The organism is Curtobacterium sp. MCPF17_051, from assembly GCF_003234595.1.
In the GTDB taxonomy this organism is placed as follows: domain Bacteria; phylum Actinomycetota; class Actinomycetes; order Actinomycetales; family Microbacteriaceae; genus Curtobacterium; species Curtobacterium flaccumfaciens.
Genome location: NZ_QKSE01000006.1, coordinates 56,508 through 112,812 on the forward strand (window position 1 = coordinate 56,508; position 56,305 = coordinate 112,812).

General features: G+C 70.6%; 55 protein-coding genes and 2 tRNA genes (2 of these 57 only partly in view). 22 read left to right on the forward strand and 35 right to left on the reverse strand.

The window, feature by feature from the left end; translation table 11 throughout:
• The 5 genes from DEJ35_RS06025 to DEJ35_RS06045 form a co-directional block, all read right to left on the reverse strand.
• A protein-coding gene (locus DEJ35_RS06025; RefSeq protein WP_111192275.1) for a carbohydrate ABC transporter permease crosses the window boundary here: on the reverse strand, positions 1–453 show its 5' end (the start). Its footprint begins 522 nt before the window's first position; the window shows 453 of its 975 coding nt (coding positions 1–453); the start codon lies at positions 451–453; its stop codon lies off the left edge, out of view.
• A gap of 109 nt (positions 454–562) precedes the next feature.
• The gene (locus DEJ35_RS06030; protein WP_258378439.1) at positions 563–1,798 is read right to left on the reverse strand and encodes a sugar ABC transporter substrate-binding protein; all 1,236 of its coding nucleotides are present in this window, start codon (positions 1,796–1,798) and stop codon (positions 563–565) included.
• A gap of 45 nt (positions 1,799–1,843) precedes the next feature.
• Entirely contained in the window at positions 1,844–3,181 is a 1,338-nt protein-coding gene (locus tag DEJ35_RS06035; RefSeq protein WP_111192277.1) for an enolase C-terminal domain-like protein, read from the reverse strand.
• Positions 3,182–3,421: 240 nt separating this feature from the next.
• Positions 3,422–4,015, reverse strand: coding sequence for a TetR/AcrR family transcriptional regulator (locus DEJ35_RS06040; protein WP_111124049.1), 594 nt, complete (start codon positions 4,013–4,015; stop codon positions 3,422–3,424).
• Positions 4,016–4,079: 64 nt separating this feature from the next.
• Entirely contained in the window at positions 4,080–6,140 is a 2,061-nt protein-coding gene (locus tag DEJ35_RS06045) for an MDR family MFS transporter (RefSeq protein ID WP_111124025.1), read from the reverse strand.
• 270 nt (positions 6,141–6,410) lie between these two features.
• Here DEJ35_RS06045 and DEJ35_RS06050 point away from each other — a divergent pair, with 270 nt between their 5' ends.
• Positions 6,411–7,127 (forward strand): hypothetical protein, encoded by a 717-nt coding sequence (locus tag DEJ35_RS06050; RefSeq protein WP_146238605.1) that lies wholly within the window; start codon positions 6,411–6,413, stop codon positions 7,125–7,127.
• A 70-nt stretch (positions 7,128–7,197) separates the two neighbouring features.
• Positions 7,198–7,587, forward strand: coding sequence for a hypothetical protein (locus tag DEJ35_RS06055; protein WP_110862391.1), 390 nt, complete (start codon positions 7,198–7,200; stop codon positions 7,585–7,587).
• 34 nt (positions 7,588–7,621) lie between these two features.
• Here the strand turns inward: DEJ35_RS06055 and DEJ35_RS06060 are convergent, their stop codons facing one another.
• Positions 7,622–9,079 carry an SPFH domain-containing protein gene (locus tag DEJ35_RS06060; protein WP_111124023.1) on the reverse strand — a complete coding sequence of 486 codons (1,458 nt, stop codon included), beginning with the start codon at positions 9,077–9,079 and terminating at the stop codon, positions 7,622–7,624.
• Between the two features lie 176 nt (positions 9,080–9,255).
• A complete protein-coding gene (gene nadE / locus DEJ35_RS06065) occupies positions 9,256–10,083 on the reverse strand; it encodes an ammonia-dependent NAD(+) synthetase (RefSeq protein WP_110862399.1) in 828 nt (275 codons plus the stop codon).
• Positions 10,084–10,536: 453 nt separating this feature from the next.
• Between nadE and DEJ35_RS06070 the strand changes: the two genes are divergently transcribed.
• Positions 10,537–10,974, forward strand: coding sequence for a MarR family winged helix-turn-helix transcriptional regulator (locus DEJ35_RS06070; RefSeq protein ID WP_111124022.1), 438 nt, complete (start codon positions 10,537–10,539; stop codon positions 10,972–10,974).
• A 197-nt stretch (positions 10,975–11,171) separates the two neighbouring features.
• Entirely contained in the window at positions 11,172–12,599 is a 1,428-nt protein-coding gene (locus DEJ35_RS06075) for an MATE family efflux transporter (protein WP_111124021.1), read from the forward strand.
• A 183-nt stretch (positions 12,600–12,782) separates the two neighbouring features.
• On the opposite strand, the gene DEJ35_RS06080 is transcribed toward DEJ35_RS06075, so the two are convergent.
• From DEJ35_RS06080 to argG, 3 genes are all read right to left on the reverse strand, one after another.
• The gene (locus tag DEJ35_RS06080) at positions 12,783–13,385 is read right to left on the reverse strand and encodes a copper resistance CopC family protein (RefSeq protein WP_110862903.1); all 603 of its coding nucleotides are present in this window, start codon (positions 13,383–13,385) and stop codon (positions 12,783–12,785) included.
• Positions 13,386–13,426: 41 nt separating this feature from the next.
• Entirely contained in the window at positions 13,427–13,627 is a 201-nt protein-coding gene (locus tag DEJ35_RS06085; RefSeq protein ID WP_110862902.1) for a hypothetical protein, read from the reverse strand.
• A 249-nt stretch (positions 13,628–13,876) separates the two neighbouring features.
• The gene (gene argG, locus DEJ35_RS06090; RefSeq protein WP_042540079.1) at positions 13,877–15,319 is read right to left on the reverse strand and encodes an argininosuccinate synthase; all 1,443 of its coding nucleotides are present in this window, start codon (positions 15,317–15,319) and stop codon (positions 13,877–13,879) included.
• Positions 15,320–15,429: 110 nt separating this feature from the next.
• On the opposite strand from argG, the gene DEJ35_RS06095 reads away from it, so the two are divergent.
• Together DEJ35_RS06095 and DEJ35_RS06100 are read left to right on the forward strand one after the other, a co-directional pair.
• Positions 15,430–15,984, forward strand: coding sequence for an RNA polymerase sigma factor (locus tag DEJ35_RS06095; RefSeq protein WP_111124020.1), 555 nt, complete (start codon positions 15,430–15,432; stop codon positions 15,982–15,984).
• Positions 15,981–16,901 (forward strand): hypothetical protein, encoded by a 921-nt coding sequence (locus DEJ35_RS06100; RefSeq protein WP_111124019.1) that lies wholly within the window; start codon positions 15,981–15,983, stop codon positions 16,899–16,901. The genes DEJ35_RS06095 and DEJ35_RS06100 overlap by 4 nt, the downstream gene beginning before the upstream one ends.
• A gap of 163 nt (positions 16,902–17,064) precedes the next feature.
• Here the strand turns inward: DEJ35_RS06100 and DEJ35_RS06105 are convergent.
• The 5 genes from DEJ35_RS06105 to DEJ35_RS06125 all read right to left on the reverse strand — a co-directional run bounded on the left by DEJ35_RS06105 (position 17,065) and on the right by DEJ35_RS06125 (position 21,164).
• A tRNA-Arg gene (locus tag DEJ35_RS06105) sits at positions 17,065–17,139 on the reverse strand.
• A gap of 13 nt (positions 17,140–17,152) precedes the next feature.
• On the reverse strand, positions 17,153–18,256 hold the full coding sequence (locus DEJ35_RS06110) for an epoxide hydrolase family protein (protein ID WP_111124018.1): 1,104 nt from the start codon (positions 18,254–18,256) through the stop codon (positions 17,153–17,155).
• A 151-nt stretch (positions 18,257–18,407) separates the two neighbouring features.
• Entirely contained in the window at positions 18,408–18,902 is a 495-nt protein-coding gene (locus tag DEJ35_RS06115; protein ID WP_027466591.1) for an HNH endonuclease, read from the reverse strand.
• A gap of 352 nt (positions 18,903–19,254) precedes the next feature.
• Positions 19,255–20,241, reverse strand: coding sequence for a C40 family peptidase (locus DEJ35_RS17650; protein WP_181435531.1), 987 nt, complete (start codon positions 20,239–20,241; stop codon positions 19,255–19,257).
• A 227-nt stretch (positions 20,242–20,468) separates the two neighbouring features.
• Positions 20,469–21,164 carry a metal-dependent transcriptional regulator gene (locus DEJ35_RS06125; protein WP_111192279.1) on the reverse strand — a complete coding sequence of 232 codons (696 nt, stop codon included), beginning with the start codon at positions 21,162–21,164 and terminating at the stop codon, positions 20,469–20,471.
• A 184-nt stretch (positions 21,165–21,348) separates the two neighbouring features.
• On the opposite strand from DEJ35_RS06125, the gene serC reads away from it, so the two are divergent.
• Complete coding sequence (serC, locus tag DEJ35_RS06130; protein WP_111039014.1) at positions 21,349–22,464, forward strand: phosphoserine transaminase; 1,116 nt, start codon at positions 21,349–21,351, stop codon at positions 22,462–22,464.
• Positions 22,465–22,546: 82 nt separating this feature from the next.
• On the opposite strand, the gene DEJ35_RS06135 is transcribed toward serC, so the two are convergent.
• On the reverse strand, positions 22,547–23,383 hold the full coding sequence (locus DEJ35_RS06135) for a DUF3027 domain-containing protein (RefSeq protein WP_111192280.1): 837 nt from the start codon (positions 23,381–23,383) through the stop codon (positions 22,547–22,549).
• A gap of 4 nt (positions 23,384–23,387) precedes the next feature.
• Complete coding sequence (locus DEJ35_RS06140; protein WP_017888041.1) at positions 23,388–23,765, reverse strand: cold-shock protein; 378 nt, start codon at positions 23,763–23,765, stop codon at positions 23,388–23,390.
• Between the two features lie 55 nt (positions 23,766–23,820).
• Here DEJ35_RS06140 and DEJ35_RS06145 point away from each other — a divergent pair, with 55 nt between their 5' ends.
• The 5 genes from DEJ35_RS06145 to DEJ35_RS06165 all read left to right on the forward strand — a co-directional run bounded on the left by DEJ35_RS06145 (position 23,821) and on the right by DEJ35_RS06165 (position 30,180).
• The gene (locus DEJ35_RS06145) at positions 23,821–24,120 is read left to right on the forward strand and encodes a hypothetical protein (RefSeq protein ID WP_071244038.1); all 300 of its coding nucleotides are present in this window, start codon (positions 23,821–23,823) and stop codon (positions 24,118–24,120) included.
• A gap of 28 nt (positions 24,121–24,148) precedes the next feature.
• Positions 24,149–25,915, forward strand: a complete 1,767-nt coding sequence (locus DEJ35_RS06150) for a helicase-associated domain-containing protein (RefSeq protein ID WP_111192281.1) — start codon at positions 24,149–24,151, stop codon at positions 25,913–25,915.
• 46 nt (positions 25,916–25,961) lie between these two features.
• Positions 25,962–27,659, forward strand: coding sequence for a DNA repair helicase XPB (locus DEJ35_RS06155; protein ID WP_027466594.1), 1,698 nt, complete (start codon positions 25,962–25,964; stop codon positions 27,657–27,659).
• Positions 27,660–27,710: 51 nt separating this feature from the next.
• On the forward strand, positions 27,711–28,406 hold the full coding sequence (locus DEJ35_RS06160) for a response regulator transcription factor (protein WP_017888045.1): 696 nt from the start codon (positions 27,711–27,713) through the stop codon (positions 28,404–28,406).
• A 79-nt stretch (positions 28,407–28,485) separates the two neighbouring features.
• Entirely contained in the window at positions 28,486–30,180 is a 1,695-nt protein-coding gene (locus DEJ35_RS06165; protein WP_071244033.1) for a cell wall metabolism sensor histidine kinase WalK, read from the forward strand.
• A gap of 223 nt (positions 30,181–30,403) precedes the next feature.
• Here the strand turns inward: DEJ35_RS06165 and DEJ35_RS06170 are convergent, their stop codons facing one another.
• The 7 genes from DEJ35_RS06170 to DEJ35_RS06200 form a co-directional block, all read right to left on the reverse strand.
• Positions 30,404–31,249 (reverse strand): hypothetical protein, encoded by an 846-nt coding sequence (locus tag DEJ35_RS06170; protein WP_146244759.1) that lies wholly within the window; start codon positions 31,247–31,249, stop codon positions 30,404–30,406.
• Between the two features lie 382 nt (positions 31,250–31,631).
• Positions 31,632–33,254 (reverse strand): chaperonin GroEL, encoded by a 1,623-nt coding sequence (gene groL, locus DEJ35_RS06175; RefSeq protein WP_071404070.1) that lies wholly within the window; start codon positions 33,252–33,254, stop codon positions 31,632–31,634.
• 257 nt (positions 33,255–33,511) lie between these two features.
• Positions 33,512–33,715, reverse strand: coding sequence for a cold-shock protein (locus DEJ35_RS06180; RefSeq protein ID WP_017888049.1), 204 nt, complete (start codon positions 33,713–33,715; stop codon positions 33,512–33,514).
• Between the two features lie 191 nt (positions 33,716–33,906).
• On the reverse strand, positions 33,907–34,512 hold the full coding sequence (locus DEJ35_RS06185) for a LytR C-terminal domain-containing protein (protein WP_111192282.1): 606 nt from the start codon (positions 34,510–34,512) through the stop codon (positions 33,907–33,909).
• A complete protein-coding gene (locus tag DEJ35_RS06190; RefSeq protein ID WP_110861879.1) occupies positions 34,509–34,865 on the reverse strand; it encodes a DUF3263 domain-containing protein in 357 nt (118 codons plus the stop codon). The genes DEJ35_RS06185 and DEJ35_RS06190 overlap by 4 nt, the downstream gene beginning before the upstream one ends.
• A gap of 97 nt (positions 34,866–34,962) precedes the next feature.
• Entirely contained in the window at positions 34,963–35,964 is a 1,002-nt protein-coding gene (locus DEJ35_RS06195; protein ID WP_110861642.1) for a DUF2332 family protein, read from the reverse strand.
• Complete coding sequence (locus DEJ35_RS06200) at positions 35,964–36,437, reverse strand: GNAT family N-acetyltransferase (protein WP_181420118.1); 474 nt, start codon at positions 36,435–36,437, stop codon at positions 35,964–35,966. The genes DEJ35_RS06195 and DEJ35_RS06200 overlap by 1 nt, the downstream gene beginning before the upstream one ends.
• Positions 36,438–36,502: 65 nt before the next feature.
• On the opposite strand from DEJ35_RS06200, the gene msrB reads away from it, so the two are divergent.
• Together msrB and DEJ35_RS06210 are read left to right on the forward strand one after the other, a co-directional pair.
• Positions 36,503–36,910 carry a peptide-methionine (R)-S-oxide reductase MsrB gene (gene msrB / locus DEJ35_RS06205; protein WP_027466599.1) on the forward strand — a complete coding sequence of 136 codons (408 nt, stop codon included), beginning with the start codon at positions 36,503–36,505 and terminating at the stop codon, positions 36,908–36,910.
• Positions 36,911–36,947: 37 nt separating this feature from the next.
• A tRNA-Thr gene (locus tag DEJ35_RS06210) sits at positions 36,948–37,020 on the forward strand.
• A 204-nt stretch (positions 37,021–37,224) separates the two neighbouring features.
• Here DEJ35_RS06210 and DEJ35_RS06215 read toward each other — a convergent pair.
• Both DEJ35_RS06215 and DEJ35_RS06220 read right to left on the reverse strand, forming a co-directional pair.
• On the reverse strand, positions 37,225–38,256 hold the full coding sequence (locus tag DEJ35_RS06215) for an aldo/keto reductase (protein ID WP_111192283.1): 1,032 nt from the start codon (positions 38,254–38,256) through the stop codon (positions 37,225–37,227).
• Between the two features lie 53 nt (positions 38,257–38,309).
• A complete protein-coding gene (locus tag DEJ35_RS06220) occupies positions 38,310–39,095 on the reverse strand; it encodes an alpha/beta fold hydrolase (RefSeq protein ID WP_071244025.1) in 786 nt (261 codons plus the stop codon).
• A 34-nt stretch (positions 39,096–39,129) separates the two neighbouring features.
• Here DEJ35_RS06220 and DEJ35_RS06225 point away from each other — a divergent pair, with 34 nt between their 5' ends.
• Positions 39,130–39,897 (forward strand): NAD(P)H-hydrate epimerase, encoded by a 768-nt coding sequence (locus tag DEJ35_RS06225; protein ID WP_111192284.1) that lies wholly within the window; start codon positions 39,130–39,132, stop codon positions 39,895–39,897.
• Positions 39,898–39,925: 28 nt separating this feature from the next.
• Here the strand turns inward: DEJ35_RS06225 and DEJ35_RS06230 are convergent, their stop codons facing one another.
• Complete coding sequence (locus tag DEJ35_RS06230) at positions 39,926–41,068, reverse strand: glycerol dehydrogenase (protein ID WP_111192285.1); 1,143 nt, start codon at positions 41,066–41,068, stop codon at positions 39,926–39,928.
• A 100-nt stretch (positions 41,069–41,168) separates the two neighbouring features.
• Between DEJ35_RS06230 and DEJ35_RS06235 the strand changes: the two genes are divergently transcribed.
• The gene (locus DEJ35_RS06235) at positions 41,169–42,062 is read left to right on the forward strand and encodes a neutral zinc metallopeptidase (RefSeq protein ID WP_111192286.1); all 894 of its coding nucleotides are present in this window, start codon (positions 41,169–41,171) and stop codon (positions 42,060–42,062) included.
• A gap of 198 nt (positions 42,063–42,260) precedes the next feature.
• Here DEJ35_RS06235 and DEJ35_RS06240 read toward each other — a convergent pair whose 3' ends face one another.
• On the reverse strand, positions 42,261–43,193 hold the full coding sequence (locus tag DEJ35_RS06240; protein ID WP_110861766.1) for a thioredoxin domain-containing protein: 933 nt from the start codon (positions 43,191–43,193) through the stop codon (positions 42,261–42,263).
• A 243-nt stretch (positions 43,194–43,436) separates the two neighbouring features.
• Here DEJ35_RS06240 and DEJ35_RS06245 point away from each other — a divergent pair, with 243 nt between their 5' ends.
• A complete protein-coding gene (locus DEJ35_RS06245; RefSeq protein WP_027466605.1) occupies positions 43,437–44,537 on the forward strand; it encodes an ABC transporter ATP-binding protein in 1,101 nt (366 codons plus the stop codon).
• An 84-nt stretch (positions 44,538–44,621) separates the two neighbouring features.
• Positions 44,622–45,929, forward strand: coding sequence for a DUF4032 domain-containing protein (locus DEJ35_RS06250; protein WP_110861768.1), 1,308 nt, complete (start codon positions 44,622–44,624; stop codon positions 45,927–45,929).
• Positions 45,930–46,367: 438 nt separating this feature from the next.
• Here DEJ35_RS06250 and rlmB read toward each other — a convergent pair whose 3' ends face one another.
• Genes rlmB through DEJ35_RS06270 form a run of 4 tightly spaced genes read right to left on the reverse strand, consistent with a single transcriptional unit; the run spans position 46,368 to position 50,595 of the window.
• Positions 46,368–47,378 carry a 23S rRNA (guanosine(2251)-2'-O)-methyltransferase RlmB gene (rlmB, locus tag DEJ35_RS06255; protein WP_111192287.1) on the reverse strand — a complete coding sequence of 337 codons (1,011 nt, stop codon included), beginning with the start codon at positions 47,376–47,378 and terminating at the stop codon, positions 46,368–46,370.
• 28 nt (positions 47,379–47,406) lie between these two features.
• Positions 47,407–48,816 carry a cysteine--tRNA ligase gene (cysS, locus tag DEJ35_RS06260; protein ID WP_111029061.1) on the reverse strand — a complete coding sequence of 470 codons (1,410 nt, stop codon included), beginning with the start codon at positions 48,814–48,816 and terminating at the stop codon, positions 47,407–47,409.
• 32 nt (positions 48,817–48,848) lie between these two features.
• The gene (ispD, locus tag DEJ35_RS06265) at positions 48,849–50,096 is read right to left on the reverse strand and encodes a 2-C-methyl-D-erythritol 4-phosphate cytidylyltransferase (protein ID WP_375231900.1); all 1,248 of its coding nucleotides are present in this window, start codon (positions 50,094–50,096) and stop codon (positions 48,849–48,851) included.
• A gap of 16 nt (positions 50,097–50,112) precedes the next feature.
• Positions 50,113–50,595: a CarD family transcriptional regulator gene (locus DEJ35_RS06270; protein ID WP_017888066.1), complete on the reverse strand. Its 483-nt coding sequence runs from the start codon at positions 50,593–50,595 to the stop codon at positions 50,113–50,115.
• A gap of 159 nt (positions 50,596–50,754) precedes the next feature.
• Here DEJ35_RS06270 and DEJ35_RS06275 point away from each other — a divergent pair, with 159 nt between their 5' ends.
• Entirely contained in the window at positions 50,755–51,393 is a 639-nt protein-coding gene (locus DEJ35_RS06275; RefSeq protein ID WP_111091231.1) for a hypothetical protein, read from the forward strand.
• Between the two features lie 110 nt (positions 51,394–51,503).
• Here the strand turns inward: DEJ35_RS06275 and DEJ35_RS06280 are convergent, their stop codons facing one another.
• Entirely contained in the window at positions 51,504–52,184 is a 681-nt protein-coding gene (locus tag DEJ35_RS06280; RefSeq protein ID WP_027466611.1) for a response regulator transcription factor, read from the reverse strand.
• Complete coding sequence (locus tag DEJ35_RS06285) at positions 52,181–53,347, reverse strand: cell wall metabolism sensor histidine kinase WalK (RefSeq protein ID WP_027466612.1); 1,167 nt, start codon at positions 53,345–53,347, stop codon at positions 52,181–52,183. The genes DEJ35_RS06280 and DEJ35_RS06285 overlap by 4 nt, the downstream gene beginning before the upstream one ends.
• A 146-nt stretch (positions 53,348–53,493) precedes the next feature.
• Between DEJ35_RS06285 and phoU the strand changes: the two genes are divergently transcribed.
• Together phoU and DEJ35_RS06295 are read left to right on the forward strand one after the other, a co-directional pair.
• Complete coding sequence (gene phoU, locus DEJ35_RS06290; protein ID WP_027466613.1) at positions 53,494–54,162, forward strand: phosphate signaling complex protein PhoU; 669 nt, start codon at positions 53,494–53,496, stop codon at positions 54,160–54,162.
• A gap of 88 nt (positions 54,163–54,250) precedes the next feature.
• Positions 54,251–54,799 (forward strand): AAA family ATPase, encoded by a 549-nt coding sequence (locus DEJ35_RS06295; RefSeq protein WP_110861779.1) that lies wholly within the window; start codon positions 54,251–54,253, stop codon positions 54,797–54,799.
• A 92-nt stretch (positions 54,800–54,891) separates the two neighbouring features.
• On the opposite strand, the gene DEJ35_RS06300 is transcribed toward DEJ35_RS06295, so the two are convergent.
• A complete protein-coding gene (locus DEJ35_RS06300; protein WP_071244006.1) occupies positions 54,892–55,638 on the reverse strand; it encodes a phosphoglyceromutase in 747 nt (248 codons plus the stop codon).
• Between the two features lie 43 nt (positions 55,639–55,681).
• On the opposite strand from DEJ35_RS06300, the gene DEJ35_RS06305 reads away from it, so the two are divergent.
• Positions 55,682–56,305 carry the 5' portion of a class I SAM-dependent methyltransferase gene (locus DEJ35_RS06305; RefSeq protein ID WP_111192289.1) on the forward strand. It continues 150 nt past the right edge of the window, so the window shows 624 of its 774 coding nt (coding positions 1–624); the start codon lies at positions 55,682–55,684; its stop codon lies off the right edge, out of view.

Sequence of the window (56,305 nt, forward strand, 5' to 3'; positions counted from 1 at the left end):
GTTCGCGACGATCGGCGTGATGGTCGGGATGAAGAACAGCACGCGGAAGACGTGCCGGTGGCGGATCTTCGGCGTGAGCCAGGCCGCGAGCCCCAGGGACACGACCAGGTTGAGCGGCACGTAGAGCACGACGAACAGCACCGTGTTCAGCGTCACCGTGCGGAAGATCGGGTCAGAGAACAACTGCGCGTAGTTCGACAGGCCTGCCCACGAGCGTTCGCCGAGCATCGGCCAGTTCATGAAGCTCACGACGAGCGACGCGAGGATCGGGAACGCCGTGAACACGACGAGGCCGATCGAGTGCGGAGCGGCGAAGGCGGCGCCCCACCAGGAGCGGCGGCCGAGCTCGGCGTCGGTGCCGCTGTCCTTCCGGCGCGGGGCCGCGCCGGTCGCGACCGCGACCGCGGGGGCGGGCAGCGCCGCCTCGGCGGGTGGGTCCTGGATGGTGGTCATGCGACGACCTCCTCGTCGTTCGCGCGGTCCTGGTCAGGGGATGGGACGGACCGGGAGGCGCGGGGCGGGGGTCGACCCGCGCCTTCCGTCCGTCAGGGGGTGACGCTCGTCACTGCGAGCCGAGCTGGCTCGCGATGGACGACATCGTCTCCTTGCCGGAGGTCTGTCCGTTCACCGCCTGCAGGGCGTACTGCGCGAAGAGCTGGTTGAGCTGGTCGCTCTGCTTGTTGCCGGGCAACGGGGTGGCGTTCTCGAGTCCGGTCTTCAGGGCGTCCTCGACCCCGTCGATGCCGGCGTTGTCGTACCAGGCCTGCTGCGCCGCGGTGCGTGCCGGGAACGCGCGCCCCTGCTCGGCGAGCGAGGTGAGCGTGGCTTCGTTCGTCATCGTGGTGATGGCCTTGAACGCCTGCTCGGGGTACTTGCACTGCTTCGAGATGCCGAACCCCGACCCGGCGGCGAAGGAGCTGGGTCCGTCCGTGCCCGAGGGGATGGTCGTGATGCCGAGGTCGAACTTCACCTTGGCCTTCTGGCTGATGATCGACCAGGGGCCGTCGCTGTACATCGCGACGTCACCGGACACGAACGCGTTGTCGTCGGTGGAGCCGTCGGTGCTCGCCTGTGTGGCGTAGCCGTCCTCGACCAGACCGCCGATCCAGTCGAGCCCCTCGGCGAACTCCGCGTTCGAGGCGTCGAGCGTGCCGTCGTCCTCGATGACCCGACCGCCGTTGTAGCCGAGGATCATCGACTCGAGGGGGATGTCCTCGACGCTCGTGCCCCAGATCGGCGTGCCCGCGGCCTTGAGCTGCTTCGCGGCGTCCTCGAACTCGTCGACCGTCCAGCCCGGCTTCGGCTCGTCGACGCCCGCCTTCTCGAAGATGTCCTTGTTGTAGAACATGACCATGGGGCCGGTGTCGTACGGCAGTCCGTAGAGCTTGCCGTCGACCCGCATGCCGTCGAGCCCCGTCTGGTCGTACTCGCTCAGGTCGAGGTCGGCCTTCTTCGCCATGTCGTCGATCGGCACGAGAACGTCCGTGTAGTTCGCGGCGCGGAGCGACTGGATGCTCACGATGCAGGGTGCGGTGCCGGTGGACAGCTGGGTGCGGAGCTTGGTCCAGTAGTCGTTGAAGGGTGAGCCCTGGATCGAGACGTCCACGTCGTCGTCGGTCTTGACCGTGTCGGCGACCTTCTGCCACGCGGCCTTGTCCTCCTTCCCGGCGATCCACATGGCCCAGGTGAGGGAGTCCTCGGACTGGCCGTCGCTGGCGCTGCTGCCAGCGGAACAGCCGGTGAGCACGAGCACGGCAGCTGCTGCTGCCGCCAGCCCGGCGGTGCGTCGTCGTTGCATCGGTGTCTCCACTTCGTCGTGGTGATGGGGTGTGCGGTGGGGTGTTCAGGCGACCCGGACGGCGTCCGGGACCCGATCGGGATCGGACTCGGCCCAGACCGGGCCGTCCGGGAACGCGTGGGTGGTCAGGGTGTCGGCGCGCATCTCGGTGCCGGCACCGGGCGCGGTCGGCGGCCAGTAGCGGCCGTCGTGGACGTCGACCGGGGTCACGAAGTGCTCGTGCAGGTGGTCGACGAACTCGATGCACCGGGTGTCGAGGTCGCCGGTCAGGGCGACCGCGTCGAACATCGACAGGTGCTGCACCGCCTCGCACAGGCCGACCCCGCCGGCGTGCGGGCAGACACGGACGCCGTGCTTGGCGGCGAGGAGCAGGATCGCCAGGTTCTCGTTCACCCCGGCGACCCGGGTGGCGTCGATCTGCAGCACCGACATCGAACCGGCCTGGATCAACTGCTTCGCGATCACCCGGTTCGCCATGTGCTCCCCCGTCGCGACCGGGATCGGGGCGATGCGCCGGGCGATCTCGGCGTGGGCGAGGATGTCGTCCGGGCTGGTCGGTTCCTCGACCCACGCGACGTCGAAGGGGCGGAGTCGTTCGATCCACGCCACGGCCTCGTCGACGTCCCAGCGCTGGTTCGCGTCGATCGAGATCCGGATGTCCGGGCCCACGGTGGCGCGGGCGATGCCCATCCGGCGGACGTCCTCGCCCACGTCGCCGCCGACCTTGAGCTTGATCTGGGTGAACCCGTCGTCGACCGCTTCCCGGCACAGCCGCGCGAGCTTCTCGTCGTCGTAGCCGAGCCAACCCGGGGTCGTCGTGTAGGCGCGGTAGCCCTCGCGCTCGAGGCGGGCCCGGCGTTCGGCACGCATCGGACGGGCGGCGCGGAACAGTTCGAGCGCCTCGGCCGGGGTGATCGCATCGGTCAGGTACCGGAAGTCCACCAGGTCGACGAGCTCCTCGGGGCTCAGGTCGGCGAGCAGTGCCCAGAGCGGCTGCCCCGCACGCTTCGCCCGGAGGTCCCACAGGGCGTTGACGACGGCGCCGATCGCCATGTGCATGACGCCCTTCTCCGGGCCGAGCCACCGCAGCTGCGAGTCGTGCACCATCGCGCGCCAGGTGCCGCCCATGTCGGCGAGGACGGCCTCGGCATCGGCACCGACGACGTGTCCACGAAGCGCCGCTATCGCCGATTCCTGCACCTCGTTGCCGCGGCCGATGGTGAAGACGAAGCCGGTGCCGACCAGGCCGTCGAGCGCGTCGGTGGTGATCTCGACGTAGGCGGCGGAGTAGTCGGGTGCGGGGTTCATGGCGTCGGACCCGTCGTGCTCGCGCGAGGTCGGGAACCGGATGTCGTGCACGTGCAGACCGGTGATGCGGCTCATCTGTGTCTCCTGCCGTCCGGTCTCCGTCGACCGAATGGTGCAATCAAAACATCCGATGTCTTGCGCGTCAAGAGGCTTGTTCTTGCTGTTCTGGCGAAAGTCATCGCGCAACCGTCCGATGACTGACGGCGCGACGGTGTGAACGCGACCACGGCCTGGAGGCGCGGTGCGAGTCGGACCCGCACCGCGCCTCCAGGCCGTGGTCGCCCCGCGCCGGGGACGACGCGATGGTCACGCTGGTCAGGCGGCGGCGAGCCGCCCCATCTCCCCGACGACCGCGCGCAGCCGCGCAGCCAGTTCGTCGCGGGAGCCGTCCGCCGATCGGTGGGCGGACTCGATCACGGCCGCCATCACGAGGGTGGTCGCGGTCCGCCCGGTGTCCTCGCCGACCCGCTCGGCGGCGACCGCCAGCACGGTCTGGCGCGCGTGGGCCATCCACTGCAGCATCGCCGGGACCATCTCGGGGCGTGCTCGGACGAGCTCCTTCATGCGCTGGCGGTCCGCCGGCAGGGAGACCGTCTGCGCGACGAGGTCACAGAGGTCGGCCACGAGCGGGCCCTCGGAACCGAGGAACACCGCACGCGCCTCGTCCGGCACCGTCGTCACCGGCAACCCGAGGGCGGCGTCGGCCTTCGACGGGAAGTAGTTGAAGAACGTCCGCGGGGAGACCCCGGCGTCCGCGCAGATCTGCTCGACGGTCACCCCGGCGAGCCCGTGGTTGGTGACGAGGGCGAGCGCCGACCGGTGGATGGCGGACCGGGTCTGCTGCTTCTTGCGCTCCCGCAGGCCGCAGTCGGTCGGGGCGGTGGCCTCGGTGGTGGTCGGCTGGTGCACGTGCTGCTCCTGGTTCGCGCGGTGCCGGGCCTCCGCGTCCTGCGACGAAGAGGCCCGGCGTGACTCAGACCTGCGACCGACCACCCTGGACGGGGATCGAACCGGTGACCGGGGCGGTGGGCGAGCCCATCGTGTCCGCAGCCCGCACGGCCTGCGCCTCGAGGTCGTCGGCGGTGCCGGCGTCGTCCGCCTGCTCCTGCAGGGCCGAGCTCTTGCGGAGCGGCGGCGCCTTGAAGAAGAAGCTCAGGACGAACGCGAGCAGGATCACCGCGAAGCCGACCCAGTAGACGGTCACGGCCGAGGCGTTGAACCCGGACATGAACGGCCGGGTCAGGGCAGCGTCCGCACCGTTGAGGTACGACGTGTCGCTCGTCTCGGCGTTCGAGTCGCTCGAGTCGTTCGCGCCCTTGTCGATCTGCTTCGACAGTTCCGGGGCGAGCTGGTCCACCCAGTAGGTGCGCTGCGCCGAGTCCGACCAGTCGACCACGAGCCGGCCGTCCTGCACGCTGGCGTGCGCCTTTTCGGCGGCGGCGGTGAGCGCCTGCTGCTGCACGGCGTCGGGAGCCCCGGCGGTGGCCTGGGTCACCTGGTCGGTGGCGGTGTCGAGGCCGGACTGCACCTGCTGCTGGAGCGGGGTGACGATCGGGTCCCAGATCTGGTCCATGACGCCCTGGTTCGCCTTCGCGCTGGCGACCTCCGGGTCGAGCGCCGCACTGAGGGCGGGCTCGAGGTTCGACTCGTCCGCCGTGGCGTGCAGGATGTTCGTCGGCATGAGCGAGAACAGGACGGACAGCAGGACGGCGGTGCCGAGCGTGCCACCGATCTGGCGGAAGAACGTGGCGGACGACGTCGCCACACCCATGTCACGCGGCTGCACCGAGTTCTGGGAGGCCAGGGTGATGCTCTGCATGAGCTGGCCGAGCCCGAGGCCGATCAGGAACATGCCGATCATCAGGAACCACAGCGGCTTGTCGATCGTCATGAACGTCAGGACGACGTAGCCGAGCGACACCAGGGCCGTGCCGATGACCGGGAAGATCCGGTATCTGCCGGTGCGGGCCACGATCTGCCCCGAAGCGATCGAGGCGATCATCAGCCCACCGATCATCGGCAGCGTCGCGAAGCCGGACTCGGTCGGCGTCAGGCCGGTGACGATCTGCAGGTAGAGCGGGATGGTGAGCATCGCACCGAACATCGCGAAGCCGACCAGGAAGCCCAGGATGGTCGCCATCGAGAACGTGCTCGAACGGAAGAGCTTGAGCGGGATGATCGCGTCGTCCTGCATGCGGGTCTCGATCACCAGGAAGGCGACGAGGCCGAGCGCGCCGATGACGTAGCAGGCGATCGCGCTGGCCGAACCCCAGCCCCACGTGCGGCCCTGCTCCGCGACGAGGAGCAGCGGCGCGAGCGTGACGATGACCGAGGTCGCGCCCCACCAGTCGATGCGTGGCTTGGCCTTGGCCTCGCCGAACTTCGGCAGGTGCAGGAACGCGATCACCATGAGGAGCGCGGCGACGCCGATCGGCACGTTGATCAGGAACACCCAGCGCCAACCGGTGATGCCGACGATCGAGCTCGCGCCGGCGAACAGGCCACCGATGAGCGGACCGATCACGGACGAGATGCCGAAGACCGCCAGGAAGTAGCCCTGGTACTTCGCCCGCTCACGGGGCGCGAGGATGTCACCCATGATCGCGAGCGGGAGCGACATCAGCGCACCGGCGCCGATGCCCTGGAACGCGCGGAAGGCGGCGAGCATGGTCATCGACGTCGACAGGGTCGAGAGCAGCGACCCGAGGATGAAGACCGCGATGCCGAAGATGTAGAGCGGGCGACGGCCGAAGACGTCGGAGAGCTTGCCGTAGATCGGGGTCGTGATGGTCGACGCGATCAGGTAGGCAGTCGTGACCCAGGCCTGCTGGTCGAGGCCGTGCAGGTCGTCACCGATCGTGCGGATCGCCGTGCCGACGATGGTCTGGTCGAGCGACGACAGGAACATGCCCGCCATCAGGCCGTAGATGACGAGCAGGATCTGGCGGTGCGACATGATCGGCTTGCCCGGCGTGCTCGCCGGGGAGTCCTGTCGTCCGCGCGACACCTCGACGGGTGCGGTGGCAGTGGACATGCGGGGTTCCTCACAGGGGATGTGGCGTGGTGGTCGTCGGCCTGGTCGGCACCCCGATCGAGGGTCGACCTTGCAGGCTCTGCAACTTTACACCGTCAGCACCTTTGCTGCGAGCGCAAAGTTGCCGAGCGTGCACGTTCGTGTACGGGTTCTCAGGTACCGTCGGCGCATGGGGCGAACCACCTGGACCGATGTACCGACGACGCTGCGGGAGCAGGTGGAGGGGGTACTGGGCGGTCCGGTCCTGACCGCCGAGTCCCAGGCGGGCGGGTGGTCTCCCGGCAGCGCCGACCGGGTGACCACCGCGGCGGGGCAACGAGCCTTCGTGACGACTGGGTCGCGCTCGTGCTCGACGACGTCGCCGGGCAGCACCCGGGCAGGCACCTCGACGGATCGGACACGACGGCCGTGCTCGACGCACTCCACACACTGCCGCTCGCGACCGACGGGCTGGCGGCGCTCCCCCGTATCGCCGAGGACCTGCGCGGTGAGTTCGGCGCCTGGGACCGGATGCTGGCTGACGACTCGAACGCCGTCCGCGTCGCCGAGGTCATCCCGCCGCACATCCTCGGAGCCGGCCCCGCGATCGCCCGCGCGGCTTCGGGGGCAGCTGCACTCGTCGACGGCGAACACCTCGTGCACGCCGACTGCCGAGCGGACAACCTGCTCGTCGACGACGCCGGGCTCGTCTGGGTGGTGGACTGGCCCTGGGCGAGCGTGGGCGCGCACTGGCTCGACCCCCTGACCTACCTGCTCGACACGCTCGTCCGCGGCGAAGACGACGACGTCGAACACCACCTCGCCACGCACCCCGTCTTCGCCGGGGTGCCCGCCGCGACGATCGACGCTGTGCTGGCCGGGCTCGCCGGGCTGTTCTTCGAGCACGCCCTGCCCCCGGCACCGCCGAACATGCCCACCATCCGCGACTTCCAACGGCGCGAGGGTGTCGCCGCCGCCGAGTGGCTGCTCCGCCGCTGGGCCGCCTGACGGCCCGCCCGCGCGCCGGGGGACGCATCTGTCCAGGGAGCGCAGCGCACCGGAGCGTACGGTCCACCGCATGACTGATGAGCACCGCACCCCGCGTCCCGAAGACGACGCCGCGCGCCTCGGTCTCGTCGTCGTCGGAGAGGCAGCAGCCCTGCAGTCCGGCGACGAGGCGGCACTGGACGCGAGCGAGCAGAACATCCGCGAAACGATCGACGAACTGGTCGACGAACCACTGACCCCGCGGCAGGAGGAGGTCGTCGAGCGACTCGCGTCGGCCGGCGGCACGCTGACCGCCGGGCTCAGCGGCGCCCTCGCCGCCCAGAGCGGTCGCAGCGTCGACGACGTGCTCTCGGGCGCGGCCCGCAGTGTCGTCTGGCAGCAGCGGCTCGCGGACGAGCGTGAGGACGCCGGCGCACAGCAGCGCGACCCGCAGAACGAGAACGGGCGCGACGAGGGCTGATCCCCCGTCGCGCCCGCTGCAGGCACCCGCTCGGTTACTCGGCCGGCTCGACCTGGGGCACCGGCTGCTCGCGCACGACGGCGCGGGCAGCGGCCTGCCCTGTCGTGGTGCTCTTCACGATGTCGCTCAGCGTGAACCCGGCGGTGGCACCGAGCAACGCATCGACCTCGCTGAACTGACTGACGACACTCTTCGACAGCGCACCGGCGCCGTCGGAGGACACCACGGTGAGCGTGTCGATGTTGCTCATTGGTGCGGCGAGCTCGCGGGCGATGCTCGGCAGCGTCTCGATCGCCTTGACCCGGAGGACGGCCTCGGAGTGCTGCGCGAGCGCGTCGGCCTGCGCCTTGGTCGCGTCGGCCTCGGCCTGACCCTTCGCACGGATCGCGTCGGCGGCAGCTTCACCCTCGGCGCGTGAGGCGTCGGCGGCGAGCTTGCGGGCGTCCGCCTCGGCCTTCGCCTCGGCCGCGACGGCCTCTGCGGAGATCCGGCGGGCCTCGGCCTGGGCGCGTGCGGTCTCGACCTGGGCTCCAGCAGCGGCTTCGGCTTCGACGCGCGTCTTGCGCGCCTGGGCCTCGGCGACGGCGGAGACCTCGGAATCGAGCTCGGCACGGCGCAGCTCGGCACGCTTCTGCGCGGTGATCTGCTCCTGCTCGACGACGCCCTGCGCCGCACGGGCCTGGGCGAGCGGCCCGGCGGCAGCGGCTTCGGCGGAAGCGCGGTCGGCGTCGAGCTGCAGCGCCGCACGACGGATAGCCAGGGTGTTCTCGGCCTCGGCGATCGCCTGGTCGGCGGTCGCGCGGGCTTCTCGCGCTTCACGGTCGGCCTGGGCTTCGGCGTTCTCGGCCTCGAGTCGCACGCGTGCACGCTCGGCACGGCCCAGGTCGCTGATGTACTCGTTGCGGTCCGAGATGCCCTTGATCTCGAACGAGTCGACGTCGAGCCCCTGACTGTGCAGGGCGTCCTTCGCGACGTCGAGCACGGCGACGGTGAGCTGGTCGCGCTTGCGGATGATGGTCGACACGTCGGTCGCACCGATCGAGGCGCGGAGCGAACCGGACAGGACCTCGCGCGCGAAGTCGTCGATCTTCTTCTCCTGCCCGAGGAACCGCTGCGCGGCCGCCCGGATCGAGGCGTCGGTCTCGCCGACCTTGACGAGCGCGACGGCCTCGACGTCGATGGTGACACCGCGGGAGTCCTGCGCGTTGACGTTGATGTCGATCGCACGCGAGCTGAGCGACAGCTTCGCGACCTTCTCGAAGAAGGGGCGGACGAGCACGCCGGCGCCGAGCACGACCTTGATGCCGGACTCGACGGTCTCGGTGCCGTCGGCGTTCTTGACCTTGCGGGAGCGCTTGCCGGTGATGATGAGCGCTTCGTCGGCACCGGCGTTGCGGTACACGACCTTCGCGTAGATCAGCGCGATCACGGCGAGGACGATGATCCCCACGATGATCAGCGGGACGGCTCCGAGCGCGAACAGGACTTCCATGACTCCCCCTCCGGACCAGGCGGCAGCCTGGATTCCGCATCTGTTGTTCCGTTGGCTCCCATCCTAGGAGCGCACGCGGACAGCCGGAGCGCGCTGTGGAGAGATGGGGACAACAGACCGGAGGCTCGGTGCAGGATCACCTGCACCGCACCTCCGGACCGGGGTTGCGTCAGCGACTACGCGCCCGCACGCCACCACTCGTCGAAGGGCGTCGCCGGCACCTGACGCTTGTGCTCCGTCGCGCGGTAGCGCGACTCGATGGCCTCGGCGACCTCGACCGGCACGTCGTGTCCCTGCAGGTAGGCGTCGATCTCGGCGTAGGTGAGCCCGAGGTTCGCCTCGTCGGTCTGCCCGGGCAGCTCGTCGAGCAGGTCGGCGGTGGGTGCCTTCTCGTACAGGCGGGCCGGTGCGCCGAGGTGCTCGAGCAGCTGCCGCCCCTGGCTCTTCGACAGCCCGGTGAGCGGGGTGAGATCGACGCCGCCGTCGCCGTACTTGGTGAAGAAGCCCGTGACGGCCTCGGCCGCGTGGTCCGTGCCGACCACCAGCAGGCCGCGCTGCCCGGCGACCGCGTACTGGGCGACCATGCGCATGCGCGCCTTGACGTTGCCCTTCACGAAGTCGCTCAGCTCGACACCCGAGGCCGCGGTGTCCTCCATGACCCCGTCGACCCCGTGCTCGATGTTCACGGTGATGCCCGGGTCGGCCGCGATGAACTGCAGGGCGAGCTGGGCGTCGTCCTCGTCGGCCTGCACCCGGTAGGGCATGCGGACGGTCGTGAACTCCGCCGGGTGACCCTCGGCGCGGAGCGACTCGACCGCGAGCTGGGTCAGGCGGCCGGCCAGGGTGGAGTCCTGCCCGCCGCTGATGGCGAGGAGGTACCCCTTCGCCCCGGTCGTCAGCAGGTAGTCGCGCAGGAACCCGACACGACGGGCGACCTCCTGCTCCGGGTCGATGGTCGGCTGGACGTTGAGGTCCGCTGCGATGGCGGCTTGGAGTTCACGCACCACCCCAGTATCACGCCGATCCGGCTCCGTGGACCGGCAGGTTCCCGAAGACGCCGATCGGATCGACCGCGAGGTCCCGGGGCGGCGGTGACCCGATCACCACCGCCCCGGGGATCCGCGACGACCCGAACGTGTCGCGGACCCGGTGAGGCGGACGCCGGTACCCGCCGACGCCCGTCCTGGTCAGGCACGACGAACTCGTCGCGCCGGGATCGCGGTGGGTCGTCCGTGGTGTGGCACGGTGCCTCCTCCTCCGACGGGGTCCGCCGCTGATCCGCCCCCGGTGGTGAGCCGAGGGATGTGTGGGCCCGCCGAACGGGCCGAAGGCGGCTGGTAAGGCCGCTTCCTGTGCAAGTTACCAGGACCCGCGCGGCACTCGATGCCCCCGTTGTGGGGTCACTGCTCGGACCGGATCCGTTGACAGTTCGATGGCTAACAGTTAGAGTCCTGATCATGCAGGCACCGGACTTCACGACACCGCTCCAACTCATGCGGTGGATCGGATGGGCACAGCGCAAGGGCGCCGAGGAGTGGGTCCGCGAGCGCGACCTCACCCACGAGCAGTCGTTCGTGCTCGGGTACCTGCAGGAACACCCCGGCGCCATCCAACGGGACATCGCCGAGGTCACCCGCACCAGCGCGGCCAGCGTCTCGAGTCTCCTGCAGGGGCTCGAGCGGCGTGGCCTGATCGAACGACGACCGGACGCCACGAACGGGCGGACGAAGACGGTGCACGCCACCCAGGCGGGCATCGACCTCATCGCCGGGTTCACCGACGCGATGGTCGCCCTCGACGACTCCCTGCTCGCACCGCTCGACGCGGACGAGCGTGCCACCCTGCGGCGACTGCTGCAGAAGGTGACCGCGGAACTCGCGCCGCCCACCCGCTAGCCGCACCACCCGCGCCACCGCACCGACCCGCTCCACGCACCACGCGCCTCCCGGCCGGATCCGCCGGCGCGCCCTCGCGACCCCGCGCCTTCGCGATCCCGCGACCCCGCGACCCCGCGACGCCATCGGTCGCGTGCTCCCCCTGCCGTGCCGGCGTCCGTCGGCGCGCCCACCGTCATGCCCGGAAGGGAACCGTCATGTCCTCCACCACCTCCGCTGCGGCGACGAACCGCTGGTACCTCTCCGCTGCCCCGATCGCCCGAGCCCTGGTGCACCTGTGCGTGCCGATGGCCGCCGCGATGGTCGTCAGCGCCCTGTACAACGTCATCAACGCGGGCTTCATCGGCGCCCAGCACGACACGTCCCTGCTCGCCGCGATCACCTTCGGCACGCCACTGCTCGGCCTCGTGATGGCCGTGGGCGGGGTGTTCGGCGTCGGCGGCAGCGCGTTGATGTCCCGGTTGCTCGGAGCATCGGAACACGACCCCGACAAGGCGCGGGACATCAAGCACGTCGCCTCGTTCGCACTGTGGGGCGCGGTCGTGACCGGCGCCGTGCTCGGCGTCGTCGGACTCCTGCTGCTCCGCCCGCTCGTCACCGTCCTCGGTGCCGACGCGGCAGCGGTCCCCGCCACGAGCGAGTACGTCGCCGTGATGCTCGCGTTCGTCCCCGTCCTCGCCGCGTCCTTCGCGCTCGAGCAGATCGTCCGCTCCGAGGGCGCCGCGAGGCAGGCGATGATCGGCCTGGTCCTGTCCACGGTCGGCAACCTGGTGTTCGACGTCCTGTTCATCCTGGGGCTGCACTGGGGTGTCGGCGGCGCAGCACTCGCGGTGGGCCTGGCCAACGTGGTCTCGATCGCCTACTGGGTGACCTGGCTGCAGCGGAACAGCGAGAACGTCAGCTTCGCCCCGAAGTGGTTCACCCTGCGTGCGGACGTCCTGAAGCCCGTGTTCGGGATCGGCGTCGGCGAGTTGCTGCAGTCCGCGTTCCTCATCGTCACGACACTCGTCCTCAACAACCTCGCCGCCGCCTACGGTGACGACCCGCTGGCAGCGATGGGCGTCGCGGTCCGCATCGCCCAGGTGCCGGAGTTCCTGGTGATGGGCGTGACCATCGGCGTGCTGCCGTTGCTGGCCTACGCGTTCGGCGCGGGTGACGCCGATCGACTCCGCTCCGGCCTGCGCGCCGCGGCCCTCACCGTCGGCGGCATCGTGCTCGTCTTCTCCGGCACCGTGTTCGTGTTCCGCGAGCAGGTCTTCACCATCTTCTCCGGTGACCACTCGGTGCTCGCGATCGGCATGACGATCCTGACGGCACAGCTCGTCGCCGCCGTCGTCAACGGGTTCACGGGACTGCTCACCTCGCTGTTCCAGGCGACCGGGATGGTCATGCCCGCGATGGTGCTGTCGATGGCGCAGGGCGTGCTGTTCATCCCGATCGTAATCGCCGGCAACGTGTGGTTCGGGCTCGCCGGGATCATCTGGGCACTCACCGTCACCGAGGGCATCGTGTTCGTCGCCGCCGTCGTCCTCTGGCTGGCGACGCGGGGCCGCATCGCCCGAGGCCTGGCCGAGGGCAGCGCGGCACGCGCCGACGCCGCGCTGGAGGCCGCCCCCGTGGCGTGAGGCGCGTTGCCCCCGGCGTCACGCACCGCGTGCGGACGGGAGGCCCGGTGCGGTCCGGCACCGGGCCTCCCGTCCGTTGCGTGGTCGCGTGACGTGCGCCGCGTGCGCTTCGTGAGCAGGAACGGTCGGGCGCGCGCGTGCGACCCGACCTCTTCTGCTCACGAAGTGCGCGGCCCGCGCGCGCTACGCGCTGCGACCGCGCCGCAGCAGCAGCACGACGACCGCACCGGCCACCAGGACGGCTCCGGCGCCGAGGCCGATCCACACGCCCGGCGCGATGCCCGGCGGCGTCGACGGAGCACCGTCCGAAGCTCCGGTGGCCGTCGCGGTGGCACTCGGCGTCGGCGCACCGCTCGCCGCCGTCGGGGTCGGGGTGGCACTCGCGCTCGGGGTGGACACCGGCGCAGCGGCCCGGTACTCGAACGCGAGCCTGCCCTCGATCGGGTGGCCGTCCGGCGACACGTACCGCCAGAGCACCGTGTAGCTGCCCCGGTCGAGGTCGACCGCGCGGCGCATGGTCGTCCCGGAGACCGTCACGTCTCCCGTGGCGACGTCGGCGCCGGAGGCGTCCGTCACCTGGATCCGGAGTCCGGCGTCGAGGCCGGCGAGCGGCGCCTCGGAGAAGGTCAGGTCGACGGACTCGAGCGGTCCCGTGACGACCGCCCCGTCAGCCGGGGTACTGCTGGTCAGGGCCGAGTGGGCCGACGCGGGCTGGACGCCGACGAGCGTCAGCAGTCCCGCCGCGACGATCGCCAGTGCCGCCGCGGCGGTTCGGGCTGTGCGCATGCGCAGACTCTACCGACGGTCGAGCGGCAGCCCGCTGGGGGTCAGAGCTGCTCGCCGAGGAAGTCCGCGTAGGTGGGCTCGTAGCGCGCTTCGCTGAAGCTGACGAGCTGGTGGCCGGTTCCTTCGAGCCGTTCGGCAACGAGGGCGGCGAGGTCTTCGGGGGAACGGAGGCCGTGGCGGTGCCAGGCGTTCTGGATGGTGGCGGTCATGACGACCAGCCCTTCGTTCGAGATGATGCGCATCTCGGATCCGCCCGGGTCGACCCGCTGTGCCAGACCTCACAGATCGTGAGGAGCATCGTGACGACGAGTCCCTGATGACTGACCCGGTACCTCCACGCTAGGTGTTGGGAGGCGTCGCGTCGAACGCAGTGCGCTTCTCGGCCGACCGGCCGACCGGCCGACCGCGGACGACGGACGGGAGGCCCGGTGCCAGCTGGCACCGGGCCTCCCGTCATCAGGGGGGCGCGCCCAGGGCGCGGGTCCGCTCGATCAGTCGGTGCCGGAGTCGAAGGCCGCGCCCTCGGAGGCGAGGTCCGTGCGACGACCCATCGCGTCCTCGGCGTCGGAGGCGACGATCGCGCCGCCGAGGATCTCCTCGGCCTCGCCCGCCTCGAGCTCGCCGACGAGCTCGGCCGTCGCGCCACCGATGAGGCCGGCGGCGGCGTACTGCTCGAGCCGCGAACGGGAGTCCGCGATGTCGAGGTTGCGCATCGTGAGCTGGCCGATGCGGTCGTCCGGGCCGAACGCGGCGTCGCCGACGCGCTCCATCGACAGCTTGTCCGGGTGGTACGACAGCGCGGGGCCTGTGGTGTCGAGGATCGTGTAGTCGTCACCGCGACGCAGGCGCAGCGTGACCTCGCCGGTGACGGCGGACGCGACCCAGCGCTGCAGCGACTCGCGGAGCATGAGCGACTGCGGGTCGAGCCAGCGGCCCTCGTACATCAGGCGACCGAGACGGCGGCCCTCGTTGTGGTACGAGGCGACCGTGTCCTCGTTGTGGATCGCGTTGAGCAGGCGCTCGTAGGCGATGTGCAACAGCGCCATGCCCGGAGCCTCGTAGATGCCGCGGCTCTTCGCCTCGATGATGCGGTTCTCGATCTGGTCGGAGGCACCCAGGCCGTGCCGGCCACCGATGGCGTTCGCCTCGTAGACCAGGGCGACCGCGTCGGTGTACTCGACGCCGTTGATCGCGACGGGGCGACCGGCCTCGAACCGGACGCTGACGATCTCGGTCGCGACCTCGACGTCGTCACGCCAGGCGGCGACGCCCATGATGGGCTCGACGATGTCCAGGCCGCTCGACAGCTCTTCGAGGCTCTTCGCCTCGTGCGTCGCGCCCCAGATGTTCGCGTCGGTCGAGTACGCCTTCTCGGTGGAGTCGCGGTACGGGAACCCGCGGGCGACGAGCCACTCGCTCATCTCCTTGCGGCCACCGAGCTCCTCGACGAACTCGGAATCGAGCCACGGCTTGTAGACGCGCAGGCGCGGGTTGGCCATGAGGCCGTAGCGGTAGAACCGCTCGATGTCGTTGCCCTTGTAGGTGGAGCCGTCGCCCCAGATGTCGACGCCGTCTTCCTTCATGGCGCGGACGAGCATCGTGCCCGTCACCGCGCGGCCGAGCGGCGTCGTGTTGAAGTACGTCTTGCCGCCGGAGCGGATGTGGAACGCACCGGTCTGCAGTGCGACCAGGCCCTCTTCGACCAGGGCGCTCTTCGCGTCGACCAGTCGGGCGATCTCCGCGCCGTACTCGTGGGCGCGGCTCGGGACGGCGTCGATGTCCGGCTCGTCGTACTGGCCGATGTCCGCCGTGTACGTGCAGGGGATCGCTCCCTTCTCGCGCATCCAGGCAACGGCGCAGGAGGTGTCGAGACCCCCTGAGAACGCGATGCCGACTCGTTCGCCGACGGGGAGACTGCTCAGGACCTTGGACACGGGGTCAATCGTACGGGGCCAGCAGGCTCCACTACCGTCCGGGGCGACGGTTGTGGAGAACTTGCCGCACAGAACCGGAACCGATCCTGGGCGACCGGACAATACAGGGCATGAACCAGATCACGGGGGACCGGTCCGACTGGGCCCTGGGCGTCGCCGGGGACGGCCGTGCGGTCGGTCGCCTCTTCGACCGGCACGCGGCGCGACTGCGTCGTCACGTCCGAGCGCTCGTCCCGACTCCGGACGACGCCGACGACGTGGTCGCCGTGGTGTTCCTCGAAGCCTGGCGGAAGCGGGACCGCGTCCGTTTCGTCGACGACTCGATGCTGCCGTGGCTCCTCGTCACGGCGACCAACACGGCGCACAACCTGACGCGGTCGTCTCGGCGCCACCGTTCGTTCCTCGGCAGGTTCCCGGTCGACGGTCCGGCACCCGACCCAGCGGACTCCTTCACCGACGCAGAGGCGGTGACCGCGCTCCGTGGTCTTCCGATCGCGGACCAGCGGGTCCTGTCCCTCTGCGTGCTCGAGGGGTTGAGCGAGCGTGAGGCCGCGACCGTCCTCGGCGTCCCGCCCGGCACCGTCAAGTCCCGGCTCCACCGTGCGAAGGCGCGGCTCCACAAGCAGTACTCGGCGACAGCGGAACCCCTCGGAGGCACACTGTGAACCACGACCAGATCTCCCCTCGTCTCGCAGCGATGCGCGACGCACTCGTCGCAGAGGTCGACGCGACCAGCGCCACCGGAGCGCCGCTCCGTCGACGTCGCCGACCGACCCGGGGCACGGTCCTCACGATCACGGCGGCGTTCCTGGCGGGATCGGCCGTCGCGGGCGGGATCACCGCGGCTGCCCTCCCGTCGAACGACCTGGACACCCCACTGGAGAGCGCCCTTGCGACCTCGACGCGCTACATGGTCGAGGATGCCAACCACGCCACGATCCTCGGGACTCCGGCCTTCGCGGTCACGCAGGGCGACGGCTCGTTCTCGCTCGGTGCCCGCCCCGCGGACGCCGACCGTGTGACGCTCACGTGGAAGTGCCTCGACCCAGGGACCTTCACCGTGGCCGTCGACGGGACGACCATCGACGGGCCCACCCGGTGCACCCCCGGCACGACCGGTGGGGTGAGCACGGCCGGTGAGCATTGGAAACTGTCCCCTGCGACCGGTTCCGGACACTCGGCGGCGACCATCAGCGTGACGGGCGGCGGCTCCGCCCGCTACGCCGTCTGGGCCTCGTGGGTCGAGTCTGCGCCGATCGCAGAACCCTCTGCCCAGCAGCGAGCCGAGCTCCGGGACGACCTGATCACCCTCGACGAGTACCGCGCGGCCTTCAACCGGCTCGAGGCTTGTCTCACGCAGGCGGGACACCCGATGGACGACGTCCCGCTCTCGTGGTTCGCGAACGGGTCCTGGACGAGCCGACCGGTGGGCACGGGCCCCTGGTACCTGTACTCGACGCCGGCCGAGGGCCTCGAGGTGTTCGACACCCAGTGCTACCCGCGGGAGTTCGGCCAGGTCGACGCGCTCTGGCAGGCGGAACACCCCATGCCGGAGGACCCGCCGGCCCAGCCGGTTGGATGATGCACCACGGCGCGGAGACTCCTGCGACCGAGGAAGGGAACGAGGTGACCACCGAAGCCTTCGACGTCCGGACGAATCGCAGCGACTCTCGGTCTTCGCCACCATGCTGGCCGCTGCTCGGGACCTGCCCGACCACGAACGACCCGAGACACTGGAATCCTGCTGGTGCCCCTGGAGGGACTCGAACCCCCAACCGTTTCCTTAGGACGGAACTGCTCTTCCATTGAGCTACAGAGGCTGGCCCGTCCACTCTAGCGGCGGAAGCCCTGCAGGAACGCGTGCAGTTCGTCGACGAACAGGTCGGGCTGCTCGAACGGCGCGAAGTGCCCACCGCGGTCGAGTTCGTGGTGGAACACGAGGTTCGTGGTGCGCTCGAGCCACTCCCGCGGCGCCCGCACGATGTCGCCGGGGAAGATCGAGAACCCGGACGGCACCTCGACCCGTCGCTCCAGCTGCTCTGCCGGGATCGCCGCGTTCGCGTGGTACATCCGCATCGCCGACCCGATCGTGGCGGTCGCCCAGTACTCGGTCAGCAGCGCCAGGACCTCGTCGCGCGTGTAGACCGACCACAGGTCCCCGTCGCAGTCGCTCCACGCCCGGAGCTTCTCGACGATCCAGGCGGCGAGCCCCGCGGGCGAGTCGTTCAGCCCGACGGCGGCGGTCTGCGGCTTCGTCCGGTGCAGCATCGCGTAGGCACCCTCGGCGGTGCGCCACCGATCGGTCGCGGCGACGAACTCCCGCTCGGCCGCGGACAACGTCGACGCATCCAGCCCTGGCCAGGCGAGCCCGCCGTCGATGCGGTGCACGGCGACGACCCGGTCGGGGTGGTCGAGCGCCAGGTACCGGGCGACGTGCGTGCCGATGTCGCCACCGGACACCGCGAACCGCTCGTACCCGAGGTCCGTCATCAGCGTCGCCCACATGCCGGCCACCTGCCGGGCGTCGAGCACCTGCGGCGGTGCATCCGAGAAACCGTAGCCCGGCATGTCCGGCACGACGACGTCGTACCCGGCGTCGACGAGCATCGGCAGCACCTTGCGGTACCGCCACCCGGAGTCCGGCCAGCCGTGCGCGAGCAGGACCGGCAGGGCGTCGGGCCGCGGAGCGCGGGCGTGCAGGACGTGGATCCCGATGCCGTCGACGACGACACGGCGCGAGGGCAGCGCGGCGAGCTCGGCACGGTGCGCGTCGAAGTCGAACCCGTCGGCCCAGTACTCGACGAGCGGGCGCAGGACGTCGAGGTCCACGCCGAGCGTCCAGCCGACCCCGGCGGGGGCGTCCGGCCAGCGCGTGGCACGCAGCCGAGCGCGCAGGTCGTCGATGGTCGCGTCGTCGATGTGCGGTGTCTCGCCCATGTCGGCGACGCTAGTCAGCGCCACCGACAGGCGGACTGGAGGCCCGTGACGGCGTCACCACGGGCCTCCAGTCCGTCACATGCTGTGGAGCAACGGTCGGGTCGGCCTGATCGGCCCGACCATTGCCGAACACGAAACGCGGCGGCGGCCGCTACGCGGCCACGAGGTACTCGTCCCACTCCGCCTGCGGACGCTCGATGCCGCGCACGACCCACGAGGATCCGTGCGGCACCTTCGGCGGGAACCGGAGGCGCCACCCCATCTCCTGCGGGGTGCGGTCGCCCTTGGTGTTGTTGCAGGCCAGGCAGCAGGCGACGAGGTTCTCCCAGGAGTCCTGCCCACCGCGCGACCGCGGCTGCACGTGGTCGATGGTGGTGGCGTGCCGGCCGCAGTAGGCACAGTGGTTGCCGTCCCGACGCAGCACGCCGCGACGGGACACCGGCACGAGCCTGGAGTGCGGGATGCGCACGTAGCGGGTGAGGATGATGACGGACGGACGGTCGTAGCTCGACGTCGACCCGGTGACCGGGTGTTCGACGTCGGCGGCGACGATGGCGGCCTTCTGGTTCATGACCAGCACGAGGGCTCGTCGGAACGAGATCACCGCGAGGGGCTCGTAACCGGCGTTGAGGACGAGAGTGCGCATGGGTTCCCTTCCGACGTGCCTGGACGGCTTCCAGGCGCTGCGGGTGCGTCGGACCGACGACGCGAACGGGTGAGGACGACCTGTTCACACCCCTGGAACCACGAAGAGCACCACCCGGATGGGCAGTGCTCTCGTCATGCAGGGGCGTGCTCGTGCACGCAGGCTGTGCTCGACCATATGTCGACGCGCGCGCGCCGACCCATGGTGCGGGTCGTGCGGAACATCGACATGAGGGTCTCCTGTTCGCGCCGGTGCGGACCGGTGCAGCGTCAGGTTAACCCAGAAACCGGCCCGGCACGAGGGTGCGCGGGCCGGTTCCGGTGAAGTTCACACGCCGGAAGGGCAGTGGTCGTCAGATGCCGAACCGGACGATGTGGTAGTCGCTGGTCCAGATCGGACGGATCTGCACGGAGCCACCGGGCTTCGGGGCGTCCATGATCATGCCGTTCCCCATGTAGAAGCCGTCGTGCGCCTCGTTGTTGAAGATGACGACGTCACCGGGCTGCGCCTCGGACTCGGGGATCGTGGTGCCGGCCTGGTCCTGCAGCGGCACCGAGTGCGCGAGGTTGATGCCGTACTGGGCGTACACGAACATGATGTAGCCCGAGCAGTCGAAGCCCGACGGGTCCGCGCCACCGAAGACGTACGGGGTGCCGATGTACTGCTTGGCGGTGGCGACCACGGCCGGCAGCGAGAACGGGGTGTCGGCGGCGGACGAGCTGGCCGCGTACTCGGCGGCGGTGGGCCCGGTGTACGAGGAGTACTGCTTCGCGGTCGCGGCGCGGGCGGTCTGGGTCTGCTCGGCCTGCTCGGCGGCTTCCTTCGCTGCGGCGGCCTGGTCGGCGGCGGCCTGCTTGGCGGCCTTCTCGGCGTCGAGCGTCGCGGTGGAGGTCGCGCCGTAGCCGTCACGGCTCGTGTCGGCCAGTGCCACGGCGTCGGAGACCGACAGCTCCTGGCTCTGCGTGGCACGGGCCTGCCGCTGGGCGTCGGCGACGGCGGTCGAGTTGGTGGAGGTCGTCGCGGCGAAGGCCGGGGCGACGGCGACGGTTCCGAACATGCCGGCGGCCACGGTGAGGACGACCGGCGCGAGGAACTTGCGCTTGCGCGACGACGAGCTGGCCTTGGCGGTGTTCGCTGCGGCCGCGGCCTGCGCGGCACGACGACCACCGGGCAGCGGGGCGGAGCGCACCGGCACGACCTTGCGGACCGGGCGGCCCTCGGCCTCGCGCACGGCCCGCCGGGTGAGCGGGGCGGTGGTGGCGTTCTCGGTGTTCGTCGGGTTCGCGGGCGTCTGGTCGTCCGCGGCGGTACCGGTCTGCGTCAAGAGGTGGGTCTCCAACGTCTCGTCATCACGCCGCCGTGGGTGTCCGGCGGTGTGCAACCCCATCCGTTCGTCATCGTTTCCGATCGAGGCAGGAGACGGGTTCGAGACGTCCTGCCACGGGTCTCCGGCTCAGGGGCAGCGCGGCGACTCGGACGAGTGTACGGAGGCGTCGTTACCGTGTCGAGACCAAACGCCCCGTGGGTAACGAAACGGTAAAGACTCTCAGGGACGACCAGGAACGGTCAGTCCCGCTCGACGTAGACGTGCTGCGCGACCTCGATGGGCAGCTCGATGCCCGAGTCCTCGCCCTCGACGCGGACCGCGACGTAGGCACCCGCGCGCTGCACGCTCGCCATGCGCCCGGGCATAACCCCGGCGGTGCGGAGCTGGTGCAGGAGCTCCGGCTCGAACTGCACCGGCTCGCCCAGGCGTCGGACGACCCCGGTCGTGACGGCGTCGGTGCCCTCGGTCGCGGCGACGATGTTCTGGACGCCGTCGAGGAACCCGGCGGCCGCGGGGCCTCCGATCTCGGCCAGTCCGGGGATCGGGTTGCCGTAGGGCGACTCGGTCGGGTTGCCGAGCATCTCGAGCAGGCGGACCTCGACCTGCTCGCTCATGACGTGCTCCCACCGGCAGGCCTCGTCGTGCACGAAGGCCCAGTCGAGCCCGATGACGTCGGCCAGCAGGCGTTCGGCCAGACGGTGCTTGCGCATCACGTGGGTGGCGCGGGAACGACCTTCGTCGGTGAGCTCCAGGTGGCGGTCACCGGAGACGACCACCAGGCCGTCGCGCTCCATGCGGGCGATGGTCTGTGAGACCGTCGGGCCCGAGTGTCCGAGGCGCTCGGAGATGCGCGCGCGCAGCGGCACGATCGCCTCTTCCTCGAGGTCGAGGATGGTGCGAAGGTACATCTCCGTGGTGTCGACGAGATCGGTCACGGTCCGCCTCTCATGTCTGGGCCCAGCGCCGACCACACTACTTGTTCGCACCGACGAACACCGACCGGCGCCCGGACGCACGTGAGAACGGGTCATCCGACGCGGTGGACGAGCGGGCCGAACCCTCCCCGTCCGGCCGGTACACGGGCTCGGGCAGGCGGATCGTCGTCGTTAGGATCGGTGCATGGCAGACATCGTCATCCCGGCCGAACTCCTCCCCACCGACGGTCGTTTCGGCTGCGGACCGTCGAAGATCCGCGGCGCACAGCTCGAGTCCCTCGTGACGCGCGGCGCCACGATCCTCGGCACCTCGCACCGCCAGAAGCCCGTCAAGGACCTGGTCGGCAGCGTCCGCTCCGGCCTCGCCGACCTGTTCCAGATCCCCGAGGGCTACGAGGTCGTCCTCGGCAACGGCGGCTCGACCGCGTTCTGGGACGCCGCCGCGTTCGGCCTCATCGAGCGCCGTGCCGAGAACCTGTCCTTCGGCGAGTTCGGGTCGAAGTTCGCCAAGGCCGCAGCGGCCCCGTGGCTCGAGGCCCCGCACGTCGTCGAAGCACCGGGCGGCTCCCTCGCCGCACTCGAGCCGGTGGAGGGCGTAGACGTCTACGCCTACCCGCACAACGAGACCTCGACCGGCGTCATGGCCCCGGTCGTCCGCGCGACCGGTGACGCCGGCGCCCTCACCGTCGTCGACGCGACCAGCGCCGCCGGTGGCGCCCTGTTCGACGTCAGCGCCACCGACGTCTACTACTTCGCCCCGCAGAAGAACTTCGCCTCGGACGGCGGGCTCTGGCTCGCGCTGCTCTCCCCCGCCGCGATCGAGCGGATCGAGCGCATCGCCGCCTCCGACCGGTACATCCCGGAGTTCCTGTCGCTCAAGAACGCCGTCGACAACTCGCGCCTGAACCAGACCCTGAACACCCCGGCGATCTCCACGCTGCTGCTCCTCGACGAGCAGGTGCGGTGGATGAACGAGTCCGGCGGCCTGGCGTGGGCGGACCTGCGCACCAAGACCTCGTCGTCGACGATCTACGACTGGGCCGAGGCCAGCGACTCCGCGACCCCGTTCGTCACCGACCCCGCCGCTCGCTCCCAGGTCGTCGCCACGATCGACCTCGACGACTCGATCGACGCCAAGGCCGTGGCCGCGACCCTGCGCGCGAACGGCATCGTCGACACCGAGCCGTACCGGAAGCTCGGCCGCAACCAGCTGCGCGTCGCGACGTTCACCGCGATCGACCCGGACGACGTGGCGAAGCTCGTGCGCGCGATCGACTTCACGATCGACGCCCTGCGCTGACGCCGGGGACACCCGCCGGAACGAGGACGGGCCCGGCACCACCGGATCGGTGGTGCCGGGCCCGTTCGTCGGTCCGGGTGGGTCAGGCGCGGTGGAAGCCCGGGTCGGCCTCGCCGGCGTCGAGCTGGTCGACCTCGAGATCGGCGTCGGGCTCGAACGGCTGCACGCGGCGGGCACGGCGACGACGGGGCGGTTGCGGGGCGTCGTCCTCGGTGTCGGTGTCGGTGTCGGTGTCGCTCACATCGGCGAGCGCATCGACGTCCACACCCTCGATGTCGTCGTCGTCCGACTCGTCGAGGTCGTCCTCGTCGGCGTCGAACTCGTCGTCATCGTCGTCGCCGTCCGACTCGTCATCGTCCTCGTCGTCATCCGAGTCGTCGTAGTCGTCGTCCTCGTCCGAGTCCTCGTCGTCCGACTCGTCGTCGTCTTCGTCGTCTTCGTCGTCTTCGTCGTCTTCGTCGTCTTCCGACTCGTCGTCGTAGTCCTCGTCGTCGGAGTCCTCGTCCGGGTCCTCGTCCGACGCGTCCTCGGCACCGTCCGCACCCTCGTGCTCCTGCGCGGCCCGGTACTCGGCCAGTCGCTCGGACCACGGCACCCACTCGGGCGCCACGAGCGAGCCGTCCCCGGGCATCAGCTCGACCTCGAGCACGGTCGGCTCGTCGTCGCCGACCTTGGCGACGCTGACGGTCCACCGCCACCCGGGGTAGCCGGGCAGCCGGTTGGCGAACAGGACGGACACGACGCCGTCCCCTTCGTCCACCGTGCCGACGGGCGCGCCGACGGTCGACTCCGGGGTGACCTCGAGCAACGCCTCGCGCGCCAGGTCGGTGTAGTCGATGGACGCTGCGTCGATGGACGCTGCGTCGATGGACGCCGCGTCGGGAGCCGTCTCGGCCCCTGCTGTCTCGGACTCGGTCATGGGGTCACGCCTCCAACTGGTCTGCGACGTGCCGCAGGATGGCGGCGATGCGATCGCCGTTCTTCGGGTAGCGGCCGTGGCGGAGGTCTCCGCTGATCCGGTCGAGTTCCTTCACCAGGTCCTCGACGATCACGGCCATGTCGTCCGCGGAGCGACGGGTCATCCGCGACAGCGACGGCTGGGGCTCGAGCAGCCGCACGGACAACGCCTGCGACCCCTTCTTGCCCTGGACGACGCCGTACTCCAGCCGCGTGCCGGCCTTGACGGTCACGACGCCGTCGGGCAGCGAGGACGCGTGCAGGAACACCTGGTCGCCGTCGTCTCCGGTGATGAAGCCGAAGCCCTTGTCGTCGTCGTAGAACTTGACCTTGCCGGTGGGCATGCGTGGACTCCTCGAGGTCGTGGTACGGCCGTGGTGCGTCGGATATCCTGGGTCGATGGCCAAGCCGACCCGATCAACCGGGAACCCGCAGGACTCCGCAGAACCCCCGGTGACGTTCAATCGTACCGAACGCGCTCTGGCGTTCATGATCGGTGGGATCATCATCCTCGGCCTGCTCTGCTTCGTCGCGATGATCATCATGTGGCTCACCGCGCCTGCCGCCCAGGGTGCGATGCCGTGGCCGGTGGTCATGGCGATCCCGCTGTTCGGCTTCCCGATCGCCATGGTGCTGGTCTTCACGCTCCTCGGCATCACCTGGACACGTCGCGCACGAGCGAACCGGACGGCTCGCTGACGTCCGCCCCGGACGCTGGCACCGGACGATGACGACCACCGCCGATCTCGCCGCCCGACTCCGGGCGATGCCGGACGATGCGCTCGAGCGCCTCGTCGCGGCGAGGCGACTCCCCACCGCTGCACTCGCCGAGACCGGCCCGCAGCGCATCACCGACTTCTTCGACCTGGCCGAGGCGCTCCGCAGCGACGACGCCGTGGACGCCGCCGTCGAGCACCTGCCGCGCGCGACGATCCTCGCGCTGCGGGACGGCGGTGCCGTCGACGCGCTCGGCCCCGCGATCGAACTCGGCCTCGCCGACGAGGACGGCGCGGTCGACGACGCGGTCGCCGCACGCGTGGCCGCCCACCCCGACCTCACCTCGCTCGACGAGCAGCCTGGAGGCCCGGAGCAGGTCCGCCCCGCTGCTCCCGCCCTCGACGCCGCGGCGCTCGAGCGTGCGCGCACCACCGGCGCGGAGCAGGCGTTCGCCACGATGACCGTGCTCGCCGAGCTGCTGCGGGCGGTCGACGCCGGCGCGGTCCGCGAACTCGTCAAGGGCGGTATCGGCATGCCGCTCGCCCGCACCCTCGCCGAGCGCATCGGCACCGACGCCGAGCTCGTCGCCGGTCGCCTGGCGCTGCTCGACGGCATCGGGTTCGCCGACCCCGACACCGGACGCTGGATCGTCACCGACGCCGGACACGCCTGGTTGCTCGCCGGCTGGCCGGAGCGCTGGGTGTCGCTGGTGGCCGCGTGGTCGGACACGCTCCCGCCCGCCGTGCACCAGGTGCTCGAGCTGGCCGACGGGGACCTACGCGACCTCGTGCCGCTCGGGCGTTGGGCGTACCCGGCGGGGTCCCGCTGGCTCGACGCCCTGCTGCTCGACGTCGCCGGCACCGCGGCGTCGCTCGGCCTGGCGGTCGACGGCATCGTCACGAGCACCGGTCGGGCGCTCCTCGACGGCGACGCCGAGCAGGCCGCCGACGACCTGCCGGGCACCGTCGAGCGGGTCTACCTGCAGCACGACCTCACCGTCATCGCACCGGGACCGCTCGCGCCGGTGGACGACGACGCCCTGCGCACCGTCGCTGTCCTCGAGGCACCGGGGCTCGCGGCGCGCTACCGCATCTCCGAGGACACCCTGCGCGCGGCGTTCCGGGCCGGGCACTCCCGCGACGACCTGCTGTCCCTGCTCGGACGGCTGTCGGCCACCGGGATCCCGCAGCCCCTCGCCTACCTGATCGACCAGGTGGCCGGACGCGACGGCAGCATCGTCGTCGACCGGGGGCCGGGCGGCGTCGGGACCGAGGTCCGCGGCACCGCCGACCAGCTGGACCTCGTCGGGGTGGACGCCGAGCTCCGGCAGCTCGCGTGGGAGCGGCCCGACCTGACGACACTGACCACGCGCTACCCGCCGCACGTCGTGCACACCGCACTCGAGGACCAGCGCTACCCGGCCGTCCTGACGACCGCAGCCCGCCCCGAGGCGCACCACGGGCCTCCCGGCCGGCGCAGCCCCACCGGGCGCTCGCCGGAACAGTCGGCGCACGCACTCGTCGAACGGCTCCGCCTGACGACGCAGCGCGGCGACGCGGAGCCGGAGCAGGAGTGGCTCGGTCGGCAGATCGACCTGGCCGTGCGCGGACGCACGCCGATCCGCGTGACCGTCCGGATGCCGGACGGCTCGGAGCGGCCGTTCTCGATCGTGCCGACCTCGGTCGCGGCCGGACGCGTCCGCGGGCGGGACACGGCCGTCGACGTCGAACGCACCCTGCCGCTGTCGCTCGTCGTGTCGGTCGAGAGCGACGCCTGAGCCGCGGTCACCCGCGCGCAGGTGCCGACGGCTAGGCTGGCAGGTCATGAACGGACCGCTGATCGTGCAGAGCGACCGCACCGTGCTCCTCGAGGTCGCGCACCCCGACGCCGAGGACGCACGCCACGAGCTCGCCGCCTTCGCCGAGCTCGAACGCGCTCCCGAGCACGTGCACACCTACCGGATCACCCGCCTCGGACTCTGGAACGCGCGCGCCGCGGGCCACGACGCCGAGGCGATGATCGACACCCTGGAACGCTTCGCGAAGTTCCCCGTGCCGCAGAGCGTCACGGTCGACATCCGCGACACGGTCTCGCGCTACGGACGGCTCGTGATCCGTCGCGAGGAACGGCCCGACGCTCCCGTGATCGCGAACTCCCCCACCGAGGAACTCGAGCGGCTGCCGCTCCTGCTGCTCACCGCCGAGGACCCGTCGGTGCTGGCCGAGGTCATCCGGTCGAAGCGCATCAAGCCGTTGCTCGGCGACATGCGGTCCTCGACCGAGGTCGAGCTGCAGCCGTGGGCGCGGGGGCAGATCAAGCAGGAGCTCGTGAAGCTCGGCTGGCCGGCGGAGGACCTGGCGGGCTACACCCCTGGCCAGCCGCACCCGATCGACCTGGACACGGCCGAGTGGCACATGCGGCCGTACCAGGAGCAGGCCGTCGACACGTTCTTCGCCCAGGGCTCCGGCGTCGTCGTCCTGCCCTGTGGTGCGGGCAAGACGCTCGTCGGCGCGGGGGCGATGGCGACCGTCAAGGCGACCACGCTCATCCTCGTGACGAACACCGTCTCGGCGCGGCAGTGGCGCACCGAGCTCCTCAAGCGCACGACCCTGACGCCGGAGGACATCGGCGAGTACTCGGGCAGCGTCAAGGAGATCCGGCCGGTCACGATCGCGACCTACCAGATCCTCACCGCCCGCCGGAAGGGCGAGTACACGCACCTGTCGCTCCTCGATGCCCTCGACTGGGGCCTCATTGTCTACGACGAGGTGCACCTGCTGCCCGCGCCGGTGTTCAAGCTGACCGCGGACCTGCAGGCCCGCCGGCGCCTGGGCCTCACGGCGACGCTCGTGCGCGAGGACGGCCGCGAGGGCGACGTCTTCTCGCTCATCGGGCCGAAGCGGTACGACGCCCCGTGGAAGGAGATCGAGGCGCAGGGCTACATCTCGCCGGCCTCCTGCTACGAGGTCCGCATCGACCTGCCGCACCAGGACCGCCTGGAGTACGCGGCGTCGAGCGACGACGAGCGCTACCGGCTCGCCGCGACGTCCCCGGCCAAGACCCCGGTGGTGCGGGAACTCATCGAGAAGCACCGCGGGGAGCAGATCCTGGTGATCGGGCAGTACATCGACCAGCTCGACGAACTGGCTGCGTCGCTCGACGCCGCGGAGATCACGGGGGCGACCCCGGTCGACGAACGGGAGCGGCTGTACGACGCGTTCCGGTCCGGGGAGGTCGACGTGCTCGTCGTCTCGAAGGTCGCGAACTTCTCGATCGACCTGCCCGACGCGACCGTCGCCATCCAGGTCTCCGGCTCGTTCGGGTCGCGGCAGGAAGAAGCGCAGCGACTCGGCCGGCTCCTCCGCCCGAACAAGGACGGCCTGCCCGCGTCGTTCTACACGCTCGTGGCCCGGGACACCGTCGACCAGGACTTCGCGCAGAACCGGCAGCGGTTCCTGGCGGAGCAGGGCTACTCGTACACGATCCTGGACGCCGACCAGGTCCAGACGCCCGTGGGCTGACGCACGAACCGCTCTCAGGAAACCCCGAGGGAACAGTCAGAAGATAGGACCATGAGCGATGGCCCCAAGATCCTGATCGTCGACGACGAGCCGAACATCCGCGACCTCCTGACGACCTCGTTGCGCTTCGCCGGCTTCGCCGTGCGTGCGGTGGGCAACGGGGCACAGGCGATCTCCGCCGTGCTGGAAGAAGAGCCGGACCTCATCATCCTCGACGTGATGCTGCCCGACATGAACGGCTTCGGCGTGACCAAGCGCCTGCGTTCCTCGGGCTACACCTCGCCGATCCTGTTCCTGACGGCGAAGGACGACACCGAGGACAAGATCACCGGCCTCACCGTCGGCGGCGACGACTACGTCACCAAGCCGTTCTCGCTCGACGAGATCGTCGCCCGCATCAAGGCCATCCTCCGTCGCACCATGAACGACGAGGAAGACGCGATCATCCGCGCCGGCGAGCTCACGATGGACCAGGACACCCACGAGGTCACGATCGGCGACGCGCAGATCGAGCTCTCGCCCACCGAGTTCAAGCTGCTCCGCTACCTCATGCTCAACCCGAACCGCGTGCTGTCCAAGGCGCAGATCCTCGACCACGTGTGGGAGTACGACTTCAACGGCGACGCAGGGATCGTCGAGAGCTACATCTCGTACCTGCGCCGCAAGCTCGACCAGTACTCCGCCGAGCCGATCATCCAGACCAAGCGCGGCTTCGGGTACATGCTGAAGGCGTCCAAGGCTTCGTAGGGGCCGGAGCCCCGCGGGGCTCGACTTCACGGCGGTCGTCCGGTTTCACCGGGCGGCCGCTGTCTATCGTTGGGGCAGCATGCACACGCGAATGAACCACTGGTGGGACGGGATCTCCCTGCGCACCAAGATCACCGGGATCACGGTGCTCCTCGTCGCGCTCGGATTGCTCGTCGCCGGACTCGGCACGATGACGGTGCTGTCCACCTACCTCATGCAGCAGCTCGACAACACGGTCAAGCAGACGACCGAGCAGCTCGAGGGCCAGAACATCAGTGACGGCGAGCAGTACTGCAAGCTGTCCGTCGTGGTGTCGCAGAGCGCCTACGTCGCCGCGTACGACGCCGACGGCGACCGGATCTGCCAGACGAAGGCGTCGAGCCGACCTGACGTCCGTGAAGCCACCCTGGTCGAGGCCTCGCAGTCGAACCAGCGCATCTCGCTCTACGACAGCCAGCACAACCACGAGTGGCGCGCCCAGATCATCCCGGCGTCCCTGCAGAACCAGTCCGACGGCACCACCGAGACCGGCTACGTGCTCATCGCCGTCTCCAGTGCCGGCACCGACGAGACGATCGGCAAGTTCACCGCGATCTTCCTCGGGTTCGGTGCCTCGGTCATCCTGCTCGGCGCCATGCTCACCCGTCTGCTCGTCACCGCGACCTTCGACCCGCTGCGCGACGTCGAGGACACCGCTGCCCGGTTCGCCGCGGGTGACTTCAACCAGCGCCTCGAGGCCGACACCCCGAACACCGAGGTCGGCCGACTCAACCGCTCCCTCAACGTCATGCTCGAGCGGATCGACTCCGCGTTCGAGGACCGTGAGCGCACCATCGCCCAGATGCGTCGGTTCGTCGGGGACGCCTCGCACGAGCTCCGCACGCCGCTGGTGTCCCTGCGCGGGTACGCCGAGTTGTACCGGATGGGTGCCCTGCGCAAGGAAGAGGACGTCGCCCAGGCGATGGAGCGCATCGAGAAGGAAGCGCAGCGGATGGGCCTGCTCGTGCAGGACCTGCTGCAGCTCGCCCGTATCGACGAGTCGAAGCCGCTCGAGCTCGGCCCGGTGGACCTCGTCGCCATCGCACGTGACTCGGCGCTCGACACGATGGCCTCCAACCCCGACCGCGAGATCCAGGTCCTCGTCGAGGACTCCCTGACCGGCGAGAGCGTGCCCCAGGCCGTCCGTCCGTCGGCGTCGTCGTCCATCGGCTCCCCGGACTCCGGCGAAGCACCGCCCGTGTCGCCCACCTCGGCGAACACCACCGGGCCGATCGCGTTCTCGCGCCAGACCATCGCCCGACTCCGAGCCCGTCGCACCCGCGCCATGAACATCGACGCCGGTGCCGCGCCGACCGACGAGACCACGCCGCTGCCCACGGTCGTGCTGCCGAAGCGCCCGCCGATCGTCCTGGCGGAAGAGAACAAGATCCGCCAGATCGTCACGAACCTGATGGGCAACGCCATGCGGTTCACGGCGAACGACGACCCGATCGAGATCGGCATCGGCGTGGACGACGAGCGCGGCATGGCACACCTCGACGTGATCGACCACGGTGAGGGCATCCCGCCGCAGCTGCGCGAGAAGATCTTCCAGCGCTTCTGGCGTGCGGACACGTCCCGTGCCCGGGACACCGGCGGCTCGGGCCTCGGGCTCGCCATCGTGTCCGGCATCGTCGCGGCGCACCACGGCTCCGTCGAGGTCTTCGACACCGAGGGCGGCGGCGCCACCTTCCGCGTCTGGCTCCCCCTGCTCCCCCGCGACTTCTCCGCCTGACCCGCGCGGGCCGTACGGCCCGCGGCGCCCCGGGCCCCGGGTGTCGCGGGCGTCCCGTCCCGCGGCCTTCCGGGCGGTCACAACACCCCGTTCGAGGCCGCCGAGTGGTCACGATCTGTCGTCCACGAGCTCGCTGACCGACAGTTCGTGACCGGCCGGCGCACAGCCGACGACATGTCATGACCGCCCGGCGACGAAACCTTCAGCGTGGCGATCACGGCCCTCACGCTGACCGCCGACGACTTCCGACCGCTCGGACCTCGAACGCCTGGCGGAGTCGCTCGAACAACACCGCGGGTCGGTGCGCGTCCGATGCCGTTGCGTGGATCACGAGCCAGTCGTTCACCACGAACCCGTTGTCCCGTCGTTGATCGTGTCGGAAGGTGTCGCGCTCGCGGTGGTGATCGCCGTCGTACTCCAACGCGATGCCGAACTCCGACCACGCCATGTCGACGCGGCCGAGGAACCGCCCCGCGCCGTCGTGCACGTCGATGTTCAGCTCCGGCTCCGGGAACCCCGCTTCGACGACTGCCAGCCGGAGCCAGGTCTCCTGCGGCGACTCCGCCCCGGCCCGGACGAGGTCCAGCGCGCGCCGAGCAGCGAGCGCGAATCGTGTGCCGGGGCGGATCGACGCACGGAGGTCGTCCACCGTCGCCAGCCCGGCTGGTCCGACCAGGTGGTCCCCGATCGCGACCAGCGCGTCACGTGCGAGCACGCCGGCGCACTCGAACCACATCTGTGCAGGGACACTGACCAGGAACCCGCGGTGTTCGACGGTCCTCGGCCGGTCCAGGCGGTGCGCGGCCACGCCGGGCCGACGCATCCGGCAACCGTCCCTCGTGGTCGAGACGTGCACCGGCCCGACCGAGCGCACCGACTGCGGCAGTGGCGCACCCCAGATCGCGGCGGCGGTCGTGTGACTGAAGAACTGGTCGGGACGCATGACCAGGGCGACGGCGTCGATGAAGTCCACCGAGTCGATCGGGGCACGCACACCGTGGACCGGGGCTGCCAGGTCGGCGCGTCGGAGTCGTTCCGGATCGATGCCGTGCCCCACTGCATCGGCCACGCGGAAGGTGGATCGGTCGAACGGAGCAGGGAGGCGACGGGCAGCTGGCATGCCGTCATGGTCGTTGCGGGGCACCCGAGCCGACCACGCACGGTCGGAACCTGTGGAGAACGAGGTGAGCCGGGCCTCCTGTGTGGGAAAAACGACCCCAGACACGCGGAAGCCGCACGCACGAGCCGGCCACGACTCCCCGCTCCCGCGCCGGCCAACGGTCACGATGCGTCGACTGGAGCGGGCCGAGCCGACGATTCGTGACCGCTCAGCGGACCTGAGCGGGGTGTTGTGACCTCCCGCCCGGCCACACCGCGCCCCGCCCCGCCACGCCCCGCACACGCGGAAGGGCCCCACACGCGCAGCGTGCGGGGCCCTTCCGTCAGACGGACTAGAAGTCCATGCCACCCGTCGGGTCGCCAGCCGGAGCAGCAGGGGTGCGCTCGGGCTTCTCGGCGACGACGGCCTCGGTGGTCAGGAACAGACCGGCGATCGACGCAGCGTTCTGCAGCGCCGAACGCGTGACCTTGGCGGGGTCGATGATGCCGGCGGCGATCAGGTCGACGTACTCGCCGGTCGCGGCGTTGAGGCCCCAACCCGACTCGAGCTCGCGGACCTTGGCGGCGACGACACCCGGCTCGAGACCGGCGTTCAGCGCGATCTGCTTGAGCGGCGCGTCGATGGCCACGCGGACGATGTTCGCACCGGTCGCCTCGTCACCCTCGAGCTCGAGGGCCTCGAGTGCGACGGCACCGGCCTGGATGAGGGCGACGCCACCACCGGCGACGATGCCCTCTTCGACGGCAGCCTTCGCGTTGCGGACGGCGTCCTCGATGCGGTGCTTGCGCTCCTTGAGCTCGACCTCGGTCGCGGCACCCGCCTTGATGACGGCGACGCCACCGGCGAGCTTCGCGAGGCGCTCCTGGAGCTTCTCGCGGTCGTAGTCGGAGTCGGTCGCCTCGATCTCGGCACGGATCTGTCGGACACGGCCGGCGATCTGCTCGGCGTCGCCGGCACCCTCGACGATCGTGGTCTCGTCCTTGGTGATGACGACCTTGCGGGCACGACCGAGCAGGTCGAGCGTCGCGTTCTCGAGCTTGAGGCCGACCTCTTCCGAGATGACCTGGCCGCCGGTCAGGATCGCGATGTCCTGCAGCATGGCCTTGCGGCGGTCGCCGAAGCCCGGGGCCTTGACGGCGACGGACTTGAAGATGCCGCGGATCTTGTTCACGACGAGCGTGGCCAGGGCCTCGCCGTCGACGTCCTCGGCGATGATCAGGAGCTGCTTGCCCGCCTGGATCACCTTGTCGACGACCGGCAGGAGGTCCTTGATGTTCGAGATCTTCGAGTTGACGATCAGGATGTAGGCGTCCTCGAAGACGGCTTCCTGACGCTCGGGGTCGGTGACGAAGTACTGCGACAGGTAGCCCTTGTCGAAGCGCATGCCCTCGGTGAGCTCGAGCTCGGTGCCGAAGGTGTTCGACTCCTCGACGGTGACGACGCCTTCCTTGCCGACCTTGTCGATGGCCTCGGCGATGAGCGCGCCGATGGTCGGGTCAGCTGCCGAGATCGACGCGGTCGCGGCGATCTGGTCCTTGGTCTCGATGTCCTTCGCGTTGGCGAGGAGCTGGTCGGAGACGGCGGCGACGGCCTTCTCGATGCCGCGCTTGAGCGACACGGGGTCGGCACCGGCGGCGACGTTGCGGAGGCCTTCGCGGACGAGCGCCTGGGCGAGGACGGTCGCGGTGGTCGTCCCGTCACCGGCGACGTCGTCGGTCTTCTTGGCGACCTCCTTGACGAGCTCCGCGCCGATCTTCTCGTACGGGTCGTCGAGCTCGATCTCCTTGGCGATGGAGACACCGTCGTTCGTGATCGTGGGGGCACCCCACTTCTTCTCGAGGACGACGTTGCGGCCGCGCGGGCCGAGCGTCACCTTCACGGCGTCGGCCAGCTGGTTCAGGCCGCGCTCGAGGCCACGGCGGGCCTCCTCGTCGAAAGCAATGATCTTAGCCATGTGGTTTTTCGTCCCTCCCGGACGTCGTCTTGGGGGTCGTGCTGGCACTCAGCGTGAGCGAGTGCCAACGCCGATTCTGGCACTCGCCGGGTGTGAGTGCAACACAGTCGGGAGGCTCGTGACGACTTCCCAGGACACGTCGCGTCCGGCGGACCCCGCACCACCGCCGCGGTCGCGCTCCCCGCACCCGTCACCGTCGCCGCACACGACGAACGCGCCGCCCCTGACGGGACGGCGCGTTCTGGAAGTGGTCGTGCTCAGGCGGGGCGGACGGACTCTGCCTGCGGGCCCTTCGACCCGGTGCCGACGTCGAACACGACGGCCTGGCCCTCCTCGAGGACCTTGTAACCCGACATGTCGATGGCCGAGTAGTGCACGAACACGTCCTGGCCCCCTCCATCCACGGTGATGAAGCCGAAGCCCTTTTCAGCGTTGAACCACTTCACGGTTCCGTTGGCCATGATCTCTTGCTCCCTGGTACTGCAGTGCGGAACGACGTGATCGTCGTCTGCATGGGACTCTGACCGAACGCGCCCGATCAGGCAAGAGGTGTGACGTTGTTTCACGTCGATTCCGTCAGAAATCAACGTGCCCGAAACACAGCCGTCACACAATGCGCGGAAAACGCGGCGCGACGTGGCACCGCGGCCGATCAGCCGGTGTAGTCGGCGCCGAGCACGACGCTCACGTCGGCGTTCGGGAACGCCGCCGACTGCTGCACCGCCGTGACGCCGAGCTGCTTCGCGATGCCCTGCGCGACCGCCGCCTGCGACGCCTGCTGGTAGTAGACGATCGTCGACGTCGACCCCGTCGTGCCGGCGTCGCCGGTGGAGGCGACCTGCCAGCCGCCGCCGGTCAGCGCCGCACTCGCCCGGCTGGCGAGGCCCGTGGTGGTCGTGCCGTTCAGGACGACGACGGTGGTGGTGCCCTGCTGTGCCGGCGTCGCGGCCGCAGCGCTGCCCGCACCAGCCGATCCGGAACCGGCGGAGGAGGACGCGGACGGCTTCGACGTCGCCGAGGGCTTCGCGGTCGCCGACGCCGACGTGGACGCCGAGGGAGAGTCGGAACCGTTGAACGAGTAGCTGCCGTTCAGCAGTGCGAGGACGAGCACCCCGATGCCGACGAGCACACCGGTGGCGAGCGCCGCCCAGGCGAAGGCGATCCATCCACGGCCGCGACGCTGTGCTCCGCGGTGTGCACCGACCCGCGGGCCGTCGGCGACGTCGTCGAACCGGTCTCGGGGGAATCTCGTGCTCATCGTTCCTCTTCACGTCCTTCGGGAGCTGCACCGGGCGCGACGAAGCTGCGCGTCGCCCTGGCGCTGGTGCGCGCGTGACGGAGCCGCTGCAGCCGGGTGACGAGCTGCGGGTCGTACGCGAGTGCCGCGGGTGAGTCGATCACGCGGTTCAGCACCTGGTAGTAGCGCGCCGCCGACATCTCGAACTCCACCCGGATCTCCGCTTCCTTCGTGCGGTCGTGCCGTGCCCTGTCCTGCTCGAACGACAGCACGTGCTTCGCGAGCTCACTGAGCTGGTCAGCACCGAGCTGGTCAGCATCGAGCTGATCAACGCTGCGCTCGTCGACACGGCGTTCGTCGGTGGGGCTGGTCACGGCGGTTCCGATCACGTATCGGGTAACGGGTCTCGCACATCGTAGGGGTGGAGTCGATCCGGACCCTGGCACGGCGCTGGACTGTCGCGAACACCGGTCACAGGTTCGGCGTGCGGAACCACCGCACACGCGTGCCGAACGGGTCCGAGACGGCGACCGCGACCCCGTCGAGCGAGACCGTCGCGAACGAGTCCGGGTCCGCCACGTCGACGTCGTCGGGCAGCGTCGCCGCCACCTGGCGCAGGATCCCGGTGCGTTCGAGGGCGATCCAGTGCACGCTCCGCTCGCGGATCCGGTCCACGAACCGCTGCCGGTCCGCGCCCGGCACGTAGACCAGGGTCCCGGTGGTCAGGACGACCGGTTCGACGTCGTCCGGCAGAGCGTCCAGTGCACGGTCGAGGTCACCTGGCACGGCGCCGACGAGTCGGTCTGGAGGCACGGCGAGCGTCGCGCGCGCAGCCTGACGCATCAGGGCGGTCCGGTCCGACGCCTCTGGCGGGACGGCCTCGACCAGACGGTCGAAGGCACCGGGGAGCGACAGGTCGATCGGGTTCGGGTCGAGCGTGACTCGTGCGCCGACCGTCATCGGGACACGGGCCGGCGCGGGGACGGCCCCGGAGGCGTCCGCGACCAGCCGGAGCGCGGGATCGGCGACCGCCGTGTGCATCCGGAGGACCGCGGCCCCGGAACCGACCCGGTAGTCCAGGGTCACCCGGTCCGGGATCGAGCACAGCCCGGCGGCGGCCCCGGCGTCGACCAGACCGAGCGGACGCGCGGACCGTTCGGCGAGCGCCGCGAAGAGCGGGACGACCGGTGCGAGCCGTTGCGGGTCGTTGGCCTGCACCGTGGCGGAGGCGAGGGCCGCGACCAGCGCGGGGCGGGCCTCCAGGCCGAGCGCGCGCAGCGCACCCGGGTCCGACGGGTCCGCACCCAACCGCCGCGCGACCGCGAAGAACAGTTCGGGCTGCCGCTGCTGCTCGGGGACCTCGGCGAGGAGCGCGACGAGGGAGTCGTCGAGCGACCGTGCCCAGGCGGCGTACGACGGCGAGACGGCCTGGATGCGGTCCGCGTACGCGTCGTACCGGGCGCGGGTGTCCATCAGCGCCCGGGCCGGTGCATGCCGACGTGACGGATGCCGGCCTCGTCGTACGGCTCCCCGAACCGCACGAAGCCGTGCCGCTCGTACAGGGCGGCGACGTACTCCTGGGCGTGCAGGACGAACGGGTCGTGCCCGTGTTCGTCGAGCACAGCGGCGACGAGCCGGCCGGCGATCCTCTGCCCACGGTGCTCAGGGTCGGTCGCGACCCGTCCGATCACCCACGCCGGCGGCGCTGCACCGTCGGGGTGGACCTCGTCCGCCGCCGGGCGGATGAGCCGCAGGTACCCAACCGCAGCGGTGTCCGTGCCGAACCACCAGTGCTCCGTGTCGAGCTCGCGGTCACGGCCGTCGAAGTCCTCGGCGGTGACCCGCTGCTCGAGCGCGAACACGCGGTTGCGCAGGACGACGATGCCGTACAGTTCGTCCGTCGTCAGACGGGTCCAGCGGGCGTGGTGCACGGAATGCTCGGACATCGTGGCGAGTTTAGTGAAGTGGTCGGGAGTGCCCGGAAGAGCCCGGCCGGAAGCAGGAGGAACCAATGGCATACAACGTCGACAAGTCCGACGCCCAGTGGCGCGAGGAGCTCTCCCCGGACCAGTACGCCGTCCTCCGCCAGGCGGGGACCGAACGACCGTGGACCGGTGAACTCCTCGACGAGGAGCGCGCGGGCGTCTACACCTGTGCGGCCTGCAACGCGGAGCTGTTCAAGAGCGGCACGAAGTTCGACTCCGGCTGCGGCTGGCCGTCGTTCTACGAGTCGGTGAACCCGGACGCCGTGCAGCTCATCGAGGACAACTCCCTCGGCATGGCCCGCACCGAGGTCCGTTGCGCGAACTGCGGTTCGCACCTGGGCCACGTGTTCCCGGACGGCTTCGGCACCCCCACGGGTGACCGGTACTGCATGAACTCGATCTCGCTGAACTTCTCGGAGAAGTCGGGCGAGTGAGCCCCGGACGCCCTCACCGGTAGGATGAGCGGCGTCAGCCGGCATGGCGCAATTGGTAGCGCACCGTACTTGTAATACGGGGGTTGCGGGTTCAAGTCCCGCTGCCGGCCCCGGATGAAGCGATGCCCCGGGCGAAGTCTCGCCCGGGGCATCGGCACACGGAACGCGGATCAGGGGGCGTTCCGGGCGCTGGACGCGGTAACCAGCCGGTCGTGCGACGAGGATGACACCTCACCGACCCGCACGTCCACACCCTGACCCCACATCCGCGGAAATCCGCACGATGTGCACGAACGCGCAGCGGCCCTGTCCGCTCAGCGACCGCCCGTGATCTTCCGCTCCCGCTGCGCCACGCCGGCCGTGCCGTAGGGGTAGTCGTCGATGCGGGGAGCGCTGGCGTCGGTCAGCCGGGCGAGCTCGTCGTCGGTGAGCACCAGGTCCGCGGCACCGAGGTTGTCCTCGAGCTGCGACAGGGTGCGGACGCCGAGGATCACGCTCGTGACCGCGGGACGGGCCAGCAGCCAGGCGAGTGCGACCTGCGACTTCGACGCGTCGTGGGCGTCGGCCACCTCGGAGACGGCGTCGAGCACCTCCCACGTGCGCTCGTCGCCGTTGCGGGCCTCCCACGCCTCCATGCCGCGCTGCGGGTTCTCGCCCAGGCGGGTGGCGCCGGTCGGGGCCTCGTCACGCTGGTACTTGCCGGAGAGCCAGCCGCCGGCCAGCGGCGACCAGGGCAGCAGGCCGATGCCGGCGTCGAGGCAGGCGGGCACGACCTCGTGCTCGATGTCGCGGACGAGCAGGTTGTACTGCGGCTGCAGGGTGACGGGCGGCGCCCAGCCGTGCGCCTTCGCCTCGTAGACGGCCTTGGTGACCTGGTAGCCGAGGTAGTTCGAGAACCCGTAGGAGCCGATCTTGCCGGCGGACACGGCGTCGTCGAGGAACCGCAGGGTCTCGTCGATGGGGGTCAGGGCGTCCCACGCGTGCATCTGGTACAGGTCGATGTGTTCGACGCCGAGCCGCTCGAGCGAGGCGTCGAGGGCCACGCGCAGGTGTCGTCGGGACAGGCCGAGGTCGTTCGGGCCGTCGCCCTGCGGGAACCGGCCCTTGGTGGCGAGGACGACCTGCGCGGCCTCGGTGGGGTGTGCTGCGAGCCAGCGGCCGATGATCCGCTCGGACTCGTTGCCGGAGTAGACGTCCGCCGTGTCGACGAGCGTGCCGCCGGCTGCCACGAAGGCGTCGAGGATGGCGTGTGAGGTGGGTTCGTCGGCTTCACTGCCGAACGTCATGGTGCCGAGGGTCAGCGTCGACACCGATGTCCCGCTGTTGCCGAGGAGTCTGTAGTCCATGGCGGGGACGGTACGCCCGGTGCCGTCCGACCGAGGGGACCCACGAGTACCCCTCAGCGCGGGGCGGACAGGAACCGCAGCGCCGCTTCGCGGAACGGCCGCGAGGTCGGGGCGTTGAAGTGGTTGCGCCCCGGGATCTCGAAGAAGGTGGCGTCCGGTGCGGCCTCGGCGAGCCGGACCGCGCTGTCGCGGATGCCGTCCTCGCTGCCCGCGGCGATCAGGAGCGGCTGCGCCGGTGCGTTCTCCGGGGTCGGCTCGATGCTGTTCCGCATCCCCTCGACCATGGCCACGAGCGCGCCGAGGTCGTTGCCCTCGACGTTGCCCGCCATCGTGAGGTAGCCGTTGGTGACGCGGTCCTCGATGGGGGTGCCGTCGGCGATGTACGCCTTCGCCTGGTCGACGCGGACGCGACGCATCGGGTCGGCGTCCGGGATCCCGCCGAACACCGCGCGCGAGATCCGGCCCGGCAGCCGTTCGGCGGTGTGCCAGCCGACCCGTGCGCCGAGCGAGTAGCCGAGGAACGCGACGTCGTCGAGCAGGTACGTGTCGATGACCGTGGTGACGTCGGCGACGAGCAGGTCCATCGAGTAGGCACCCGGGTCGTGCGGCTTCGCGCTCGCGCCGTGCCCGCGCTGGTCGAGTGCCAGGACCCGGTACCCGGCACGGACCAGGTGCCGTGTCCAGCCCGAGGCGTGCCAGTTGAGCACCGCACCGGACGCGAAGCCGTGCACCGCGATGACGGCCGGGGCGTCGGGGTCGCCGAAGTCGTAGGTCGCGAGTCGCAGCCCGTCGGGCGACATCACGAACCGGGGGCGGGGCGCTTCGGGGACGAGTGACATGTCCTCTCAAGCGTATCGGGGCAGTGTGGTGGCCATGGACGGCTACGGCGGCGATCAGATCCGGGCGGCGGAACGCCCCCACCTCGACGCGGGGGAACCCCTGATGCAGCGCGCCGCCGACGGGCTCGCGCGCATCGTCGGCGACCTGCTGGACGACCCGGCCGTGCGGCCGATCGACGGGCCGGGATCCGTCCTCGTGCTCGCCGGCAGCGGCGACAACGGCGGTGATGCCCTGTTCGCGGGCGCACGCCTGGCAGCGGCCGGGAGGCACGTGGCGGTCCTGCGCGTCGGCTCCCGTGTCCACGAGGCCGGCCTGGCAGCGGCGCTGGACGCCGGCGCCCGTCTGCTGGACGGCCCGTCCGGCGCCTCGGGACCGAACTCGGGCGGAGCGGCCGACATCCTGCGGGCCGCCGGCCGGAGTGACGGCGAACGCCTGGCGGACGTCGCGACCGAGGCCGCGCTCCAGGCCGACCTGGTGCTCGACGGCATCCTCGGCATCGGGGCACGGGGCGCGAACGCGCTGCGGTCCCCCGCACGCGAGGTCGTGGACGCCGTCCGTGAGCTCGCCCGCGACCAGCGTGCGCCGTTCGTCGTCGCGGTGGACGTGCCGAGCGGCATCGACGTCGACACCGGCGGCGTCGCGGACGACCACGTCCTGCACGCCGATGTCACCGTCACCTTCGGCGGTGTGAAGGCCGGCCTGCTGACCGGTCCAGCCGCCACCCTCGCCGGGCGGATCGAACTCGTCGACGTCGGGATCGGTGCGGACCTGGCGACGACGGAGCCGCTGATCCGCACCTGACCCCTCACCCGTCGGCGTTGTTCGAACGTCAGTGGTGCTCGTAGAGCACGGGCTCCGGCAGACCGTGCTCGGCTCGGATGCTGCGTGCGATGCCCTCGATCGCGACCAGGGCGTCGACCACGAGCTCCGGCGTCACCGGGAACGGCATGTTGTGGATGGTCTCGCCCTCCACCGTCGCGGCCTCGGCCACGGCGTGCAGCACGTCACGGTCGTCCACCGTCAGGCCGATCTCGGTCAGGGTGTTCGGCAGGCCGACCTTCGTGGTGAAGACGACGAAGTCCTCGATCTCCTCGGCCGGGGCACCCTCGAGCACGAGCTGCGCGATCGTCCCGATGTTCACCTTCTGCCCGTGCGCCAGGCCGTGCGCCTGCGGAGCCGCGGTCAACCCGTTGTGGATCGCGTGGGCGGCGGCGAGCCCACCGGACTCGAAGCCCAGGCCGGACAGCAGCGTGTTCGCCTCGACGACCTTCTCGAGCGCCGGGGTCACGACCTTGGCCTTGACGGCCTCGATGGCCTGCAGGGCGTTCTCGTGCAGGAGCTTCCACGACAGCTCGGCGAGCGCGACGCCGGTCTGGGTCTGCAGCCCACCGGCCATGGTGTCGGCGTTGGCGCGCTTCGCGGCACGGGCCTCGACCCAGGTCGCCAGTGCGTCGCCGATGCCCGCGACCAGGAACTGCACCGGCGCGTTGGCGACGAGCCTGGTGTCGATGAGCACCAGGTCCGGGTTGTGCGGGAAGAAGCGGTACTCGATGAACTCGCCCTCGGCGGTGTAGATGACGGCGAGCGCCGAGGTCGGGGCATCGGTGGACGCGGCGGTCGGCACGCTCGCCCACCGGATGCCGGCGAGGTGCCCAGCGGCCTTCGCGGCGTCGATCGCGGAGCCACCGCCGAGTCCCACGATGACGTCGGCGTCCTTCGCGCGGATCTGCTCGACGAGCTCGTCGACGGCTTCGGGGGTGGCGAATCGGCCGAACCCGACACGCTCCACGCCCAGGTCGGCGGATCGGAAGCTCTCGGTGACGGCGGTCTCGACGATGCCCCAGACCACGTCGTCGGCGACGATCAGGGGCCGCTTGCCGATCGGGGCGATGAACTCGCCGACGCGGGTGATCGCGTCCTTGCCCTGGACGTAGCGAGCGGGGCTCATCACGGTGCTGATGGGAGTGGCCATCGTGCGGTTCCTTCCGGTTGTACGACAGGTGTACGACAGGTGTCGGGGTGGCCGACGCCGCCGACGGTACGCGGGGCCGCTGATCGGTAGGTTCGGGATCATGACGTTCAACGACGACTTGCAACTCCGGGGCGGCAAGGTCAAGCGGCGGGGTCGCACCACAGCGATCGGCGGAGGTGCCGTGGGCGTCGGCGCCATCGTGGTGTTCCTGATCGCGCAGTTCACCGGCTTCGACCTGAGCGGGATCGTCGGTGGCGGCGACGGGTTGACGACGATCCAGCAGGAGGGCGAGTCCGCCGACGCCGCCCCCGAGTGCCGGACCGGGCGCGACGCCAACCTGCGCGTCGAGTGCCGGATGGAGGGCGCGGCCGAGTCGCTCGACGCCTACTGGACGTCCGAGGCGCGGTCGCTCGGCATCTCGTACACGTCCCCGGAGTTCTTCCTGTTCCAGGACTCCACCGACACCTCGTGCGGGCAGGCATCGGCCGCGACCGGCCCGTTCTACTGCCCGCCGGACCGTGCGGTCTTCCTGGACACCGCGTTCTACGACGACTTGCAATCGCAGTACGGCTCGTCCGGCGGTCCGCTCGCGCAGATGTACGTCGTCGCACACGAGTGGGGCCACCACGTGCAGCAGCTGCAGGGGTCGTTCGCGAACACCGACCGCTCCGGCACGGGTGCGTCGTCGGGCAGCGTCCGCGTCGAGCTGCAGGCGGACTGCTACGCCGGGGCCTGGGTCGGCGACGCCGCCACGACCGAGGACGCGAACGGCGAGACGTTCTTCGAACCGATCACCCGCTCCCAGATCACCGACGCCCTGTCGGCGGCGAGCGCCGTGGGCGACGACAGCATCCAGGAGCGTGCGACCGGCCGCGTCGACCCGGACTCGTTCACGCACGGGTCGAGCGAGCAGCGACAGCGCTGGTTCCTGCGGGGCTACCAGCAGGGCGCGACGAGCTGCGACACCCTGAGCATCCCGGGTTCGGCTCTGTAGCCGCACCGATCACGGACTGGAGCGACCCGCTCAGCGGCGACGCGAAGCGTCGCGCGGGGCGCGCCGACCGAGCCTGCGAGGGAGGGGTGCCAGCCGGCACCGGGCCTCCCGTCCGTGGTCAGCGCGTCAGCGCTCCTCCAGACGACAGCGCTCGTCGAGACGTCAGCGCTCGTCGAGACGTCAGCGCTCGTCGAGACGTCAGCGCTTGGTCGGCGTGGGCGACGGGGTCGCGCTCGGCGTGGGTGTCGGGGTCGCGTCGGTCGCCCCGGCGGCCGTCACCACGAAGGTGCGGAAGTCGTCGTTCGTGACCGGGGAGGTCAGCTCGTAGCGCTGCCCGTTCACGAGCACGAGCGGCGTGCCGGGGAACTCCTTGAGCGTCGACCCGGGGATCGTGCCCCCGGACACCGCCGTCGTCTGCTCGTCCACCCACTTGGCGTAGTCCTGGTCGGCGATGCAGCTCCGGACGGCGCTTCGTTGCTGCAGCCCCTGCACGCCCGTGACGACGTCGGTGAGCTCGGCGTTCGTCAGGCCCGGGGTGCCCTCGTCCGGCTGCTTCGCGAAGAGCGCCTGGTTCACCGCGTAGAACTGGTCCGGGGAGTGCTCGGCGACGCAGGCGGCGGCGTTGGCGGCGCGGAGGGAGTACTTCGTGCCCTGCGAGCGGTTCGACAGGATCGCGACCGGGTGGATGTCGACCGTGGCTGCACCGGAGTCGACGAGGTCCTTGATGTAGTCGCCGTTCGCCTGCTCGAACTGGCCGCAGCCCGGGCAGAGGTAGTCGACGTACAGGGTGATCCGGACGGTGCCGGCCCCCTCGGTCGCGGCGCTGCTCGGCGACGCGGAGGCCGATCCGGACGCGGACGCCGTGACGGGCTTCAGACCCTGCCCGATGGTGATGCCGCCCTGCGACATGGTCGACGGGCCGGGGCCGGCGGGCTTCACGGAGTCGACCAGCACGAGCGTGACGATCGTCGCGGCGGCGAGGAGCACGACCCCGAGCCCGATCTGCAGGCCGAGCCGGACACCACGTTGGCGTCGCTTCTGCTGGGTCCGGGCACGCTGGGCTCGCTGGCGGGCGGCTTCACGGCGCTCGTTCCGCGCGGCGCGGGCGGCACCCTCGGGGCGGTTGTTCATCGGTGCGTCGTCCTCCTGATCGGTGTCCGCTCGGCGTTCCCCTGCTCGGCGGACGGACCCGGCGATTGTAGTGGGGCGCTCTGGGAAGCCGCCGACCAAGGGGGAAAACACTGGCGCACCCGGGTGAACTCGTGTTGTATGAACCTCGACAGTCGACGGCGACTGTCCGGGGCCCGTACGGGCACACCGCTTCACTCGGATCGTCCGGCACGTACCTGCCGGTGAAGGAAGGACCGAACGCTCATGGCGTCCGTCACCTATGACAAGGCAACCCGTCTCTACCCCGGAGGCAACCGTCCCGCGGTCGACTCCCTCGACCTGGACGTCGCCGACGGCGAGTTCCTCGTCCTCGTCGGCCCCTCGGGCTGCGGCAAGTCCACCTCGCTCCGCATGCTGGCCGGCCTCGAAGAGGTCAACTCCGGTCAGATCCGCATCGGCGACCGCGACGTCACGGACGTCCCGCCGAAGGACCGCGACATCGCGATGGTGTTCCAGAACTACGCGCTGTACCCGCACATGACCGTCGCCGAGAACATGGGCTTCGCGCTCAAGATCGCCGGCGTCGGCAAGGAAGAGCGCGCCACCCGCGTGCAGGAAGCCGCCAAGCTCCTCGACCTCGAGGACTACCTCGGCCGCAAGCCGAAGGCGCTCTCCGGTGGTCAGCGTCAGCGCGTCGCGATGGGCCGTGCGATCGTCCGTCAGCCGCAGGTGTTCCTCATGGACGAGCCGCTGTCGAACCTCGACGCCAAGCTCCGCGTCCAGACCCGCACGCAGATCGCGTCGCTGCAGCGTCGTCTCGGCGTCACCACGGTCTACGTCACGCACGACCAGACCGAGGCCCTCACCATGGGTGACCGCATCGCGGTGCTCAAGGACGGCATCCTGCAGCAGGTCGGCACCCCGCGCGACCTGTACGAGAAGCCGAACAACGTGTTCGTCGCCGGCTTCATCGGTTCGCCGGCCATGAACCTGCTGCCCGCCGACGTCATCGAGGGCGGCATCAGGTTCGGCACGCTCAACCACGCGATCGACCGCGACACCCTGTCGAACGCCCGTGCCGCACAGATCACGGTCGGCATCCGCCCCGAGGACGTCATCGTGTCGCAGTCCGGCGAAGGCCTGCCCGTCACGGTCGACGTCGTCGAGGAGCTCGGCGCCGACGGCTACCTCTACGGTCACGCCGACGTGAACGGCCAGCGCGCCGACATCGTCGCCCGTGTCGACGGTCGTGCGCACCCGTCCATCGGTGACACGATCGTCATCACGCCGAAGCAGGGCCACGTCCACGCCTTCGACACCGAGTCGGGCGACCGCCTCGACGACAAGGCCGTCGTCAGCGCGTAACCAGCGCACTCCCCCGAGAGCCCGCGCCCGCCTCACAAGGGCGGACGCGGGCTCTCGGCTGTCCCCGACACCAGAGGAACCACCGTGCCCGACTCGATGTCCATCACCGCCGCCACCGTCGACCCCGGCCTGCTCGACCTGCCGTGGGACCTGCCGCTCGCCGACTGGCCCGACGACACGATCGTCGCGCTGCCGAAGGGCATCTCGCGGCACCTCGTGCGGTTCGTGCACCTGAGCGGGTACGTCGCCGCGGTGAAGGAGACCGGCGAAGAGGTCGCCCGGTCCGAGTACGAGATGCTCCGGACCCTGCAGCGCATGGACGTGCCGTGCGTGGACCCGGTCGCGGTCATCACCAATCGCGTCGACGCCGACGGTGAACCACTGCACCCCGTGCTCGTGACCCGCCACCTGCGGTTCTCCCTGCCCTACCGCGCGCTCTACTCGCAGACGCTGCGCCCCGAGACCGCCACCCGTCTGGTCGACGCCCTCGCGCTGCTCCTCGTCCGCCTGCACGTCATCGGTTTCTACTGGGGCGACGTGTCCCTGTCGAACACGCTGTTCCGTCGCGACGCCGGAGCCTTCGCCGCGTACCTGGTCGACGCCGAGACCGGCAAGCTCTACCCCGGCGGGCTGTCGAACGGCCAGCGCGAGAACGACCTCGAGGTCGCCCGCGTGAACATCGCCGGCGAGCTGCTCGACCTCGAGGCCGGCGGTCGACTCGACGAGAACGCCGACCCCGTCGACGTCTCGAACCGCATCGTCGCCCAGTACCGCACGCTCTGGACCGAGCTCACCGGCACCGAGCAGTTCGACATCAAGGAACGCTGGCGCATCAACGACCGCGTGGAGCGCCTGAACGAGCTCGGCTTCGACATCGAGGAGCTCTCGATCCACACGACCGAGGGCGGCTCGCAGGTCCGGATCCAGCCGAAGGTCGTCGACGCCGGGCACCACCAGCGCCGACTGCTGCGGCTCACCGGGCTCGACGCCGGCGAGAACCAGGCCCGGCGCCTGCTCAACGACCTCGACTCGTACCGCGCCCGCAACGGCCGCGACGAACTCGACGAGGAGATGGTGGCGCACGAGTGGGTCTCTCGGGTCTTCGAGCCCGTCGTCCGCTCGATCCCCCGTGACCTGCGCGGCCGACTCGAACCCGCCGAGGTGTTCCACGAGCTGCTCGAGCACCGCTGGTTCATGTCCCAGCAAGAGGAGCGTTCCGTCTCCCTGCCCGAGGCCACGACCGCCTACATCAACGACGTGCTCCGACACCGTCGCGACGAGCGCCTGCTCATCAACCCGCCGACCTCGTCGATCACCGTGCCGATCCCGGTGCTGGGCGACGACGACGCCGACGAGTCCGACGACGTCGACGACTGGCGCGCCACGGTCTGACGCGGGCCCCGCTCGGTCACGACACCCCGCCGGGCGGGCGCCGACTGGTCGCAGACCGTCGCCTGCGGCGTCGCGCAGCGACGACTCGTGACCACACGGCGGGCAGCACCAGACGTGTCCCGACCGTTCGGGGGTCGAGAACGCGACCGTCTGGAGGCCCGGCCCGCGTCCCGGAGACCGGCGCCGGCCCTCCAGACCGTCACGCCCAGCCCCGCCTGTGGTGACGTTGGACGTCGAGCGGTCACGACACCCCGCCGGGCGAACGCCGACCGGTCACGGACCGTCACCTGCGGCGTCGCGCAGCGACGACGCGTGACCGCACGGCAGGCATCAGCCGACGTGTCCTGACCCTTCGGGCCCGCCCCAGCCAGCACCGTGAGCAGGAATGGTCGCCTCCCGCTCGGGGAGGCGACCATTCCTGCGCACGAAGTGCTGCGGCTACGCGGTGCGACGGCGCCGAGCGACCTCCCACAGCGTGACGCTCGCGGCGATGCCGGCGTTCAGGGACTCGGTGGCGCTCGAGATCGGGATCGACACGATGGCGTCACACGTCTCGGTGACCAGGCGCGACAGGCCCTTGCCCTCGGAACCGACGACGATCACGATCGGGCGGTCGGCGAGCTCGAGGCCGTCGAGCTCCACGTCACCGTCGCCGTCCAGGCCGAGGACGAACAGGCCCATCGACTTGAGCGACTTCAGGGTCTGTGTGAGGTTCGGGGCCATCGCGACGGGCGTGCGCGCCGCGGCACCGGCCGAGGTCTTCCACGCCGACGCCGTCACGCCGACCGAACGACGCTGCGGCACGATGACGCCGTGTCCGCCGAAGGCCGCGGTCGAGCGGATGATGGCGCCGAGGTTGCGGGGGTCCGTGATGCCGTCGAGCGCGACGAGCAGCGGGACCTGATCGCGCGAGAAGGCCTGCTCCACGATGTCCTCGGACACGGCGTACTGGTACGCCGGCACCTTGAGGGCGACGCCCTGGTGCACGCTGTCGTGTCCGGTGATGCGGTCGAGCTCGGGACGCATGAGCTCGATGATCGGCACGCCACGGTGGTTGGCGAGCGCGAGGATCTCCTTCACGCGGTCGTCGACCTCGATGCGCGACGCGATGTAGAGCGTCGACGACGGGGTCTTCGTGCGCAGGGCCTCGAGCACGGAGTTGCGCCCGGTCACGAGCTCGGAGTCGTCGGTCTTGCGTGCCGGCGGACGGCCCGTGCGACCCTGCGGGGTGCTCGAGAAACCGTGACGGCCCTTGGCCGCCTCGAAGCGGTCCTTCGCGGCCTTGCGCTTGCCGGCGGGGTGGTACGGGCGGTCCTCGGCCTTCGGGGTCGGCTTGCGGCCCTCGAGCGCCTGGGCACCCTGCCCGCCGGAACCGACCTGCTTGTTGCCCTTGCGACCGGTGCGGACGGCGCCGGGCCGACCCTTCTTGCTTCCCGAGACGTTCTTCATGCGTAGCTCCTGTTCGGCACTGCCGTGTTCAGGCGATGCTCCAGCGTGTTCCGGACGGCGTGTCCTCGATCGTGATGCCCGCGGCGGCGAGGTCGTCGCGCACGCGGTCGGCCGCGGTGAAGTCCCGTGCTGCCCTGGCGTCCGCGCGCTCCTGCACGAGGCGTTCGACGAGGGCGGCGAGCGGGCCTGCCGAGGTGTCGTGGCCGCCGCCCGACCAGTGGGCGGCTCGCGGGTCGATGCCGAGCACCTCCACCATCGCAGCCACCTGATGGTACGCGGTCCCGAGCGTTTCCGCATCGTCGGCGTCCAGGGCAGCGTTGCCGGTGCGCACGGTCTCGTGCAGCACGGCCAGGGCCTGGGGCACGGACAGGTCGTCGTCCATGGCCGCGGCGAAGGCCTCGGGCACGGCCGGGGCGTCGGCGAGGTGGACGCCCTCGAGCCGGGTCTCGGCGCGCTCGAGGAACCCGGCGATGCGGTCGTACGCCGCCTCGGCCTCGGCCAGGGAGCCCTCGTGGTGGTCGATCGACGAGCGGTAGTGGGCGGCACCGAGGAAGTAGCGCACGACGGCGGGACGGGCGGATCCGAGGAAGTCCGCGGCGAAGATCGAGTTGCCGAGCGACTTCGACATCTTCTGGCCCTCGACCGTCACCAGTCCGTTGTGCAGCCAGTAGGACGCGAACGGGTCCCCGGCGGCCGTGGACTGCGCCAGCTCGTTCTCGTGGTGCGGGAAGCGCAGGTCGAGCCCGCCGCCGTGGATGTCGAACGCGGGGCCGAGGTACCGACGGGACATCGCCGAGCACTCGATGTGCCAGCCCGGGCGGCCGGCGCCCCACGGGGAGTCCCAGTTGGCCGTCGACGGCTCGCCGGGCTTCGCACCCTTCCAGAGCGCGAAGTCACGGGCGTCGCGCTTGCCACGCGGATCGGCGTCGGCGGCCTCGACCATGTCCTCGCGCCGCTGCCGGGTGAGCACCCCGTAGTCGGCCCAGCTGCCGGTGTCGAAGTAGACGTCACCCGAGCCGTCGTCGGCGGCGTAGGCGTGCCCGCGGTCGATGAGGCGCTGGATGATCTCGTGCATCTGCGGCACGCTCGCCGTGGCCCGCGGCTCGTAGGTCGGTGGCAGGATGCCGAGGGCGTTGTACGCGGCCGTGAACTCGAGCTCGACCCGGTAGGCGCGGGCGAACCACTCCTCGTCCGTGCCGGCAGCCAGGTCGAGGACCTTGTCGTCGATGTCGGTGACGTTGCGCACCAGGGTCACCCGGTAGCCGCGGTGGGTGAGCCACCGACGCCAGATGTCGTAGACGAGCGCGGACCGCAGGTGCCCGATGTGCGGCGACGACTGCACCGTCGGACCGCAGACGTAGACGCTCACGTGTCCGTCGACCAGGGGCACGAGGTCGACGACGGCTGCGGCGCGGGAGTCGTAGAGGCGAACGGTCACGCCTCAACCCTAATCGGCGCGGAGCCGCGGTTTCAGGAGGGACGCACGAGTGCCGTGGCGATCGCCGCGAGCCCCTCGCCGCGGCCGGTGAACCCGAGCCCGTCGGTCGTCGTGCCGGACACGGCGACGGGTGCTCCGACGACCGCGGACAGGGCGTCCTGCATCTCGTCGCGGCGACGACCGATGCGGGGCCGGTTGCCGATGACCTGCACGGTGACGGACACCGGCACGAGCCCGGCGTCGGCGAGCAGCGCGACCGCGCCGCGGACGAAGACGTCGCCCGCGGCGCCGGCGTACCGCGGGTCAGCGGTGCCGAAGCGCCCGCCGATGTCACCGAGGCCCCCGGCGGAGAGCAGGGCGTCGCACACGGCGTGCGCCACCGCGTCGCCGTCGCTGTGCCCGGAGAGGCCGGGTTCGCCGGGGAAGTCGAGCAGCCCGACGCGGCAGGGCGAGGCGTCGTCGAAGGCGTGCACGTCCACCCCGAGCCCGAACCGGACCGCGTCGACAGCGTCCGCCGCCCGCACACCGGCTCCGGCACCAACAGTCGCCTCGGTCCGCGCCCGCACGATCGACTCGGCCCGGCCGAGGTCCCACGGCGTCGTGATCTTGAAGGCGTCGGCGTCACCCGGCACGAACCGGACGGTGCCGCCGACGGCCTGGAACACCCCGGCGTCGTCCGTCTCGGACTGCGACGACACCGCGTAGGCCCGCCGCAGTGCCGCGAGCGGGAAGCCCTGCGGCGTCTGCACCCCGACGAGCGCCGCACGGTCGACGGTCTCGACGACGACGTCACCGTCGACCCGCTTCACCGTGTCCGTGACGGGGAGCGCCGGTACGACGCCCGCACCGTCACCGGCGGCGACGGCGTCGAACACCCGCGAGAACTGCGCCGCGGGCGTGAGGCACCGCGCCGCGTCGTGCACGAGCACCGTGGTGACGGAGTCCGGCAGGACGGCCAGGCCGGCCTCGACCGAACCGTGGCGATCCGCGCCTCCGGCCACGACGGCCGTGTAGGCGACCGCAGCACCCGCGACCGAGCCGACCACCTGCCGGCACTCGTCCAGGTGCGACGCCGGTGCGACCACGACGACGAGCGTCGGCGACGGCAACGCGAACAGGGGTTCGAGCGCCCGCGCGAGCATCAGCGAACCGGCCACGGGCACGAACGCCTTCGCGGTCCCGATGCCGAGCCGGGTGCCGGAGCCCGCCGCAACGACGACGACCGCCCGGTCCACCCCTTCGGGGAACCGTGCGGTCGTCGTTCGTGCTGTCGCGTTCAGTGCGCTGTCGTCAGGCTCAGGAAGCCAGGACCTCGTCGAGGACGGTCGATGCCTTGTCCTCGTCGGTCTTCTCGGCCAGCGCGAGCTCGGAGATCAGGATCTGCCGGGCCTTGGCCAGCATCCGCTTCTCGCCCGCGGAGAGCCCGCGGTCCTGATCGCGCCGCCAGAGGTCGCGGACGACCTCGGACACCTTGATGACGTCACCGGAAGCGAGCTTCTCGAGGTTCGCCTTGTACCGGCGTGACCAGTTGGTGGGCTCTTCCGTGAACGGCGCCCGGAGGACCTCGAACACCTTGTCGAGTCCTTCCTTGCCGATCACGTCGCGGACGCCGACCAGGTCGACGTTGTCCGCCGGGACCTCGATCGTCAGGTCACCCTGCGTCACCCGCAGTTTCAGGTAGACCTTTTCCTCGCCCTTGATGACGCGAGTCTTGACTTCAGAGATGGTTGCCGCCCCGTGATGGGGGTAGACGACGGTCTCGCCGACCTCGAATTGCATGTATCAGGCTCCGTTCCCAGACATCCAGTTTACCACAAGGGCCGTTCCGGTAAGGGGACCCTCAACGCTCACCCCTCCCGGTGATCGCTAGGATGGGCGCGGGGACCGCCCGGTCCTCATCGTGACTTACGGAGGAATCTCTTGCGACCTCGGGTACTCGTGTCCGTCGCCGTTGCGGCAACCATCGCGCTCGGCGCCACCGGGTGCGAGTTCATGTCGCCGGCCCACACCGCCGACATCAAGCAGATCACCGACGGCGTGGACGTCTCGGCCGGCAAGGTCGACGTGCGGAACGCCCTCCTGATCTCGGACGACGGTGAGAGCGCCCGCTTCATCGGCACGCTCGTGAACAACGACGACCAGGACGACTACACCGTCTCGATCGAGGTCGGCGGCGACACCCAGACCGTCGACGTGCCGGCGAACACCCACGTCGACCTCGCCATGGCCTCGGGTGCGGGCAGCGACGACGAGTCGAGCGTGCAAGAGGGCGACACCACGCAGGGCACCACCGCCGGTGACGCCGAGCCGATCGTGTTCGACAACGCGGACGCGAAGCCCGGTTCACTCGTCAAGGTCTACTTCAGCTACCCCGACGCCGAGGGCGTCTCCGCGAACGTGCCGGTGCTGACGAGCTCGCAGGAGGAGTACCAGACCCTCGCGCCGAGCCCGACCCCGACGCCCACCTCGACGTCCCCGTCCGAGAGCGGCGCGCAGTCGACCGGCGAGGCCGTCCCCGGCACGCAGCCGACCGACTCGCAGACGGATTCGTCCGAGGGTGACAACGGCACCAACTGACGCCGACGGGCGCGGCTGACACCGCGCCCGGACCGTTCGCACAGGAGGCCCGGTGCGAGTCCCACGGACTCGCACCGGGCCTCCTGTCCGTACGTCTCGGGCCGCGTGCCTCAGGCCTCGATGCGGTACCCGAGACCGCGGACCGTCACCAGGATCTCGGGGGTCGACGGGACCCGCTCGATCTTCGAGCGGATGCGCTTGATGTGCACGTCGAGGGTCTTGGTGTCGCCGAAGTAGTCGGAACCCCACACCCGGTCGATGAGCTGCCCGCGGGTCAGCACTCGGCCGGCGTTCCGGAGCAGCAGCTCGAGGAGCTCGAACTCCTTGAGCGGCATCGGCGTCTCGGACCCGTCGACCGACACCGTGTGTCGCTCCACGTCCATCCGGATGCCGCCGACCTGCAGGATGCCACTGTCCGCCGGGTCGTCCTCGGTCCGGCGACGGAGCACGGCACGGATCCGGGCCAGGAGCTCCCGGGTCGAGTACGGCTTCGTCACGTAGTCGTCGGCGCCGAGCTCGAGCCCGACGACGATGTCCACCTCCGAGTCCTTCGCGGTCAGCATGATGATCGGCGCGTTCGACCGGGTCCGGATCTGCCGGCACACCTCGGTGCCGCTCAGGCCCGGCAGCATGAGGTCGAGGAGCACCAGGTCGGGGTTCTCGGCGTCGAACTTCGACAGCGCGGTCACGCCGTCGGCAGCGACGGAGGTCTCGTACCCCTCACGCTGCAGCAGGAACTCCAGGGGCTCGCTCAGGGCCGGCTCGTCGTCGACGATGAGGATCTTGGTCACGATGGCTGCTCTTCCAGTTGCTCTTCGAGTGCTGTGGTCAGTTCGGGATCCGCCTCGGGCAGACGGATGGTGAAGGTCGAGCCCTTGCCGGGCTGCGACCAGACGCGCACGTCACCACCGTGGTTGCTGACGACGTGCTTGACGATCGCGAGCCCCAGGCCGGTGCCCCCGGTGGCGCGCGACCGTGCCGGATCGACACGGTAGAACCGCTCGAAGACGCGGTCGAGGTCGGCCTCGGGGATGCCCACGCCCTGGTCGGTGATCGCGATCTCGACGAAGCCCTTCGACGACCGCACGCCCACACCGACGCGGGTGTTGTCCGGCGAGTACTTCACCGCGTTGGCGATGAGGTTCGACACCGCGACCTGCAGCAGCCCCCGGTCGCCCATCACCCGCAGCTTCGACTTCTTGGCGCGGATGATCTCGATCGAGCGGGCGCGGGCGACGACCTCGTTCGCGTCGATCGCGGCCTGCACGATCTTGTCGATGCCGGTCTCCTCGCTGTTCTCGAGCGCGTCGACGGACTGCAGCCGGGACAGCTCGATGATGTCCTTCGTCAGCGCCCCGAGCCGCTCGGACTCGGTGATCAGCTGCGCGGCGAACTTCTTCACGTGCGCGGGGTCGTCGGCGGCGAGGACGAGGGTCTCGGACAGCAGGCCGATGGCGCCGATCGGCGTCTTGAGCTCGTGCGAGATGTTGGCGACGAAGTCGCGGCGGACCTCGTCGATGCGCCGGCTCTCGGTCAGGTCGTCGGCCGTGAGCAGGACGTACCGGTTGCCGAGCTGGGCGGCACGGAAGCTGAGGTAGCCGATGAGCTCCCCGTGGCGGCCGCGCGGCAGCTCGAGGTCCTCCGACCCCATCTCCCCGCTCTTGCGCACCCGGTCGATGAGCTCGAGCAGTTCGTGGTGCACCAGGCGTCGGCGAACGACGAGCCCCGCCGTGAGGGCTTGGGGGGATGCCGCGACGACGGTGTTCGACGGGTCGATGACGACCGCCGGGTTGTGCATCGTCGCGATGACCGCTGCGACGCCGTCCGGCAGGGTCCGCTCCGCCACGTCGGCAGCACGTGCCGTCCGCTCGGCGGTGATGATCAGCACCACGACGCCCGCGCCGAAGACCCCGCCGAGGAGCATCGACAGTGGCACGAGCCACGCGTTGTCCATGCCGCCAGTGTAGGGATGGTCATGCGGGGTTCCGGTACCGTTCACCGTCTGCGGAAGGACAGAACGCGAAGCGTTCAGCCCCGCGTCACCGTTCGTTCACCTGGGCTGACGACACTCGTCCGGTACGCAGAGAGAGGTACTCCCCCATGCGCGAAGTCTTCCAGCAGGAACTCCAGGACGTCCAGGAGCGACTGACCGAGATCGCCGGGCTCGTCGAGTCCGCCATCACCCGAGCCACCCAGGCCTTCAGCGACTCCGACGTCGCCCTCGCCGAAGAGGTGATCGCCGACGACGAGAAGATCGACCTCGCCGCGAACAGCCTCGACGAGATCGCGATCGACATCCTCGCCCGCCAGGCACCGGTGGCCCGCGACCTGCGCGTCGTCGTGACCGCCCTGCGCGTCAGCTCCTCGCTCGAGCGCATGGGCGACATGGCCGAGCACATCGCGCAGCTCGCCCGCCAGCGCTTCCCCGAGAAGGTCGTGCCGAAGGGCCTGCGCAGCACGTTCAAGGAGATGGGCCGGCACGACGTCGCGATGGCGCAGAAGCTCACGCGGCTGCTCGCCACCGAGGACATCGCGCTGTCGGCCGAGATCCGCGACGAGGACGACGCCGTCGACGAGCTGCACGCCAGCGTCTTCGACTTCGTGCTCGGCGAGGCCTGGAAGGGCGGTCCGATCGACACCGTCGACGCCACCCTGGCCTCCCGCTACCACGAGCGCTTCGCCGACCACGCGGTCTCGATCGCGAAGAAGGTCGAGTACCTGGCGACCGGCGACTGGACCGGCGCGTCCACCTCGACCGCGGCGGTCTGACCCGACCCGATCGGTCTGACCCGGCTCGATCGGTCTGACCCGGCCCGATCGGTCTGACCCGGCCCGATCGGTCTGCGAGGATCGTGGCATGGCCCAGGTCGCGATCATCGTCAACGGCATGCCCGGTTCCGGCAAGAGCAGCATCGGCACGGCACTCGCCGAGGTGCTCGGCTGCCCGTTCCTGTCGAAGGACCGCATCAAGGAGCCCCTCGCCGACGTCGTCGGCCCGATGATCGCCTCGCGGCCGCTCGGTGGCATCGCGATGGACACGATGTGGTCCATGGCGCGGGCCGTCGAGAACGGGGTCGTCCTCGACGCCGTCTGGCTGCCGTCGCGTGACCGGGACCTCCTGGAGGCCGGACTCGCGTGCGCCGGGTCGCCTCGCGCCGTCGAGGTGTGGTGCGACACGGACCGCGCCACCGCCGAGCAGCGGCTGCGCGACCGGTACGAACCGGGCACCGTGCCGGTGCGGCACGAGGTGCACGGGGACCTGGCCGACGTGCTGGCCTTCTGGGACGAGCACGGCGACGACGCCCGGCCCGTCGGGCTGCCCGGCGTCCCGGTGATCCGGGTCGACACGACGAAGCCCTACGACGTCGGGGCACTGGTGCAGGAGATCGCGTCGCACTTCGTCTGACCGTCACACTCCGCGTGGTCCGGTGTCGCCTGCCCGGACACAGCGAGGCCGCAGCCCCGTCGGGGCTGCGGCCTTCGTCGTTCGCGTGGGTGCTACTTCTTGGCACCCTGGGCGGCCACGGCGGCTGCGCCGGCTGCGGCGGCCTCGGGGTCCAGGTAGTACGCGGGCTTCGTCGGCGTGAAGTCGTCGTCGAGCTCGTACACCAGCGGGATGCCCGTCGGGATGTTCAGGCCGGCGATGTCGTCGTCGGAGATGCCGTCGAGGTGCTTCACGAGCGCACGCAGCGAGTTGCCGTGGGCCGTCACCAGCACGGTCTTGCCGGCGGCGAGGTCCTTCGTGATGTCGGACTCCCAGTACGGCAGCAGACGGTCGATCACGAGCTTGAGCGACTCGGTGCGGGGCAGCTGGTCGCCGAGCTCGGCGTAGCGGCGGTCACCGAACTGCGACCACTCGGCGTCGTCGGCGATGGGGGGCGGCGGGACGTCGAACGAACGGCGCCACTCCATGAACTGCTGCTCGCCGTACTCGGCCAGGGTCTGGGCCTTGTCCTTGCCCTGCAGGTCGCCGTAGTGGCGCTCGTTGAGGCGCCAGTCGCGCTTCACCGGCAGCCAGGCCAGGTCGGCCTGCAGCAGCGCGATGTCCGCCGTCTGGATCGCACGGGTCAGGAGCGAGGTGTACAGGACGTCGGGGACGATGCCGGACTCGGCGATGAGGTCGCCGGCGCGCTTCGCCTCCTTCTCGCCCAGCTCGCTGAGCCGGACGTCGACCCAACCGGTGAACAGGTTCTTCTGGTTCCAGTCACTGTTGCCGTGACGGAGCAGGACGAGCGTGGAGGTCATGCTCCGAGTCTACCGAGCGGTACCGGCCCCGTACCCTTGACGCATGCCCATCGGGAACGTGACGCGCGGGACGACCGGGTACAACCGGCTCCGCCGCGTCGACCGGTGGATCGCGACCCTGCCGGTGCTGCGCCGGACGGACGACCCGCTCGTCGCCGACGTCGGCTACGGGGCATCGCCGACCACCACCCTCGAACTGCGCGACCGGCTGGCCGCCGTCCGGCCCGACGTCGAGGTGACCGGCATCGAGATCGAGCCGTCGCGGGTCGCACTCGCGAACGCCGGGGCCCGCGACGGCGTCACGTTCCGCCTGGGGGGCTTCGAGACGCCGACGCCCAGGCAGCGCCGGCCCGCCGTCATCCGGGCCTTCAACGTGCTGCGGCAGTACGACGAGTCCGCGGTGGTCGGGTCGTGGCGGATCATGCAGGACCGGCTGCAGCCCGGCGGTGCGCTCGTCGAGGGGACCTGCAACGAGGTCGGTCGGGTGGCCTCGTGGGTGACGCTCGACGACGTCGCGCCGCAGACGTTCACGGTGTCCCTCCGGCTCGCCGGGCTCGACGTGCCTTCGATCGTCGCCGAGCGTCTGCCGAAGGCGCTGATCCACCGCAACGTGCCCGGCGAACGGGTGCACGCGTTCCTGCGGGACCTCGACCTGTCGTGGGCGGTC

Coding starts and splice junctions, on each gene's coding strand:
- DEJ35_RS06030 (WP_258378439.1), bottom strand. CDS start 1,798: ATGCAACGACGACGCACCGCCGGGCTGGCGGCAGCAGCAGCTGCCGTG.
- DEJ35_RS06035 (WP_111192277.1), bottom strand. CDS start 3,181: ATGAGCCGCATCACCGGTCTGCACGTGCACGACATCCGGTTCCCGACC.
- DEJ35_RS06045 (WP_111124025.1), bottom strand. CDS start 6,140: ATGTCCACTGCCACCGCACCCGTCGAGGTGTCGCGCGGACGACAGGAC.
- DEJ35_RS06055 (WP_110862391.1), top strand. CDS start 7,198: ATGACTGATGAGCACCGCACCCCGCGTCCCGAAGACGACGCCGCGCGC.
- DEJ35_RS06060 (WP_111124023.1), bottom strand. CDS start 9,079: ATGGAAGTCCTGTTCGCGCTCGGAGCCGTCCCGCTGATCATCGTGGGG.
- DEJ35_RS06070 (WP_111124022.1), top strand. CDS start 10,537: ATGCAGGCACCGGACTTCACGACACCGCTCCAACTCATGCGGTGGATC.
- DEJ35_RS06075 (WP_111124021.1), top strand. CDS start 11,172: ATGTCCTCCACCACCTCCGCTGCGGCGACGAACCGCTGGTACCTCTCC.
- DEJ35_RS06080 (WP_110862903.1), bottom strand. CDS start 13,385: ATGCGCACAGCCCGAACCGCCGCGGCGGCACTGGCGATCGTCGCGGCG.
- DEJ35_RS06085 (WP_110862902.1), bottom strand. CDS start 13,627: ATGCGCATCATCTCGAACGAAGGGCTGGTCGTCATGACCGCCACCATC.
- DEJ35_RS06095 (WP_111124020.1), top strand. CDS start 15,430: ATGAACCAGATCACGGGGGACCGGTCCGACTGGGCCCTGGGCGTCGCC.
- DEJ35_RS06110 (WP_111124018.1), bottom strand. CDS start 18,256: ATGGGCGAGACACCGCACATCGACGACGCGACCATCGACGACCTGCGC.
- DEJ35_RS06115 (WP_027466591.1), bottom strand. CDS start 18,902: ATGCGCACTCTCGTCCTCAACGCCGGTTACGAGCCCCTCGCGGTGATC.
- serC (WP_111039014.1), top strand. CDS start 21,349: ATGGCAGACATCGTCATCCCGGCCGAACTCCTCCCCACCGACGGTCGT.
- DEJ35_RS06135 (WP_111192280.1), bottom strand. CDS start 23,383: ATGACCGAGTCCGAGACAGCAGGGGCCGAGACGGCTCCCGACGCGGCG.
- DEJ35_RS06140 (WP_017888041.1), bottom strand. CDS start 23,765: ATGCCCACCGGCAAGGTCAAGTTCTACGACGACGACAAGGGCTTCGGC.
- DEJ35_RS06145 (WP_071244038.1), top strand. CDS start 23,821: ATGGCCAAGCCGACCCGATCAACCGGGAACCCGCAGGACTCCGCAGAA.
- DEJ35_RS06150 (WP_111192281.1), top strand. CDS start 24,149: ATGACGACCACCGCCGATCTCGCCGCCCGACTCCGGGCGATGCCGGAC.
- DEJ35_RS06155 (WP_027466594.1), top strand. CDS start 25,962: ATGAACGGACCGCTGATCGTGCAGAGCGACCGCACCGTGCTCCTCGAG.
- DEJ35_RS06160 (WP_017888045.1), top strand. CDS start 27,711: ATGAGCGATGGCCCCAAGATCCTGATCGTCGACGACGAGCCGAACATC.
- DEJ35_RS06165 (WP_071244033.1), top strand. CDS start 28,486: ATGCACACGCGAATGAACCACTGGTGGGACGGGATCTCCCTGCGCACC.
- groL (WP_071404070.1), bottom strand. CDS start 33,254: ATGGCTAAGATCATTGCTTTCGACGAGGAGGCCCGCCGTGGCCTCGAG.
- DEJ35_RS06180 (WP_017888049.1), bottom strand. CDS start 33,715: ATGGCCAACGGAACCGTGAAGTGGTTCAACGCTGAAAAGGGCTTCGGC.
- DEJ35_RS06185 (WP_111192282.1), bottom strand. CDS start 34,512: ATGAGCACGAGATTCCCCCGAGACCGGTTCGACGACGTCGCCGACGGC.
- DEJ35_RS06195 (WP_110861642.1), bottom strand. CDS start 35,964: ATGGACACCCGCGCCCGGTACGACGCGTACGCGGACCGCATCCAGGCC.
- DEJ35_RS06200 (WP_181420118.1), bottom strand. CDS start 36,437: ATGTCCGAGCATTCCGTGCACCACGCCCGCTGGACCCGTCTGACGACG.
- msrB (WP_027466599.1), top strand. CDS start 36,503: ATGGCATACAACGTCGACAAGTCCGACGCCCAGTGGCGCGAGGAGCTC.
- DEJ35_RS06215 (WP_111192283.1), bottom strand. CDS start 38,256: ATGGACTACAGACTCCTCGGCAACAGCGGGACATCGGTGTCGACGCTG.
- DEJ35_RS06220 (WP_071244025.1), bottom strand. CDS start 39,095: ATGTCACTCGTCCCCGAAGCGCCCCGCCCCCGGTTCGTGATGTCGCCC.
- DEJ35_RS06225 (WP_111192284.1), top strand. CDS start 39,130: ATGGACGGCTACGGCGGCGATCAGATCCGGGCGGCGGAACGCCCCCAC.
- DEJ35_RS06230 (WP_111192285.1), bottom strand. CDS start 41,068: ATGGCCACTCCCATCAGCACCGTGATGAGCCCCGCTCGCTACGTCCAG.
- DEJ35_RS06235 (WP_111192286.1), top strand. CDS start 41,169: ATGACGTTCAACGACGACTTGCAACTCCGGGGCGGCAAGGTCAAGCGG.
- DEJ35_RS06240 (WP_110861766.1), bottom strand. CDS start 43,193: ATGAACAACCGCCCCGAGGGTGCCGCCCGCGCCGCGCGGAACGAGCGC.
- DEJ35_RS06245 (WP_027466605.1), top strand. CDS start 43,437: ATGGCGTCCGTCACCTATGACAAGGCAACCCGTCTCTACCCCGGAGGC.
- rlmB (WP_111192287.1), bottom strand. CDS start 47,378: ATGAAGAACGTCTCGGGAAGCAAGAAGGGTCGGCCCGGCGCCGTCCGC.
- DEJ35_RS06270 (WP_017888066.1), bottom strand. CDS start 50,595: ATGCAATTCGAGGTCGGCGAGACCGTCGTCTACCCCCATCACGGGGCG.
- DEJ35_RS06285 (WP_027466612.1), bottom strand. CDS start 53,347: ATGGACAACGCGTGGCTCGTGCCACTGTCGATGCTCCTCGGCGGGGTC.
- phoU (WP_027466613.1), top strand. CDS start 53,494: ATGCGCGAAGTCTTCCAGCAGGAACTCCAGGACGTCCAGGAGCGACTG.
- DEJ35_RS06295 (WP_110861779.1), top strand. CDS start 54,251: ATGGCCCAGGTCGCGATCATCGTCAACGGCATGCCCGGTTCCGGCAAG.
- DEJ35_RS06300 (WP_071244006.1), bottom strand. CDS start 55,638: ATGACCTCCACGCTCGTCCTGCTCCGTCACGGCAACAGTGACTGGAAC.